Source organism: Kitasatospora sp. SC0581, assembly GCF_048159585.1.
GTDB lineage: Bacteria > Actinomycetota > Actinomycetes > Streptomycetales > Streptomycetaceae > Kitasatospora.
The window spans coordinates 1-56,925 of sequence record NZ_JBLRWA010000037.1 but is presented as its reverse complement, the minus strand read 5'-3'; the positions used below and the strand labels follow the sequence as shown (position 1 = coordinate 56,925).

The following is a 56,925-nucleotide window of genomic DNA, read 5'->3' as shown; positions in this document are numbered from 1 at the left end:
GATCAGTCCCCGCGCGGCGCGTACAGCGCCCGCTTGTCGATGTAGCGGACCACGCCGTCCGGGACGAGGTACCAGACCGGTTCGCCCTTGGCGACCCGGTTGCGGCAGTCCGTGGAGGAGATGGCCAGCGCCGGGACCTCCACCAGGGAGACCCCGCCCACCGGAAGCCCGGCGTCCGACAGAGTGTGCCCCGGGCGGGTGCATCCGATGAAGTGGGCCAGCGAGAAGAGCTCGTCGGAGTCGCGCCAGGACAGGATCTGGGCGAGCGCGTCGGCGCCGGTGATGAAGAAGAGGTCGGCGTCCGGGTGCAGGGCGTGCAGGTCGCGCAGGGTGTCGACGGTGTACGTCGGGCCCTCGCGGTCGATGTCGATCCGGCTGACCGAGAACTGCGGGTTCTCGGCGGTGGCGATGACCGTCATCAGGTAGCGGTCCTCGGCCGGGGTGACGTGCCGGTCGCTCTTCTGCCACGGCTGCCCGGTCGGCACGAAGATCACTTCGTCCAGGTGGAACGCGCTCGCGACCTCACTGGCGGCGACGAGGTGGCCGTGGTGGATCGGGTCGAAGGTGCCGCCCATCACGCCGAGGCGCTTCTTCACCGGTTCCGGTCCGCCGGGATTCCCGGCCTGCTCTCCCATGCCGCCACACCTTACGCGACACGCGTTACGGTGCGGGAACGGCCGGGTGGGGGTTCTCCGCAGACGCGTGAGGGAGCGTCCGGCCGGTGGCCGGACGCTCCCCGAGCGGCCCCAGGCCCCGGCTCAGCGGTCCCGGTTGAAGCGGGTGGTGATGAAGAGCAGGACCAGCAGGATGACCAGTGCGGCGCCACCGGTCAGGGCCGGGTTCAGACTGTCGTGGTTGCCCCCCTCGCCCTCGGCGAGCAGGTTCAGAACGGGGAGTGCGGCAGCAGTGCTCATGGTCGGCGGGACCTTCTCGGCTCGGTGAACGGACCTGGGGGTTGTTCCGGGCCGGGTGAGGGCCCACCCGTCATCGTACGGGGGGTTACACGGCAACCGCTCGGCGGCCCACCGCCGCTGACCGGGCGTGAGCGCGGGCCGAGGGACCGACCGGCGAACGGGCCCGGGCCCCGGCGAACGGACCGGAACGGCCCCGGCGAACGGACCGGGGACGGCCCCCGGGAACGGACCTGGGACGGCCCCGGGGAACGACCGGCCCTAGTTGTTCTTGAAGGCGCGGGCCATGATCCAGATCAGCAGGCCGATGCCCACGAAGGACGCGACCACGATGATCCGCAGGAACAGGCCGGGGCCGGACTCGTCGGAGATGGGCGCGGCCAGGCTGACAAGCGTGTCGGTGGACATCTGCGGGGGCTCCTCGTACTGCTCGGTACCGCGGCCGGGTCCGGTCTCGGTCGTCCAGGCCTCAGGGTAAACCGGCCTCACACCGGCGGAGCCCCCCGGCCCCGCGGACGCGCGCCGCAGACGCGCGCCACCGGCCCCGCGGGCGCGCCCCGGCGGCCCGCCGAGGCGCCCACGGCCCCGGCGCCCACCGCGCGGACCGCGCGTACGCTGACCCCGGGGACGAGTACGCAACCGCGCACGTTGCACAGACAGTCGTTGCAGGCGAAGACCAGCGGGGGGCGGGCCAGCGGGCCGCGGCCGCCGTCGACCAGGAGGTACTCACACCATGACCGACACGACCTCGAAGACGCCGAGCCGCCGCCGCGAGCGCTTCCCCGGAATCTCCACCCGGGCCTGGGAGCACCCGGCGGACCGCTCGGCGCTGGTCGCGCTGCGCAGGCTGACCGGCTTCGACGACATCCTGAAGAAGCTCGCCGGACTGGTCTCCGAGCGGGCGATCCGGCTGATGTTCCTGGCCACCGCGGTGAAGACCTCCGAGCGCCAGTTCCCGGAGCTGCACGACATGGTGCGCGACGCCGCCTACGTGCTCGACCTGGAGCAGGTCCCCGACCTGTACGTTTCCCAGGACCCGACGGTCAACGCGTACTGCATCGGCATCGACACCCCGGTCATCGTGATCACCAGCGGCCTGGTCGAGCTGCTGGACGAGGAGGAGCTGCGCTCCGTCATCGGCCACGAGGTCGGCCACGCGATGTCCGGCCACGCCGTCTACCGGACGATGCTGATGATCCTCACCAACATCGCCACCCGGATCGCCTGGGTGCCGCTCGGCAACCTGGCGATCACCGCGATCATCACCGCGCTCAAGGAGTGGTTCCGCAAGGCGGAGCTGTCCAGCGACCGGGCCGGCCTGCTCGCCGGGCAGGACCTCCAGGCGTCCATGCGGGCCCTGATGAAGCTGGCCGGCGGCCACAACCTGGCCGAGATGAACGTCGACGCCTTCCTGGAGCAGGCCGAGGAGTACGAGAAGGCCGGCGATCTGCGCGACGGCGTGCTCAAGGTGCTCCAGCTGCTGCCGCAGACCCACCCCTTCGCGGTGGTCCGGGTCGCCCAGCTGAAGAAGTGGGCGGAGAGCGACGACTACCGCTCGATCATGGCCGGCGCCTACCCGCGCCGCTCGGACGACCCGGACACCTCGGTCACCGAGCAGTGGAAGGCCGCCGCCGAGCACTACACGACCTCGGTCAAGGAGAGCAAGGACCCGCTGATGGGCCTGCTGCGGGACGTGGCCGGCGGCGCCGCGACGGTCGGCGGCAAGCTCCGCGACACCTTCACCGGAGGCGGCGGCAGCAGCAACGGCAACGGCAGCCGCAACGGCTCCGCGGACCGCGACGGCAGCTGACCCACCGCGACCGACCACGACCGCGAGCCGCGACGGCGGCCGGCGTCCCGCCCGGGGCACCGGCCGCCGTCGCGTTCCACGGCCCGGGCGCCTCAGCCGCCCGCCAGCACCTCGCACACCTGCCAGCCCGGCCGGGCGTGGTTGCCGGGGTCGACCGGCGCCGGCGGCGTGACCGCCGTGCCCTGCGCGGTGGCCAGCACCGGCTGCAGGAAGCCCGCCATCGAGGCGCCGCAGGGCTCCGGCCCGGCCTGCACCACCGAGTCCACCAGCCGCAGCTGCCCCGAGGCCAGGTCCACCCGGTCGAACTCGAAGGTCAGCTGCCGCCGCACGGTCTCCAGGGTGACCGGCGCCCCGGCCGGGGCGCCGGCCGGCTTGAGCGCGTAGACGAAGGTGTGGTCGGTGGTGATCTGCAGCGTCCCGCTGTCCGCCTCGTCGATCCGCATCGCGCCGACCACCTTCACGGTGTTCGAGGCCAGCGCGACCTGTGCCGGGTCGAAGCGGACCATCCAGCCGGTCACCGCGTGGTGGCGGTCGTCCACCGGCTGCGCCACGCTCGCGTCGAACTCCGCCTGCTCACCGGGCGTGACGAAGACCCGTACGTCGGCGGTGGCGCCCTGGACCAGCGTCGCCGGGGAGAGCGAGGAGGCGACCAGGTAGCGCTGGACGGTGTCGAGCGCCTTGGCCACCTCGACCCGGCCGAAGTTCCCGGTGGCGGCGCCGGTCGGGGTGTTCAGCCCGATCGTGCCGTCCCCGTACCCGAGCGGCAGCGCGGCGAACGGGTCCGCCGGGTCGGCGACCGGGTGGACGGCCGACGCCGGGCTCAACGCGACCAGGCTGACGGTCAGTTGGCTGCCCTCGGGCCGCACCGCGGTGCCCTTCGGCGAGCTCACCCCGAAGTACACCGCGGCCCCGAAGGCGAGCAGGATGAGCAGCAGCAGGATGAGCGCCTGGCGCGGGACGGTGCCCAGCGGGCCGAACCGCACCCGCGACCGGGTGGCCTTGCCGAAGGAGCCCGCCAGCCGCTCCCGGGCGGAGAGTTCCTGGATGCGGGCAGCCCGCACGAACGATTCGTCGAACACGACGGACCGGAATTCGTCCTCGTTGCCGGAACCGCCCTCGGGCGTCCCCTCAGGAGGCTCTCGCGGGTCACCCACACCACCAGGGTAGGCGGACACCAGCGCCGCCACGAGGGTCCGGGCGCACATTCCCGGGAACGCTCCGTGACCACCGCCCCGGGGCGTGCGCCCCCGGGCGCTCGGACTAGCCGGCGGGCGCCGTGACCACCAGCGGGGGCTCCGCCGGGGCCTGCCCGGGGGCCACCCCGGTGCTGCTGCTGCCGGACTGGGGGCGCCGGGGCGTACCCGAGGGGCCGCCCACCCCCTGGTAGATCGCCGCGACGGCGACCGCCACCAGGCTCACCCCCATGATCACGGCGAGCACCCAGGCCACCGGCCGGTGCCACCGCTGCTGGGCCACGTACCGCCCGGGGACGCGCACCGGGTCGTCACCGCGCCGCCACCGCCGGACCCGGCGGTCGGCCGCCCGGCCCGGCCCCGACCAGGGGTCGGGGTAGAGGTGGTCCGCGTCGAGTCCGCTCGGGTACGGGCGCAGCTCCAGCGGCAGCCCGTCCCCGGCCGGAACGTCACGGCCCCAGCCCGGCCCCGCGGCGTCCGGCTCGAACCGGGCCTCGGCGGCGGCGAGTTGCCGCTCCTTGGCGGTCGGCTCGTGCACGGCGGCGGACCGGACGAAGGCCTCGTCGAAGACCACGGTGGCGAACTCGTCGTCCGCACCACCGTGGTCGGAGCCGTCGGGGTACGGGAAGCCCCCCACATCCTCAGCCACGGATTCAGCGTATTACCGGCCGGACGATTTGTCTGTGGCTCCCGGCAGTTGGTCCGTCGCACGTGTGACGGACGCCCCGCACGCGCCGCCCGGCGGCCGCCCGCGCCCCCGCCCGCGGCCTGCGCGCCTACTCGGCCCCGCCGCCCACGGTCTGCGCGGCCTCGCCCCGCACGTGCCCGTCACCAGTGACGATGTACTTGGTGCTGGTCAGCTCCGGCAGGCCCATCGGGCCGCGGGCGTGCAGCTTCTGGGTGGAGATGCCGATCTCCGCGCCGAAGCCGAACTCGCCGCCGTCGGTGAAGCGGGTGGAGGCGTTGACGGCCACCGTGGTGGAGTCCACCAACCGGGTGAAGCGGCGGGCGGCGGCCTGCGAGGTGGTGACGATCGCCTCGGTGTGGCCGGAGGACCAGCGGCGGATGTGCTCGACGGCGGCGTCCAGCGAGGGCACCACGGCGGCGGCCAGGTCCAGCGAGAGGTACTCGGTGCCCCAGTCCTCGTCGGTGGCCGGCACCACGGTGGCCGGTCCGCCCTCGGCGGCCTTCAGCACCGCCTCGTCGCCGTGCACGGTGACCCCGGCCTCGGCGAGCGCCGCCAGCGCGAGCGGCAGGAAGGCGTCCGCGACGTCCTGGTGGACCAGCAGCGTCTCGGCGGAGTTGCAGACGCTGACCCGCTGCGCCTTGGAGTTCAGCAGGATGCCGACGGCCATCGCCAGGTCGGTCTCGGCGTCCACGTAGACGTGGCAGTTGCCGGTGCCGGTCTCGATCACCGGGACGGTGGAGCCCTCGACCACGGTGCGGATCAGCGAGGCGCCGCCGCGCGGGATCAGCACGTCCACGTAGCCGCGGGCGCGCATCAGCTCCCGGACCGACTCCCGGCTCTCCCCCGGCACCAGCTGGACCGCGTCGGCGGGCAGCCCGGCCGCGGCGACGGCGTCGCGCACCACGGCGACCAGCGCGCTGTTGGAGCGGTAGGCCGAGGCGGAGCCGCGCAGCAGCACCGCGTTGCCGGACTTGAGGCAGAGCGCGGCGGCGTCCGCGGTGACGTTCGGGCGGGCCTCGTAGATGATGCCGACCACGCCGAGCGGCACCCGGACCTGCCGCACGTCCAGGCCGTTGGGCAGGGTGTAGCCGCGCACCACCTCGCCGACCGGGTCGGGCAGGCCGGCCACGTCGCGCACGTCGGAGGCGATCGCGGCGATCCGCTCGTCGGTCAGGGTCAGCCGGTCGATCACCGACTCGGCCGTGCCGGCCGCCCGGGCCCGCTCCACGTCCTCGGCGTTGGCCGCGACGATCTCCGCACTGCGGGCCACCAGCGCGTCCGCGACCGCCAGCAGCGCGGCGTCCTTCGCGCCGCGCGGCAGCGGGGCGAGCGCGGCGGCGGCCTCCCGGGCTCGGCGCGCTACGGCGAGGACGGGGCTGTCGGCGGTGGCGAGATCGCTGGTCATGCCGCCAAGGGTAGCGACTGCGCCCGCCCCGCCCGGGCGGCATTTCGCCCGGTGAGACAGCTCGGTACGGCGTTCGGTCCGGCGTTCGGTCCGGCGTTCGGTCCGGGCGCTCAGTACGGGTGCACGCCGCCCAGGTGCGGCGGCGGCTCGCCGAAGCCCTCCGCCACCCGCTTGTGGTACGTCGCCCGGTCGACCACCTCCAGCCCGACGATCTCCCAGGGCGGCAGGTTCGAGGTGACCTTGTGCTCGCCCCACAGCCGCAGCGCGATGGCCGCCGCGTCGTGCAGGTCCCGGGCCTGCTCCCAGTAGCGGATCTCGGCGTGGTCGGCCGCGTAGCGGGCGGTCAGGAAGAACGAGTGGTCGTGCGCCAGCTGCTCCAGCGAGGCGCGCAGCGCGGACAGCGGGGTGACCTGCCCGGCCACGCTCAGCACCACGTGCCACAGCCGCGCCTGCTCGGGCACGGTGGGCGGCTGGGCCGCCCGGTCGAGTTCGGGCCGCATCCCGCGCATCCCGCCGGGCCGCTGCGTCGGCGGACCGGCCGGCTCGGCGGGGCCGTCCCCGCGTCCGCCGTCGATGCTGGTCAGCCGCCGGCCCGCGGTCCCTGCGGTCAGCGCTGCCTCGCGCCTGCGTTCCACCGGCGGCCTCCTGTTCGGCGATGTCGTGTCGTCCCCACCGGCCCCGTCGGCCCTCGGCCGACCGGTACGGCTGCGCCCCTCCTCGCCCGCGGCCGGGCCGCTCCCGGTACGGAGCGGCCCGCCGTCCGCGCGGCGCCGATCGGCCGGGCGGCCGGTGCCGGGGCAGGCCCCGGCACGGTCGACCGGGCCGGTCAGCCGCGCAGAACGACCAGGTCGTCGCGGTGGACGACCTCGCGCTCGTACGCGGCGCCGAACTCCTGGGCCAGGTCGCGGGTGGACCGGCCGAGCAGGCGGGGCAACTCCCTCGCATCAAAGTTGACCAGTCCGCGAGCCACGATGTGGCCGTTTTCGGCAAGAAGGTCCACCGGATCACCCGCGGCGAACTCCCCGTCGACCTTGGTGACCCCGGCGGGCAGCAGCGAGGCGCCGCCGGAGACGACCGCCCGGACGGCGCCCTCGTCCAGGTGCAGCGCCCCGCGCGGGCTGCTCGCGTGGGCCAGCCAGAGCATCCGGTCGGAGGTGCGGCTGCCGGTGCGCAGGAAGAGCGTGCCGGTGGGCCGGCCGGCCAGCGCGTCGGCGGCCTGGCTGGCGGCGGTGAGCACCACCGGGATGCCGGCGCCGGTGGCGATCCGGGCCGCCTCGACCTTGGTGACCATGCCGCCGGTGCCGACGCCGGCCTTGCCGGCGCTGCCGATCTCGATGCCGTCGAGGTCCTGCGGGCCGCGCACCTCGGCGATCCGGCTGGTGCCGGGGCGGGACGGGTCGCCGTCGTACAGGCCGTCCACGTCGGAGAGCAGTACGAGCAGGTCGGCCCGGACCAGGTGGGCGACCAGGGCGGCCAGCCGGTCGTTGTCGCCGAACTTGATTTCGGCGGTGGCGACGGTGTCGTTCTCGTTGACGATCGGCATCGCGCCCATCGCCAGCAGCTGGTCCAGGGTGCGGTACGCGTTGCGGTAGTGGGCGCGCCGGCTGGCGTCCTCGGCGGTGAGCAGCACCTGGCCGACCCGGATGCCGTACCGGGCGAAGGAGGCGGTGTAGCGGGCGACCAGCAGGCCCTGGCCGACGCTGGCGGCGGCCTGCTGGCGGGCCAGGTCCTTGGGCCGGCGGTCCAGGCCGAGCGGGGCGAGCCCGGCGGCGATCGCGCCGGAGGAGACCAGCACCACCTCCGGGGCCTCGGGGCGGCCGCGCAGCTTGGCGAGCGCGTCCACCAGGGCGTCGACGCGGTCGGCGTCCAGGCCGCCGGTCGCCGTGGTCAGGGACGAGGAGCCGACCTTGACGACGATCCGTCGCGCGGTCAGCACCTCCTCCCGCAGAGGGTCCTCGCTCATCTCGCTGTACGCCCTTCCGGTGTGGTGCGGGTACGGCGGGGCCCGGGCCCGGCCGTCACCCCCGAAATCTACGCGATCCCCGCAGGTCACCGGCGGGGTGTTTCACCGGATGGACCGGATCCGGTACGGGCCGCCACGGGCCGCCCGCCAAGCCGGATGGCTGGTATGGTCCCTGACCGCAAGCCAGATCGGGGGACGGCTTCTTGCCCGCTGTACCCATGTCGTCATCGACCCTTCCTGTCACGACGGGCGGCGCCGCACTGGGCAAAGGCCGGCAACGGTCGCGGCCGTGCGCCCAGGAGAAATGCGCACCATGCGTTCGTACACCACCAAGCTGACCGTCGCCGCGCTCGCGGCGGCCACCGCCCTCTCGCTCGCGGCCTGCGGGCCGGACAACCCGGACACCCCGGCCGGTACCGGCGGCGCCACCGGCGCGGCCCCGGCCCAGACCGGCGCGCCCCAGACCGGCGCGACCCCGGGTGCCACCGCCGGGGGCGCGGCCGGCGGTTCGGCCGCGGCCCCCTCGGGCGCGGCCCCCTCCGGTGCGGCGGGCGGGGCCGGCACGGCCGGTGCGGCGGGCGGCGGGGCCGGTGCCGGAACCGTCCCGGCGGCCGCCACCAGCGTGAAGGTCGGCCAGAGCGCCACCGTGGACTTCGCCGACAAGACCTCCAAGGTCGCCACCAAGCTGGAGGTCACCGTCACCGGCGTCGAGGCCGGTTCGGCGCAGGACTTCACCGCCGCCAAGATCAGCATCGTCGGCCTGGAAGGCCGCACCCCGATGTACGTCAGCTACACCATCAAGAACCTCGGGGACGCCAGCCTCTCCTTCACCGCCCCGGACTCGAAGCTCGTGCTCTTCGACACCACGGGCAAGAAGGGCGTCAACGTCCTGACCGCCGCGACCCCGCTGCCCAAGTGCACCGGCGCGAAGTTCCAGGGCGTGGCCAAGGGCGCCGAGGTCAAGGGCTGCACCATCATCTCCACCCCCGGCAACACCCCGGCCGCCGTCGGCTACACCGACCTGGCCGACCCGCTGAAGCTCCAGGCCTCCTGGACCAAGTGACGCCCAGTCACCGCCGGACACGCGGACGGCCCCCGCCACCTCGACAGGTGGCGGGGGCCGTCCGGACCGGACCGGTCAGCGGTCCTCAGTCCTCAGTCCTCGTCGTCGTCGCCCTCGATGGCGGCCTGGCGGCCGCTGGAGAGCGCCTCGAAGGCGAGGAACTCGGACTCGGCCGCGTCCCGGCCCTTCTGCTTCTCGCGACGGCGGTCGACCGCCGGGCGCGGGGTCTCGAAGCGGTGGTCCTCACCACGGCGGCCGAGCATCTCGGCACCGGCGGCCATGGTCGGCTCCCAGTCGAAGACGACGGCGTTCTCCTCGGGGCCGATGATGACGGTGTCACCCTCGTGCGCCCCGATCTTCCACAGCTCCTGCTCGATCCCGAGGCGGGCCAGCCGGTCGGCGAGGTAGCCGACGGCCTCGTCGTTGCTGAAGTCGGTCTGGCGGACCCAGCGCTCCGGCTTGATGCCGCGGATGCGGTACGCGCCGTCCTCCTCGGTGATGGTGAAGCCGGCGTCGTCGACGGCCTTGGGCCGCAGCACGATCCGGGTCGATTCCTCGGCCGGCTTGGCGGCGCGCGCCTCGGCGACGATCCCGGCCACGGCGAAGCTCAGCTCGCGCAGGCCCTTGCGGGAGGCGGCGGAGACCTCGAACACCCGGTAGCCGCGCTCCTCCAGGGAGGCGCGGGTCAGGTCGGCGATGTCCTGGCCGTCCGGGACGTCCACCTTGTTGAGCGCGACCAGGCGCGGACGGTCTTCCAGACCGCCGTACTCGGCGAGCTCGGCCTCGATGGTCTCCAGGTCGGTCAGCGGGTCGCGGCCGGGCTCCAGGGTGGCGCAGTCCAGCACGTGCACCAGCACCGAACAGCGCTCGACGTGGCGCAGGAACTCCAGGCCCAGGCCGCGGCCCTGGCTGGCGCCCGGGATCAGGCCGGGCACGTCGGCGATGGTGTAGACGGTGTCGCCCGCGGTGACCACGCCCAGGTTGGGGATCAGGGTGGTGAACGGGTAGTCCGCGATCTTCGGCTTGGCGGCCGAGAGCACCGAGATCAGCGAGGACTTGCCGGCGCTCGGGTAGCCGACCAGGGCCACGTCGGCGACGGACTTGAGCTCCATGACGATGTCACGGGCCTCGCCGGGCTCGCCGAGCAGCGCGAAGCCGGGCGCCTTGCGGCGGGCCGAGGCCAGCGCGGCGTTGCCGAGGCCGCCGCGGCCGCCCTGGGCCGCGACGAAGCTGGTGCCGTGGCCGACCAGGTCGGCCAGCACGTTGCCCTTGCGGTCCAGCACCACGGTGCCGTCCGGCACCAGCAGGACGAGGTCCTCGCCGTCCGCGCCGGTGCGGTGGCCGCCCGCGCCGGGCTTGCCGTTGGTGGCCTTGCGCTTGGGCGAGTGGTGGTACTCCAGCAGGGTGGTGACCTGCGAGTCCACGGTGAGGATGACGCTGCCGCCCTCCCCGCCGTTGCCGCCGTCCGGGCCGCCGAGCGGCTTGAACTTCTCGCGGTGCACGGAGGCGCAGCCGTGGCCCCCGTTACCCGCGGCGACGTGAAGTTCGACGCGGTCCACGAAGGTGGTCATGGGTGTGCCTCCAGTGCGCGAGAGTCTGCTTGCTACCTGCGTAAAGCGTGAAGGGTGGACCGGAGAATTCCGGCCCACCCTTCACTGTGAGTCTTGTCCCGACCCGGTGGGTCTTCTCAGACTCGGGAGTCCGCGGGGACTCAGGCCTCGACGGCCACGATGTTGACGACCTTGCGGCCACGACGGGTGCCGAACTGCACCGCACCGGCGGTCAGCGCGAACAGGGTGTCGTCGCCACCGCGGCCGACACCGGCACCCGGGTGGAAGTGGGTGCCGCGCTGGCGGACGAGGATCTCGCCGGCGGAGACGACCTGGCCACCGAAGCGCTTCACGCCGAGGCGCTGGGCGTTCGAGTCACGGCCGTTACGAGTAGAGCTTGCGCCCTTCTTGTGTGCCATTTTTCGCTATCCCCTTACTTGCTGACCGAGTCGATGCTGGTGATGCGCACCGCGGTGTGCTGCTGACGGTGACCCTGACGGCGGCGGTAGCCGGTCTTGTTCTTGTAACGCAGGATGACGATCTTGTCACCCTTGGTCTGGTCGACCACCTCGGCGTGAGCCTTCACGCCGGCCAGGACCCACGGGTCGGAGGTGACAGCGTCACCGTCGACGACGAGGATGGTCGAGAGCTCGACCGAGTCACCCGGCTTGGCCTCGATACGGTCGATCTCCAGCACGTCGCCGACGGCGACCTTGTGCTGGCGGCCGCCTGCGCGAACGATCGCGTACATGCGGTACCTGCTTTCCTTGCTCGGTCGGAACCCCCGACGCCAGCCACCTGGGTACGGACACAGGAGCCTCTCCCCGGCCCTCCGCGCGAACGCGGTGACCTCGGGAAGGTGATGTGCTCGGGAGCAATGGCGTAGACACGCCGATGGTCAAGAATACGGACCGGCCGCCCGGGGGGCAAACCGGCCCGTACGGCCCGGGGCGGGATCACTCCCGCCCCGGGGCGTGGGCACTACTCGGACGCCGTATCACCCTCGGCGGCCGCGGCCTTCTTGGCCGCCGCGCTCGTCCGCTTGGTGGCGGTCTTGCGGGCGGTGGTCTTCTTGGCCGCCGTGGTGGTCTTCTTGGCGGCGGTCTTCTTCGCGGCGGTCTTGCGGGCGGCCCGCTTCTTCGGCGCCGGCGCCTCCTCGGCCGCAGCCTCGGCGGCGGCCTCGACGGCCTCGGCGGTCTCCGGTGCCTCGACGGCCTCCGGAGCCTCGGCGACGACCGCGGCCTCCGCGGCCACGACCGGCTCACCCGGCGCCTCGGTGACGGCCTCGGCCGCGGCTTCCGCGACCGCCGGGGCGGCGGCCTCCAGGGCCGCCTCCAGCGCCGCCTCGGCCTTGGCCTGGAGCACCACGATCTCGGCGGTGCCCGGGGAGCCCGCCGGAGCGGTCGCCTTGCGCACCGCGCGGCGGCGCGGACGGCCCGCCGGAGCGGCGGCCGGGGCCTCCGCCACGGGAGCCTCGACGACCGGGGCCGGGACGGCGGGAGCCGCCTCGGCCGGGGCCTCGACGCCCGGGACCTCCAGGGCCAGCTGGCCCTCGATCTCCTCGCGCACCGGCTCGGCCGGCTCGGCGAAGGCCTCCACCGCGACCGGCTCGGCCGCCACGGCCACCGCGGCCTCGACGGCCTGCGGCTCCTCGTGGCCCGCGCCGCCCTTGCCCCGGCGACGGCGCTTGCCGCTGCCCGCACCGGCCTCGCCCGCCACCACGGGGGCGTGGACGTGGGCGCTCGGCTGCTCCATGTGGACGATCACGCCGCGGCCGTTGCAGTGCACGCACGGCTCGGAGAAGGACTCCAGCAGGCCCTGGCCGACCCGCTTGCGGGTCATCTGGACCAGGCCCAGCGAGGTGACCTCGGCCACCTGGTGCTTGGTCCGGTCCCGGCCCAGGCACTCCAGCAGGCGGCGCAGCACCAGGTCGCGGTTGGACTCCAGCACCATGTCGATGAAGTCGATCACGATGATGCCGCCGAGGTCGCGCAGCCGCAGCTGGCGCACGATCTCCTCGGCCGCCTCGATGTTGTTCCGGGTGACCGTCTCCTCCAGGTTGCCGCCCTGGCCGACGAACTTCCCGGTGTTGACGTCGATGACGACCATCGCCTCGGTGCGGTCGATCACCAGCGAACCGCCGCTGGGCAGCCAGACCTTGCGGTCCAGCGCCTTCATCAGCTGCTCGTCGATCCGGTAGGTGGCGAACACGTCCACCTCGGAGGTCCACCGCTGGAGCCGCTCGGCGAGGTCCGGGGCCACGTTGGAGACGTACTCGTGGATGGTCTTCCACGCCTCGTCGCCGGAGACGATGACCTTGGTGAAGTCCTCGTTGAAGATGTCGCGGACGACCCGGACGGTCATGTCCGGCTCGCCGTACAGCAGCGCCGGGGCGTTGCCGGTCGCGGCCTTCTTCTGGATGTCCTCCCACTGCTGCTGGAGGCGCTGGACGTCGCGGGTCAGCTCCTCCTCGGAGGCGCCCTCGGCGGCGGTGCGCACGATGACGCCCGCGTCGTCCGGGACGATCTTCTTGAGGATCTGCTTCAGCCGGGCGCGCTCGTTCTCCGGGAGCTTGCGCGAGATGCCGGTCATCGAGCCCTCGGGCACGTACACCAGGTAGCGGCCGGGCAGCGAGATCTGGCTGGTCAGGCGGGCGCCCTTGTGGCCGATCGGGTCCTTGGAGACCTGCACCAGCACGGACTGGCCGGACTTCAGCACCGACTCGATCCGGCGCGGGCCGCCGTGGCCCAGCGCGCCGAAGTTGACCTCGCCGGCGTACAGCACCGCGTTGCGGCCCTTGCCGATGTCGACGAAGGCGGCCTCCATCGACGGCAGCACGTTCTGGACCTTGCCCAGGTAGACGTTGCCGACGTACGAGGTGGCCTGCTCCTTGTTGACGTAGTGCTCGACCAGCACGCCGTCCTCGAGGACGCCGATCTGGGTCCGCTGGCCGCTCTGGCGCACCACCATGACGCGCTCGACCGACTCGCGGCGGGCCAGGAACTCGGCCTCGGTGATGATCGGCACCCGGCGGCGGCCCAGCTCGCGGCCCTCGCGGCGGCGCTGCTTCTTGGCCTCCAGACGGGTCGAGCCCTTGATGGACTGCACCTCGTCCGGGTCGAACGACGGCTCGGTGGAACGGCGGCGCGGCTCGCGCACCTTCACCACCGTACGGACGCCGTCCTCGGTGGTCTCGGCGGTCTCGACGGCGCCGGCCTCACCGCTGCGGCGGCGACGGCGACGGCGACGGCGCGACGAGGACAGGCCGGCGGCCAGGTCGTCGTCCTCCTCGCCCTCCTCCTCGGCGACGGCCTCGGCCGACTCCTCGACGGACTGCTCGGTCTCGACGGCCTCGGCGGCCTCGAACTCCTCGGCCTCACCGCGGCGACGGCGGCGACCGCCCCGGCGGCGACGGCGCGACGGACGGCCGTCCTCCCACTCGTCCTCGGTCTCCGGACCGGCGGCGGGGGCCTCGACGGCGGGCGCCTCGACGACCGGGACCTCGACGACGGGTGCCGCGACCGGCGCCTTCGCCGCGGCCTTGGCGGCCTTCGCGGCGGCCTTCACCGGAGCCTGGGCGCCCGACTTGCGACGGGTCGGCTCGACCCGGGTGCGGACCCGGCGGCGACGGCCGACACCGCTGTACTCGAACTCGTCGTCCTCCTCCTCGCGCCCGGCCTGCACCGGGGCCGCGGCCGGAGCCTCGGCCTTCGCCGGGGCGGCGGCGGGCTGCTGCGGAGCGGCCTGCGCCGCCGGAGCGGACGGCGCGGCCGGTGCCGCCTGAGCGGACGGCGCGGCCGGTGCCGCCTGAGCGGACGGCGCGACGAAGGAGGCGGGCTCCTGGAACACCGGCGCCTGGAAGACGGCGGTGGCCGGGCGGACCGCACGGCGGCGCACCCGGTGGGGCGGCTCGGCCTCGGCGGCCGGGGCAGCAGCGGCGGGCCGGGCGGCCGGCGCGGCGGCGGGGGCCTCGGCGGCCTCCTCCTCGGGCTCGTCCACGACGGCGGGCTCCTCGGCCTGCGGCTCCTCGGCGGCGGGCTCCGCCACCGGGGCCTCGACGACCGGCGCGGCCTCGACCACGCGACGGCGGCGGGGGCGGCGGGCCGGAGCGGCCGGGGCCTCCTCGGCCACCGGCTCGGCGGCGGGGGCCTCCACGGCGGGGGTCTCGACGGCCGGCGCCTCGACGACGGGGGCCGCGGCCTCGGCCACGGGGGCACCGGCGGGCGCCTCGGCGCGCTTGCGGGTACGGCGGGCCCGGACGGGCTTCTCGGCGGCCGGCTCGGCCGTCGGCTCGGCGGTCTCCGCCTTCGCGGCCTTGGCGGCCCTGGTGGTCTTCGAGGCCTTCGCGGCCTTCACGGGGACCTCGGCCACCGGGGCCTCGACGGCCTCCGGCGCGGTCACCACGATCGGGGTGGCCTCCGGCGCCCCGGCCGGGGCCTCGGCGCGCTTGCGGGTACGGCGGGCCCGGACGGGCTTCTCGGCGGCCGGCTCGGCCGTCGGCTCCACGGCCGGAGCCGGGGCGGCCGCGGGGGCCTCGGCTGGCACGACCGTCTCGGCCGCGTCGGCGGCCGCACCCTGCGGGGTACCCGCCGGGCGGGACACCGCGCGGCGGCGACGGCGCGGCGGCGCGGCGGACGCGCCCTCACCATCGGTCGCGGCGGTTTCGTTCTGTTCCGTGGCCGCAGTCTGCTGCGGATCGGTGTTATCGAGCATGCGGGTGGATCTCCCGTCAGGCCCCCGGGCTCCGCATCCGGGCACGGCACGGCACCGCTGGGCGGTCGGCATCACGACGATGCCTGGACCGGACCCTTGGAACGGTGCCGCCGCGCGGACGCGAGGCCGCACAGGGGCTCGTAGTCTCGCTCGGCGCCCCGCACACGGCGGGGTGTCGAAAGTCTTCTGGTCTGACCAGTCTTCTGAGGTTTTCCCAAGCTGCGCCGTCCCCCAACCCCGGGTGGCTCCCGGACGGGGTCCCGGACCGGCCGACCTTCCTGGTCGGCAGGCCCCGGTTGGCAGGCCTGCGCTGCGACGACGCTCGCTCCCCTGGGGAGCCGCGGGAACCCTGGAGGACCGTCGGGCCCAGTGAGGCACTGGGCCCGGCCTCCCCCCGCTAGGCGGACGCGGTAGCGTGCGGCCCTGCTGCCGGCTCCGAGCCGACCGGGGCCGCTGCGCGGTCGAGCGCCAGCGGGTCGGTCACCGTGCCGGACTCCTCGTCGAGCGGCCCCTGCGCCAGCCTGGTCACCTCTGCGGGGACCGGCGGCGCCAGGTCGGCCGTCACACGGAGACCGGACAATACGTCGTCGGGTCGTACGGCTGGTGTGGCGTGTCGTACTACCAGGCGCAGTATCGCACAGGGACGGCCGGTCCGAACATCGCGGTCGGTTCCGGCCCCGGCGTCCGCACCGGCCTCGACCTGGGCCGGGACGGCTTCCAGCGCCGCCACCGCGCCCCGCGCGTCGAAGACCCGCAGGCCGTTCTTGGTGCGGCGCTCGACCTCGACCCGCTCGGCGGCGAGGAAGCGCGCGACCGCGTCGGCGGCCGCGTCGGGCTCGACACCGTCCAGCCGGAGCAGCCACTCGGAGGCCTCCAGGCGCTCCACGAAGTTCGGCGTCCGCACCTCGACCGCGTCGATCACGTCCAGGCCGGTCGGCAGCGACTCGTCCAGCTGCGCCCGCAGCTGCTCGGGGTCGCGGACAGCGGCCAGGCCGATCTCCAGGTACTCCGCCTCGCTCGCCACCCCGGTCGGGGCCGCGTTCGCGTAGGAGACCTTCGGGTGCGGGGTGAAGCCGGCCGAATAGGCCATCGGAACGGCGGACCGGCGCAGGGCGCGCTCGAAGGCGCGCTGGAAGTCGCGGTGGCTGGTGAAGCGGAGCCGGCCGCGCTTGGTGTAGCGGAGACGAATCCGCTGCACCGTCGGCGCGGGCGGCGGACCGTCGGGCGTACGGCGTGCCAGGGTCGCTCAGTCCTTAGTCAGTTGTCCCCGTCCGGCGTGGCGTCTTCCCGCCACTGTCCGGACTCTGTCACCTCAAAGGGTACGCGCCCCGCCACCCCCCTCGCTCCGCCCCTGGTCAGAGCCGCTCCTCAGTCCAGCGATCCGGGCTCGGCCAGCCACCTGGCCTTGAGGTCGGCGTGCTTGGCGATGGTCTCGAAGTCCCGGTCGTAGTGCAGCACGGTCAGTCCGTGGTGCATCGCCGTGACGGCGACCACAAGGTCGACCACACCCGCGGACCGATGGCTGCCCGATTCGGCGAGCCGAAGCTGGAGCGCCGGAATCCGCTGCCAGACGTCATCAGGCACGACCCACCAGGTGTACAACCGCTCGAACTGCGCCCGCATGGCCCGCATTTCGGCGGCCGACCGAGCCGAGTACAGCAGCTCGCCCTCAGTCGGAGCGCACATGCCGATCTTCCCGGAGGCCAGGGCCTCGCCCCAGAGTGACAGCGTCGCCGGTTTCGCGATCAGCCGCGCCGCTGCCGAGGTGTCGATCAGGAAGCCTTCCCGAGCTCCCATTCAGCCCCACCCTGCTTTCCGCGCCGGACCTCGTCCTTGAACCCGGGCTCCAGCACCTTGTCGAACGCACCGTCCTCAGCGAGCCGCGCGAGTTCCTGCAGCGCGAGCTCCCTGCGGCGCCGCGCCCCTATCTCCGCCAGCGCAGCGTTGACGGTGTCCTTCTTCGTCGTGGTTCCGAGCACCTCGGCAGCCAGGGCCAGCGCTTCTTCATCGATGTCGATCATCGTCTTGGCCATACTCTACACCTCCCCTTATCTACACTGGACCATGTTTAAATTCTATACTCAATCAGGGTACCCAGATAGACAGTAGCGCCCCGTGCTGGATACATCCAGCACGGGGCGCCGAGGCTGTACGACTACTTGTTGACGACCGTCAGGGGGAGCATCTTCTCGCCGGTGGGGCCGATCTGGATCTGGGTGTCCATCTGGGGCTAGATAGAGGCAGTCCCAAAACCGTCGAGGGGGTCACCGACATGGCGAAGCGCACCCGTACGACACGCGCCGCGCAGCAGAAGGCGTACACGGTAGAGGCCGAGTGGACCGCTGCGGATCTGGCGCTGCTGGCGGACCTGATGAGAGCCGAGGCCGCCCTTCCGGCGGACGCGCCCCGGGCACTCCTCTCGGTCCGGCTGTCCGTGCTGACGGAAGACACCACCTCCCCCGTCCGCCAGGAGCTCGACCTCCGCCGCGAAGCCCTGAACCGGGGGTGCCGGGTGGTCGGCGTCGCCAGCGACCTGAACGTGTCCGCGACCAAGGTGCCCCCGTGGAAGCGGAAGCAGCTGGGCGACTGGCTGAACAACCGGTCGCCCGAGTTCGACGTGCTGCTGTTCTGGAAGCTCGACCGGTTCATCCGCCGGCTCTCCGACCTGAACACGATGATCGACTGGGCGTTGAAGTACGGGAAGAACCTGGTCTCCAAGCACGACTCGATCGACCTGACCACGGTCGTCGGCAAGATCCTGGTGACGCTGATCGGCGGCATCGCGGAGATCGAGGCCACCAACACGAGCACCCGGGTCGCGAGCCTCTGGGACTACGCCAAGACCCAGTCCGCCTGGCTGGTCGGCAAGCCCGCCTTCGGATACACGACCGCCGAGGACGAGAACGGCAACGTCGTCCTCGTCATCGAGGCCGACGCGCACAAGGCCCTGCACTGGTGCCGACGCATGGCCCGTCGAGGCGTCTCCGCTACCCGCATGGTCAAGCTACTCAAGCGCGCGGGTCTCGCCAGCGACGGCCTCACGGCCACGACCCTCCTACGGCAGCTCCGCAACCCCGCCTTGATGGGCTACCGGGTAGAAGAGGAGAAGAAGGGCAGCGCCCGCCGGTCCAAGCTCGTCCTGGACAAGGCCGGGAAGCCCATCCGGGTCGCGGAGGCCGTCTTCGCCGACGATGAGTTCCACGAGCTCCAAGCGGATCTCGACAAGCGCAGCAAGAACCAGCCCCAGCGCCGGCCCGGCGGAGCCACGAAGTTCCTCGGGGTCTTCGTCTGCGTCGACTGCAAGACGAACATGCTGGAACAGCGGAACCGCGTCAAGGACCGGGTGTACGAGTACCTGCGGTGCCAGGGCTGCAAGGGCGGAGGCCTGGGCGCCACCAACCCCGACGCGATCAACGCCAAGCTCGTCCTCGACGTGCTGTCGGTCCTCGGCGATGAGCCCGTGCAGGTGCGCGAGTACGCACGAGGTGCAGAGGCACGCGCCCATGTGGCGCAGCTTGAGGAGTCCATCTCCTACTACATGAAGGAACTGGAGCCCGGCGGCCGGTACGCCAAGACCAGGTTCACGCGCGAGCAGGCGGAGGAGACGCTGGACAAGCTGATCACCGAACTCGGGGAGATCGACCCCGAGACCACCGAGGACCGGTGGGTGAACGTGGCCAACGGGAAGACGTTCCGGCAGCAGTGGGAGGACGGCGGTACCGAGGCCATGGCGGCGGACCTCCTGAGGGTGGGCGTCCGCTGCGAGGTCACCCGGACCAAGGTCCAGGGTCAGCGGGCTCCCGCGATCAAACTGCGGCTGCTGATCCCCAAGGACTACCGCGACCGGCTGATCGTGAAGGAGGACGACTTCGCGAGCAAGCTCTGACGAGCGGCCGACCATGCGGAAGCCCCCGGTCATCAAGGCCGGGGGCTGTCATCACTCAGTGCTTGGCGGGGTCGTACGGCTCTTCGTGGCCCTCGTCGTCCACGATGACGATCTCACTCTCGATGATCGGGGCCAGGAGCACCTTCTGCCGTAACGGGACCGGCCCTGCCGCCCGAGGCTCGGCCGACGGTCGGAGAGCAGCGCGCTGGGTTGTCACGCTCTCCCCCGGTCTCGATCCGCCACCTTCGCCTCTTCACGGGCGATTTCCCTGTTGGTGGCGAGGTCTTCGGCGATGCCGGCCGCGATCAGCACTTCGGCCGGGGAATGCCTGGCCCCGACGAAGCGCCAGGCGCCTTCGGTCACCGTCTCGCTGTCCCAGCCGCTGTACAGGCCCTGGGCGTGTTCCGCACGAGCGGCCCTGAGCTCCCCATATGTAGTGGAGTAGGCCCGCGTCTTGGTGAGGCAGTGCCCCCGGAAGCCGAGCATGTGGGCCCAGGCGCGAAGGCGCAGGTGTTGCAGTTCGGGCATGCCGCCGAGGCGCCAGGCGGTGGCGATGAGCGCGCGGACGTGCGGGCTGACCCACAGTGCCTGTATCTCCGCCAGGGAATCGATGCGGCGGTCGACAGCGCCCGCAGCTTCCACGCTCTTGCTCGTGTACTTGGCTACGTAGGCGGCTACGGCGTCGTCCGTGATGCGTCCACCGTCCCCGTTTGTGAGCCGGTGCGCGTCCAGCTGAGTGCCGAAGCCGAGCCGTCCGCCGCAGTAGGCCGCCGAGTCGGGGCACGGGAGCGCCACGGCGGCAGCCGCCGAGCGGACGGTACCCAGGAGAAGCTCCCCCGTCGCCCAGGCAGGAGGCGGGGCAGTAGGGCCATCGGGACCGTCGAGTCTGACGACGGCGTGGAAGTGGACGGCACCGCGCTTCTGGTACTCGGCGACCTTGGCCGCAGAGACCCGGACCAGGGTGCGTATCTCTGACCGGCCGACGCCCGCCCGGGCGGCGAGGTGGTGGTGGAGGTTGTCGCGGAAGGCCTTCCACAGCACCGGGGCCATGGCGTTCCAGAGGATGTGGCCGGGGTAGTCGTAGCAGTCCGCACAGAGCGGCTGCCCGACGAGCGGGTCAGCGTCCGGGTGGGTTCGGCCGCAGCCGTGCCGGCCGCCGTATTCGCAGCGCCGGCGGCGGGCAGGGTGGCAAGCACCCGCTCGGTGGACCGGGCCGAAGGAGGGGGCGGTCAGGGTGACGAACAACCGCGGGTGCGTCCGCACCGCCTCCGGGACGCCTTTGCCGCCGATGAGGCCGGAGCGGACCAGGTGGAAGGTGTCGCCGCTGTGCTCACGGGAGCAGGGTGCGCAGCGGGAGGCCCGGCGGTTGCGGCAGCGGACAGCGAGCCGGCCGCCGGGTTCGGTGGCGGTCGTGAAGTGCCGGAGCACTTCACCGGTCTCCGCGTCGAGGGTTGTGGTGTGCCCGGAGAGGTACACCGGTTCGGCGCAGCCACCGGTGGCGCGGATCTGCTCCAGCCAACGGTTCAGGTCCGGCAGCTCGCCGATGCGGACGAAGTCACGCTCCACCGGCGGCAGTTGGCGCAGCCGCGCCTCCCGGTCGAGGAAGGCGCGGCGTGCGGCGGGGTCGGTGTACGGGTTGGTGCCGGCGGTCATGGTGGGTGTCTCCAGGGCCAGGGTTCGCCGGGCCCCGGCCGGGCCAGGCAGGCGGTGGCGCGGCCGGGGGTGGCGTTTGGGTGGGCGGGCCGGGTGGTTGGTCGGGTTGGCACGGTGATCACGCCTCTCAGGTGGTGTGGGTGAGCCCTTGCACGATCCAGGTCACGGCGTAGACGACGGGGTCGGCCCATCCGATGCGGTCGAGGTAGACACCGAGGACGCCGGTCAGGACGACGTGCCAGACCTTGAGTTCGCCGGAGCGGACCAGGAGGAAGGTGACGAGGGCCAGGACGGCGGTCAGGATGAGGGCGGCGCCCATCAGAGGTAGACCCCTTCGCTCGACTCGTCCGGCACGTGAAGGCCGGGCCAGGCCGGCGCCAGCCGGGCGTACTTCCTGGCAGCGCGACGCGCCTGTTCAGGGGTGACGTGGACGGACCGGGCCCGAGCCCATCGGCCGTCGGCGTCCGCCGCGATGGCGACGCCCTGCTCGGCAACAGTGATCTGCTGAGCTGCGACCAAGGCGTCCTTGTCGAGGTCGCCGAGCGCCATCTCCGCCGTCCCGGCATCGTTCACCCGGTGGCAGACCCGACCGGCCAACTGCGCTCGCAGGGCGGTCACCCCAGGCCCGAGGTCCGAGCCGACCCGTTGCCCCGCGATCACCAGGTGGACACCCAGGGCCGCGCCGAGCTGGGCAAGCCTGAGCAGGTTGGTGGAGATCTCCCCCACCTCCGCCTTGTCCTCCCTGGTCGCCGCCAGGTACAGCTCCGCGACCTCGTCCACGATGAGCACGACGGGCATCTTGCGGAGCTTCGCCGGGAGGTCCCAGATCGACCGGGCCCCGACCGAGCGGCACAGCTGCATCCGCGCTTCGGCCTCCGCGACCAACTCCGTGAGCAGGTGTGCGGCTTCGGCCCGGGTGGCCGCCAGCGCCGACAGCCGGTCCTCGAACAGGGACAGCTCCATGCCGCCCTTGAGGTCGATGCCGAACAGAGCGACGCGTTGCGGGGCGAGTTCCTTCACCAGCGCGGCGATGAGAGTGGACTTCCCGGAACGGGTCGCACCGACGATCAGCCAGTGCGGCACCCGTCGCAGGTCGATCGTCCAGGCCCGGCCGTCCTCCAGCAGGCCGACCACCGCCCGCAGCAGCCGCTCCTTCAGCCGGTACGGCAGCACCGGCGCACGGAGCGGGTCCCAGGCCAGAGCGGACAGGGTGACGAATCCGCGTTCTTCGGACAGCAACCGAACCGAGTGGACCCGCCACGCGTGCGCGAAGGCTTCCACAGCGACAGTGAAGTGTTCGGGCACCTGCCCGGGATGGAGCCGCACCACCACGTCCAGGCCGCCGTGCCGCAGCTTCGGTACGCCCAGGCGGGGCGGGGCCGGCCGCAGCGGATCACCGCGGACGACCGTGTCCCCGATCAGCGCACGCCCGGGACGTTTCGCCACGGCGAGGCCGAGGTTCGTGGTCAGCCGCCGCCACGTCACCCGCACCCGCACGGCACTCACCGGGTAGCCGAACAGGCACCACCAGAGATAGGGGTAGTTGCGCCGCACCGACGGGGCGATGCTGAGCCCGATGAGCACCGTCGCCAGCATCGCGACCCAGAGCAACTGAAGGACGATCACGGCCGTCCCCCGTTCTCCAGCACCGCGTTCTGCGCCTCGACCTCCAGGTCGCGGGCCTGACCCACGGTCTTGGTGGCGACGGCGGCGATGTGGTCGAAGAGCTGGGCCCCCTCGTCGTCCCGACCGAACGGGTCGACCTCTTCCGCCAGGTCCCCAAGCTCCCTCAGCAGGCCGCGCAGCCTAACCCGCGTCGCGCTGCTCATCAGGCGTCGCCGCCCTTACGCGAGGCCGCCGGAGCAACAGCCGGAACGGGCGAGATGGCTTCGGCCCGGAAGGACAGGCCGTGTCGGTCCCCCATCGCCCACGAGAAGGCGGTCAAGCCGGTGACGTGCACCCGCACGCCCTCGACCACGCCGACCGGCTCACCAGACACGCTGATCTCGATGATCGAGGCCCGCCGGCCGTCCTGCCGAACCGCGACACCGACCGTGTAGACGGTCTGGCCATCCCGGTCCTTCCTCAACTCCCCGGTCTCACGGTTCGCCACCCGCGCCTCGGGGGCAACGATGCAGGTCATCGTGCCGAGCCGGGTTCCATCAACGGGAATGGACTGCATGAGCGCACACTCCTCTGACACCAAGGCCGCATGACGTTAGTCGTCAAACGTACTTACCTTTGGCGCCTCGATGATGCTCCTCCTTGACGCTCCGACGCAAGCAATTCATGCTTACGTTTAACGGCTAGCAACTGACGACAGACATAGAGACGCCGCCCGACCAGGGCAAACGACGACAAACGAACCCTCGAAAACGACACGGCACACGCGAAGCGGGCCCCTCCCCCGGCGCCCGCACCAAGGGGTCAACACCATGGCGATCATTCGGAACGAGGCGCTGCACAAGCAGGTCGCAGCTGCGATGCGACAGTCGATCGCCAACGGCGAGTGGCCCCCCGGGACCCAGCTGCCCACCGAGACCGACCTCGCCAAAACCTACGGCGTCTCCCGACCAACCGTCAGGCTCGCCGTCGCCGCCCTCCGCGGCGAGGGCCAGTTGGACGTGAAGCAAGGCCGCGGCACCTTCGTCCGCGCCGCCGTCCACGGCCCGAGTGCCAGTCTCGATCGGACCATCGCCGCCCAGGGCGACACCTTCTCAACGCCCATCGACGCCTGGTTCGACCGCGCCGAAGAACCCACGGTCTACCGCACCCGCACCGACGCCATCACCGCGCCGCTGCTGGAGATGGAGCAGGACGAGCTGATGCTCGGCTGCGACCGCCTCCTCACCGCCCCCACCGGCGACGGCCGCGCCCTCCACCGCCTCCTGCTCCCCATGGAACGCATCGAGGCCACCCCGCTCGCCCAACACCCCACCGCCACCCCAGCCGAGGCCTACGCGACCCTCGCCACCGCCGGCCACGACCTCACCTGGCGCGAGCGAGTCACCGCCCGAGTCCCCCAGCCCGACGAGCGAGAGGCTCTCCACCTCTCCGAGGCTGCCGTCCTCCTGGTCGCCCACCGCATCACCTGCGACCAGGCCACCGGCCTGCCCCTCATCCTCGAAGAGACCCGCCTCGGCGCCGAAAGCACCGCCCTCACCTACGCCATCGACGCCCACAAGCCGAAGCGCGCCAAGGCCTCCCGCTAACCACCCCGAACAAGCCCCAGCCCCCACGTCCGCACCGGGCGCAGGGGCTGTCGCAACTCTTCTTCACTTACTCAAGGGGCGCGCACAGCGCGCCAGCGCGCGGCCCAGCCGCTCGCCGTCGCTCCTGTCTTGCGCCCCACTCCGGCGGCGGCCGGCCGCGCACGTCGAACGTGCGGCCGGGAGGGTAGCCGAGGTTAGAGCCCGTCGTGGCTGGGGTCGGGCGGCTCCACGGTTTTACCCACCTCCCAGGCTCGGGACCCGAGTCGAGCAAGAACGGGGGGCCACTCGGCCAAATTGCGGTCAGGCCCAAAAGCCCTGACCGAGTCGCAACAGCTTACGGCCCCCCGATCATGCTCGACCCCAAACCAGGCAGGACACCGGCCAAAACCGCTCCGCCGCCCTGCGCTAATCCTGCAACCTCTGGCGGAATTCATCCAAGCGCAAGAGGCAACGGGCCAGGCTTGGCGATTCCTCTGCCGCGATCCGAGGTCGCCACATCGTGCGGCCAAATTCTCGAATATCGGACACGTATGTGGGGCCAATGGAAGTTCCGCTATTGGGGCGCGGAACCAATCCTTCCCGAATGTCCCGCTTTCGAGACTTTCGGGCACGATTGATTATTTCCTGCTTGGGGTCGTTCAAGCTATCCGGATTCCTGGGGATGGTAGATTCTGCAACGCCAAGGAATGACGATATAGCCTGCCTGTCGGCCAGTAGCCAGGCCTCAAGTTCGGTGACCGCCACGCGAAAAATCATAAACTCGGAAGGGTTGGGAAGCCACTGCTTTGTGCTTGCAACGGCGCAGCCATCCGAGTCCAGATCAACAAGGACAAACCAGGGAGAAAGGCGGGCAGCCTGATTGTAGGCGGCGAGCTTTTTCAAAACCTCGGCTCGACCTCGTTTGCCTTGGAACATGGAGGGCGTGAAGCCGCATTCTCGCAGGATGGAGAAAACGGCTCCCTCATCAGACAGGCCTTCAACGACGGCCGTGATTGGGATCACGCTTACCCCACAAAGAAGCTGAGCTGGCCAGCTTCGGCAGGCGCTGTCAAGCCTCGCAGGACGTCGCCCAGCGGGACGCCCGCATCTCTGAGCGCTTGGAGATCTGGGCGCTCGATCAGCGGAACGACTGAGGTTCCTTCTGATTCCGGGAGTAGTGCGAGGACTTCGTCGCTTGCCACTCCCGGGTCATTAAGAATTTCTGGCGAATGTGAGCTAATGAGAATCTGGCGACCGGATTTCCGCTGCACACGCGAGAACATCTGAGGGATATAGCTAACTACCTCGGGATGCAGTGAAAGTTCTGGCTCCTCAAGCAGTAGCGGGCCGCTGGATTCAGAGACGGCCCATAGTAGCCCCAGGAGGCGAAGCGTTCCGTCGGAAAAGTGATCTTCCGTCTGCCAGGCGCCGTTCGGTCGCCAATGCTGATACTTCCCGCGGAGGTGTGGAACTCCGCGAATATCTGCCTGAAGTTCCAATTCCTTCAGTTGTGGAACCGCAACCTTCAGCGCATCAACAATTCTCCGAAGGCGGGCATCACGTGTTTTCTTTGGGGTGCGCGCGATCTGTTCCAGGAAATCCCCACCGTAGGGATCATTTCGCTTTCCGACGGACCTATCTGGCTCTCGCACCAACTGTGGGACGATGTGCATGTATCGCAGGCTTGCAAGAAAGTCGGCTACTGGCCTGAACTCGCGATTGACGTTAACCTGTTCCAGGTGCGTTTGCCGAAGGCGCTCCGAGTCGATCTCATCACCCGAGTCTGGGCGATTCAGGATTTCCTTTCCCCGATACTCAACCCGCTCGGACTCGATCATGGGTCGCCGTTGATTGTCCTGCTTGAATGTCAGCTCATAAAGCCACTCATTTGGAATGTTGTCATTGCCGAGTGTAACTCGAATCGACACCGACGGGTAGCGGCGGGCGGCGAATGATCTAATCATGCTGACACCGCCGCGCTTGGCGATTGCCGCCTCGAATCCGCCGCCAACTGACACGATGTCGTGAAGGAATCGGAAGCAGTCTAGGAAATTGGATTTGCCAGCCGCATTTGGGCCCACGAGAAATACACGCTGCTGGAGCTTCACGGTGAAACGTGTGTAGTTTCTCCAGTTGCCAACCTGTAGGCTCGTGAATCGGAGCGAGCGGCGGTCCAGTGGCTCGACTGGACCTTCCTTGGGTTCATCACTCATCGATTTCTCCGCTGTCCTGGCCGGATCTGCCTGTGGCCTCGGTTGGAATCCTAGTGCAGCTGTCCGGGTGATGTTGGTGATCTTCCCAAACTGTCTTACCTGCCGCTGAGGATGCAACAGGCCTCGCCCGCCGTCGTAGGGTGCTTCGGCAGGCTGGCAGACGGGCGTCTCCGTGCCACCGGTATGCCAGAACGAGCGGTGCGTGGCGGTGAATCGCGGGCGCCGGTGGCGAGGCGCTCGGGGAATCGGCAGGGTAGCGGAGCCGCAGGCGGAGCGGAGTGTCGAACGCCTGTCCTTGCAAAGAGGGAGTAGAACAACCTGCCTTCCGCCCCTCATCGTTGGACCCCGGTCGGGACTGAAAGGCCGGTGCAGGCGGGTCCCCAAATTGGCCCTGTCATGCCAGTTCGCCACGGACGTTGGCCGCCAGGCAAAGGAGTTCCTTGAGGCTCATCCATCCCTCCAGGACGCCCTCAAGGCGGACCAGCGCTCCGCCCTGAGCATCGGTATCGGCGACCGCCCGCAAGTGCGACCGATCCACGCCGCATGCTGCCAGCAGGGTGTTCACCTCGTCCGCCGTCTGCCGCGCGACCCTCCAGCCGGCGGCGTAGTCCACCCCCGGCAGCCACACCCATGAGTCCGGGTCGAGGCTTGCCGCCAACTCCGCACCGAAGTCGTCGTCCCCGTCCAACTGTTCTTCAACTCCCCTGGTCAAGAACCGAACCGGCTATCCATGCGCTGGCATGCCGAGGAGCCCGATACCATCGGCATCGGGTTCCGACCCACCGGACCACCCCTCTCCCGCCAAGGTTCCGGGGTGGTCCGGCACGTCTTCAGTTGTCCCTGATCAGGTCAGGTGCGGTCCCGAGCCGGCTCCTCGCAGCCGAAGATCCGCCGGAACAGTTCCGCCTCGGTCAGGTCGAGCAGCGGGTCGTCAACGCCGGTCTTCTCCCGCCAGATCTGCCGCATGAGCAGCAACCGCTGCTCTTCGGTGAAGTCAGGCTCCGCGTACCACGCCATCGCGTCGCGGTGCGCGGCCCGCCGGCTCGGCGAGACGGCCCGCACCGGCCAGGAGAACTGGCCGTCCAGCAGCCACCAGGTCGAGAGCCGGTCCCACCGGGTCCGCAGGTTCCGGATCACTGGGACACCTCCGGGCCGGCGGAGTACAGGCGGACCACGGTCGGGGTCAGGCCGAGGAAGGCCAGGGCCCGCACCTCTCCGTGCGTCGCGAGCCGACGCCCGATCGACTGAACCTCCGACGGCCCGAACAGCTCGGCGAAGTAGGCCTGCTGGTCCGGGCAAAGCGGAAGCGTGCCGACCGCGGTCAGGAGCGCGGCCATCGCCTCCGGCAGCTTGCCGAACTGCTCGGGCTCCGCAACACCGCGAACTTCCAGGATCACCGGGAAGGGGTACGGGGAGACCGTCCCCGACGCATCGGGGGATCCGGTCGGCATCACTTCCCCGACACCTCCCCCGGCCGACGCGGGTGCCATTGGTGGACGCCGACCGTTTGCCCGTTCACCACGATGCTCCGGGTCAGCGCCTTTTTCAGCCCCGCGCCGCAGTAGAAGCACCGCGACGCCGGCCCGGACGACCGCCTGCTCATTCCCCACCGCCTTCCGGGCCCACCAGGGCCCAAACGATCTTTCCGATGCCTCCTGGCCGGGGTTCGAAGCCCCATTCCAGCGACAAGGTCTCCACCAGGTGCAGCCCGCGTCCCGAGACGTCGTTCAGGTCGGCGACGCACCGGATCGCGGGCTTCTCGCCGCTCGCGTCGTGCACCTCGATCCGCAACCGGTCACCCGCCATCTCGAACCGGACGGCGATCTCGCGCCCCGGCGAAACCCGCGCGTGCACCACCGCGTTGGCCACCAGTTCGCCGAGCACCAGTTGGCCGTCGCCCATGAGGGCCGTGCCGCCCGGGATCTTCCGGAGGAAGTCACGCAGGTGGCTCCTGGCCACCGTCGCGGACCGCCTGTGCCGCGCGAGTCGCGCCTCGAACGCGGGTATCCCGTCAGCCGGCTTGTAGGGTTCGGAGTCGTCTCGGGGTTCTCCCGTGCTGGTCACGTGCACCGCCTCCCGATGCCCAAATGGCGGCCCGAACCCGGATGTTCCGGCCTTGGCACCAGGTTGCCGAGAAGGAGTGCGGACTTCGTACCCAAGCTGGTTATCCAATGTGGGTAAACTCACAGACAATCAACTTGCTTGCAGCGGCTGCTGATCGACAGCGGGGGCAGTGGTGACGGAGGCTCGCGTACCGGACCGGCTCCCAGCGGGCCTGCTGTCCAACCCGGAGATGATCGCTGCGTGTCGAGCGCGAGACTTCGCCGCCGTGTTCCGGCTGCTCAAGACGACGGGGATCTACCCGTCACTCATCGCCCGCGCCTGTGACATGACACCGAGCCGGGTCGGTGAGGTCATGTCCGGGAAGCGCAGGATCGAGAAGATCGATCTCATCGAGCGAATCGCCGACGGCCTTCACATCCCGGGCCGAATGCTCGGCCTGGCTTCTCGTTCATGGGAGCTGGAGACGCCGGTCCGGCAGCCCCACCGCCGCCAGCCGGAGCCGTCCGCCGACGGCCGGGGCCCCAACGCACCGATCGACCCCGAGCTCTTCGTCAGCCATCTGCGCGGTGCGCTGCCCGGCCACTACAAAGCCGCGAACCTGCTCGGTTCCCGCCACGCGCTCGACCCGGTGACGAGGCACGTCCGGCTACTCGACCGCCTCCAGCAGATCGCCGGGGGCCGCGCCCGCGACGAACTGCTCACGATCGGCGCGCGCACCGCGGAGTTCCTGGGCTGGCTGAACCAGGATCTCGGGGACTTCGACCGGGCCCTGTTCTGGTCGGACCGCGCCATGGAGTGGGCGCAGGAGGCCGGCGACGACGTGATGGCCGCCTACGTGCTCTTCCGAAAGAGCAATCAGGCCACGGCCCAGCGGAACGCACCGAAAGCCGTCAGCCTTGCCCGCGCGGCCCAACGGTCGGTCGGGGCCACTCACCGGATCCGGGCGCTGGCGGCGCAGCAGGAGGCGCAGGGCCACGCGATGATGGGCAACCCGCGCTTCGCGCAGGCGAAGTTCGACGAGGCTCACGAGATCGCCGCCGCGCCGGACGACTCGCACGCCGACGACGCCCTTGATCTCGCGTACTGCACCCCGACGTACATCGAGATACAGCGTGCGAACTTCCTGATCGAACTCGGCGATCCGCGCACGGCTGTGGGCATGTTGGAGGCGGAGCTCCGGGTTCTGCCGCCGGTCTACCGCAACGACCAGGGTGTCTACCTCTCCCGGCTGGCGCGGGCCTACGCGGTGTCCGGTGAGCCGGAGCAAGCGGCCGCCGCGGCCGACCGCGCGCTGTCCATCGCCGTCGACACCGAATCGGCGCGCGCAATGTCCGAACTATCCGGCGCCGGAAAGGCCCTCCAGCGGTGGAGCGCCGTACCCCAAGTAGCCACGCTCACCCACCGCTTGGCACTGATGAGCAGCGGAAGCCCTCTCGACCGCTGAGGACCCGATGGGAGAGGCTGGGCCCATGGACGCACTGATCACGGCCGCCACCTCCGCAGACGAACGCCGGCGCGGCGCCAAGATCGCCGTGTTGCCGGTCGGCAGCTTCGAGCAACACGGCGGTCACCTGCCCCTGACCACCGACACCGTCGTCGCCAGCCTGATCGCCCAGCGGATCGCCACCGACTACGACCTGTTCCTCCTGCCACCCATCACGCTGTCCTGCTCGCACGAGCACGCCCACATGCCGGGCACCGTCAGCATCAGCGCCGCCACGCTCTACGCCGTGATCAACGACATCTGGAAGTCCCTCCAGGCGTCCGGCGTCCCCGGCCTGCTGATCGTGAACGGGCACGGCGGGAACTACGTCCTCTCCAACGTGGTCCAGGAGGCCAACACCGAAGGCCCGCGCGTCGCCCTCTTCCCGGTCCGCGAGGACTGGCACCAGGCCCGCGAAGCCGCCGCCCTGGAGAGCAGCGGCGGCGAGGACATGCACGGCGGCGAGCTGGAGGTGTCGCTCCTCCTCTACGGCGCTCCCCACCTCATCCGCGAAGGCATCGAGCAGGACGACCACGACGCCCCGGAGCGCCCCCACCTCCTCACCCTGGGCATGGCCGGCTACACCGAGAACGGCATCATCGGCCGCCCGTCGCTCGGAACAGCTGAGAAGGGCAGGGCCGTCCTGGAGAGCCTGTCCAAGTCGGCCGCTGAGCACCTGTCACTCATCGGGGGCAACTGACAGCCACGGTAATCACCCAAAAGCGTGCCGCGCACACGAGTCCTCCCCGACAGGATCGGGGAGGACTGATCCAGGGCCCAGCCAGCATGACCATGGCGGTCTTCTCGCAGTTGGTGGCGAGGGGCCGTCTAACGCAGGTCGCCATCCGACGGCAGCCCGTGCCGCACCCTGTGCTCCGCAAGGCGCCTCCGGTCAACTTCATGCCCCGCTGCCTCTCGAAGCCGGCCGACCACGGAACTGTCAAGTCGATTCACCACTGTCAGGTCATCGTTGACGATCAGCATGCCGAAGTCGAAGAGCACGTGATCATTAGCGCAGAGACACAGAATGTTGGCAGAGTCGTCCGGACCGTTATGAGGCTGTCCCAGGGGCGTGATGTGGGCTGCCTCCGCATATGCGCCAGTCGGCAGATTCAGCCGGGCACCGCACACCTGGCATGTGTAGTCGTGGATCTGTTTCACGTAGTTCGCAACTGCGCTGCTCCGAACGACGCGCTGGACCATCGCAGATGACCGAACGTCTGCTGTCTCCCCATGTTGGGCAGCGCCTTCTGTCGCAGAAACCGACACTGGCACGGCCACCGCAGCTTGTTCAGCCGGAGGAAGCGCAACCAGCCGGAACCGCCAGACCCCGAAACCTGCCCGAGATCGTTCCGTCCAGTAGTCCTCAACCCGGAATAGTCCGTCGTACCGGTACCCGAGGTTGGCCTGACGAGCCATCTGAACCATCCGAACCACCCGAACCGGCGTACCGCTGGCCGCACTCGTCGCCAGCGCCGCGTTGCCACGAGTCAGCTCCTGGTCCCGAACCTGTCGCCCAGTCTCCGGGTCCCGCCCGCCCTGTCCGGTGTAGATGATGACATCGCCGAAATCCTGGTCGCCCTCGTATCCTCCACTGACCACGATCGATTCGGCGCCGAATCTCGCCGTACCGCAGATCCCAGCCTGTAGAGGACGGTGCACATGCGATTGGGAGAGCGTCCTACGATTGTTGAACTTTTGCCCTAGACGAACACCAGGCACCACACCGAAGCCATCGAAGCCCCGGGCGTAGTCCAAAGCCGGCTGCCCTGATGGCAGGACTGACGCCAGCTCCCGAACTCTCTCCTTCTCCTCTTTGCGCGCCGTTCGCGCCCGGAACAGCACCTCCCCGAGGAAGGCTTCCCTGGCGGCGGGCAACCACGTGGCTTCGTCTCCGCACACCACAGACAACCCGTCGAAGAGCTCTCCGAGACGCTCCTCCGTCGGGATAGTCCGCCCGTCCAAATAGGAGTCAAGCGTCCGCGCGCTAAGAGCACAGTGGCGGGCCACTCCCTCTGTCGACGGGCCACCAGCCCTGGCCCACAGTTCACGCAGCCTCCGCGTGAAATCCTCCTCTTCGGGCGTACGACCCGCCGTCGCCGAGCCTCGACGCCTGGCCTCCGCCGCTAGCTCCTCCTCAGCGGCGCGTCGCCGCTGGCGCCACAACTGACGCTCTGATGGGCCGCCATCGCCCCAAGCCTCGACCATGAGGTCAAGGTTCTTGACACTCGGTAGGCGAGAACCCCGTAGCGCCTCATAGACAGCCGTCCGGGACGCGCCTAGCGCCACTACCGAGTCAACGGCCCCTTGAGAACGTTCCTGGAGTTCGCGGAGCTGGCGCGCGAAGGACACCAAGGCGCCACTCCCACTCAGCGGGAGCCGGCGAGGCATGCCATCACTGTGAAATTCGCCACAACCCTCTCCTGATTCTTGTGCCGTACGTCACAACAAATTGGCCCCGCAGGCGACTGGCCTGGGACTATTCAAACTTACCGGAGTACCGCGATGTTTTCTGCGGAACTTCAGGTTGAGAGAGGTCTGGCATCGTTGCCACTGTCGGCCGAGCCGCGCACTCCTGATGGAGCGACGGCTCCCTGCGCCAACAGGAAGCCGTCATCACTCGTAGCCCCATCTAGAACATCCGGAGAACTACATGCACGAGGGTACGGGGAGTCCCGTGTCCACCGGAAGCGTCCAGGTCGCGGGCCCGTCGCCGCACCGGTCAGCCTCCCGCTGGCTGGCTCCGGCCAGCGCCGCCGCTACCGGCATAGGCCCAATCGCCGCCGGCGTCCAAGGCAACACCACGATCGCCATCATCTCGGCAGCGCCGGGTCTGATCTTGGTGACGTTGCTGTTCTTCGGCGTTGTCTGCCCCGCTGTGTGGTCGAAGAAGACCCAGCGCCAGAAGGCAGCTCTTAACGTGCTCAACGCACTCATCGAACGGGGCGGCATCACCGCGCCCAGCCGCCGGTAGAAGCCCCGATGGCCGTGGGGCGGTGATCTCCGATCCGGGTCAAACACAGCCATCAGGCGGCCTGCCAAGAACCCCGCCACAGCAGCACGGGTTCCAGGAGCAGCATGGAGCCCTCCCCGAGAGATTCGGGGAGGGCTCTACGCGTGGCCTCAAGGTCTCAGACCCACTCGATCGAGGACTCGATGCCCGGGGCACTCCGGGCGGCGGGCAGAGGGGTCCTCCGGCCGCCTTGCCGGGCCTCTCGGACGGCAGCGCCAGGCCCGCCCGGGGCGCGCGTCATGCCGAGCGCGCCCAGGACGAGCTCCCGCTCATCCTCCGAGAGGCTGTGAAGTAAGTCACACAGCTTGCTCGCCGTGTCACCCACGCCGCCGCCTACTTCTGCTGGCCAGTGGCGTTGACGACCGTCAGCGGCAGCATCTTCTTGCCCGTCGGGCCGATTTGTATGGCCGTGTCCATCTGCGGGCACACGCCGCAGTCGAAGCACGGGGTCCAGCGGCAGTCGTCGACCTCGACCTCCTCCAGGGCGTCCTGCCAGTCCTCCCAGAGCCAGTCCTTGTCGAGGCCGCTGTCCAGGTGGTCCCAGGGCAGCACCTCCTCGTAGGTGCGCTCGCGGGTGGTGTACCAGTCGACGTCGACGCCGGTGCCGGCCAGGCCCTTCTCGGCGCAGGCCATCCAGCGGTCGTAGGAGAAGTACTCGCGCCAGCCGTCGAAGCGGCCGCCGTCCTCGTAGACCTCGCGGATGATCGCGCCGACCCGGCGGTCGCCGCGGGAGAGCAGGCCCTCGACGATGCCCGGCTTGCCGTCGTGGTAGCGGTAGCCGATGTTCTTGCCGTACTTGCGGTCGCCGCGGATGGAGTCGCGCAGCTTGGCCAGACGGGCGTCGGTGGCCTCGGCGGACAGCTGCGGGGCCCACTGGAACGGGGTGTGCGGCTTGGGCACGAACCCGCCGATGGAGACGGTGCAGCGGATGTCGTTCTGGCCGGTGACCTCGCGGCCCTTCTGGATGACGTTCTTCGCCATCTCGCCGATCTGGAGCACGTCCTCGTCGGTCTCGGTGGGCAGGCCGCACATGAAGTACAGCTTCACCTGGCGCCAGCCGTTGCCGTACGCGGTGGCGACGGTGCGGATCAGGTCCTCCTCCGACACCATCTTGTTGATGACCTTGCGCATGCGCTCGCTGCCGCCCTCGGGGGCGAAGGTGAGGCCCGAGCGGCGCCCGTTGCGGGACAGCTCGTTGGCGAGGTCGATGTTGAAGGCGTCGACGCGGGTGGACGGCAGCGACAGGCCGATCTTGTCCTCGGTGTAGCGGTCCGCCAGGCCCTTGGCGATGTCGCCGATCTCGGTGTGGTCGGCGCTGGACAGCGACAGCAGGCCGACCTCCTCGAAGCCGGTCGCCTTCAGCCCGCGCTCCACCATCTCGCCGATGCCGGTGATGCTTCGCTCCCGCACGGGGCGCGTGATCATGCCGGCCTGGCAGAAGCGGCAGCCGCGGGTGCAGCCGCGGAAGATCTCCACGGACATCCGCTCGTGCACCGTCTCGGCGAGCGGGACCAGCGGCTGCTTCGGGTACGGCCACTCGTCGAGGTCCATCACGGTGTGCTTGGACACCCGCCACGGCACGCCGGGGGCGTTCGGCACGACGCGGCCGATCCGGCCGTCGGCCAGGTACTCCACGTCGTAGAACTTGGGGACGTAGACCCCGCCGGTGCGGGCCAGGCGCAGCAGCAGCTCGTCCCGGCCGCCCGGGCGGCCCTCGGCCTTCCAGGCGCGGATGATCTCCGTGATGTCGAGGACGGCCTGCTCGCCGTCGCCGACCACGGCGCAGTCGATGAAGTCCGCGATCGGCTCCGGGTTGAAGGCCGCGTGGCCGCCGGCCAGGACGATCGGGTCGTCGATGGTGCGGTCCTTGGCCTCCAGCGGGATGCCGGCCAGGTCGAGCGCGGTCAGCATGTTCGTGTAGCCGAGCTCGGTGGAGAACGACAGGCCGAACACGTCGAAGGCCTTCACCGGGCGGTGGGCGTCCACGGTGAACTGCGGGACATCGTGCTCGCGCATCAGCGCCTCGAGGTCCGGCCAGACGCTGTAGGTGCGCTCGGCGAGCACACCCTCACGCTCGTTCAGCACCTCGTAGAGGATCATGACGCCCTGGTTGGGCAGCCCGACCTCGTAGGCGTCGGGGTACATCAGCGCCCAGCGGACGTCGCAGGCGTCCCAGTCCTTGACGGTCGAGTTCAGCTCGCCGCCGACGTACTGGATCGGCTTCTGGACGTGCGGGAGGAGGGCCTCCAGGCGTGGGAAGACCGATTCGACAGTCATGTACTAGGAACCCTTACGACGTGATTCGGTGCCGCGAGTCGGCACGGGAGGGGTGACCCTCAAGGGTAGCCCAATCCGGGGAACGGGCCGTCTGCCCCGGTTCACGGGCCCTCCGCGCTCCGGCGCGACCCCGGACGGCCGGTCTCCGCCCGCACCCGCCGGTGTCCACCGGTGCCCACCGGTGGCCTCCCGTGCCCGCTGGTGCCCGCCCCGGCACGCGCGGTGGGCGCCCGCCGGCCGGTGCCGTCCGCCGTTGACACGCCCGGACGGCCCGTGCGGTACTGACAGGGCTCCGCCAAAGACATCTGCACCCCTTCCGGACAAGGAAGTTGAGTCGTACGCTCGGCCCTCGTCGGTTTTCCGGCCGGCACGCCTCTCCCTCCCCACGGGCCGCCCCCGGACGGCCCCGTGCGTCCCCGCACGGCCGCCGTTCCCGGCCCGCGGTGCCACGCCCAGCCCCGTCCCCCTCCCCCGTCCCCCCCGCCCGCACGCCGTGCCCGGCGGCGCACCCGCACGCCCGCGCCCCGGCGGCCGTACGACCGGCGCAAGGAGAACCATGACCGACACCGGTCGGCGGATCCGCCCGCTCCGGACCCTCGACACCCGGCCGGCCCGCTACCCGACGCCGGCCCAGGCCGAGTCCGCCGCACGGCGGCTCGCCCTGCGGCACCCGGACCGCTGCCGGCTGCGCGAGGTGGGCCGCTCCCGGGCCGGCCGCCCGCTGCTGCTGCTCTCCGTGGACCGCGGCCCGCGGGCCGTCCTGGTGGTCGGCGGCCCGCACCCCAACGAGCCGATCGGCACCGCCGGGACCGTCCGGCTCGCCGAGGTGCTGCTCGACCGCCCCGCCCGCCCCGGACTCTCCTGGCACCTGCTGCTCTGCCTCGACCCCGACGGCGCCGCGCTCAACGCCGGCTGGCTGGACGGCCCGCTCACCATGCGGCGCCACTACGAGCACTTCTTCCGCCCCTCCTTCGAGGAGCAGCCCGAGCTGCTGCCCGCCCCCGGCTCCGGCCGCCCGCCGATGCCGGAGAGCCTGGCGCTGACCGGACTGATCGACGAACTGCGCCCGTTCCTCCAGTGCTCGCTGCACGGGGTGGACTTCGGCGGCGCGTTCGCCCAGCTCACCCGCCCCGTCCCGGGCCTGGCCGGGCGCTTCGCCCGCTCCGCGCAGCGGGCCGGCGTGCCGCTCGACGTGGACTCCTACGACGCGATCGGCTGGGCCAGCCCGGACCCGGGCACCTACCTGATGCCGTCTCCGGGCGCCGGCGGCTCCCGGGCCCTGCCGGACGAGCCCGAGCTGTCCACCTGGTCGTACGCGGCCCGGTACGGCGCGGTCTCCGCGGTGCTGGAGGTCCCGATGTGGGCCGTCGACGCGGTCGGCGACGCCCACCGCCACCCGGCCGGCCCGCAGGCCCTCGCGGCCGCCGCCCGCGACCTCACCGCACGCGCCGCGGACCTCACCGCCCTGCTCCCGACCGTCCGCGCGCACCGGCCCGGGGCGCCCGGCCACGAGGCGTACGGCCCGCTGCTGCGCACCGCCGAGTCCAGCCTGGCGGTCGCCCCGCGGGTGGCCGAGGAGTGGCTTGAGCGCTGGGGCGCCGAACCGCTCACCGCCTCCCGGGTGACCACCGCCGGACTGGTCGCCGCCCGCGTACCGCTGCGGGTCGCGTCGATCCTGCTGCGGCTGCTCGCCGACACCCGCGGCCCCGGCGTCGAGGCCGCCCGCGACCGCGCCCGCACCGTCGTCGCCGACAGCCTCGACCGGCTGCGCCACCGCTTCGGCACCCGCTGGGTGCCCGTCCAGGAGCAACTCGCCCACCAGACCCGCGCCGTCCTCACCACCGCCGACTGCCTCCTCTGAACCCGCCCCGACCCCGGACACGACAGCGCCCCCGGACACGACAGCGGGGCCGGCCCGGGAAGTCCCGGACCGGCCCCGCCGCCGCACGGCGCGGCGTGCTCAGGCCGCTATCGGCCGCTGGCTCCGCACCGCCTGGAGCAGCCCGATGGCGATCCAGTTGGCGAACATCGACGAGCCGCCGTACGAGACGAACGGCAGCGGGATGCCCGCGACCGGCATGATGCCCAGGCACATCCCTATGTTCTCGAAGGCCTGGAAGGCCATCCAGGCGATGACCCCGGCCGCCACGATCGTCCCGTACAGGTCGGTCGCCTGCCGGGCGATCCGGCAGGCCCGCCAGAGGATCACGCCGACCAGCGCGATGATCGCCAGCGCCCCGACGAAGCCAAGCTCCTCGCCGGCCACGGTGAACACGAAGTCGGTCTGCTGCTCCGGCACGAACTGCCCGACGGTCTGGGTGCCGTGGAACAGCCCCTTGCCGGTCAGTCCGCCCGAGCCGATCGCGATCCGGGCCTGCGCGGTGTTGTAGCCGACGCCGTTCGGGTCCAGCTGCGGGTTGGCGAAGGCGGCGAAGCGGTCGATCTGGTACTGGCTCAGCAGCCCGAACTTCCAGATCGCCACGCATCCGGCGGTGCCCGCCACCAGCAGGCCGAGCACCCAGCGGTTCGCCGCGCCGGAGCCGAGCAGGATGCCCAGCACGATGGCGGCCATCACCATCACCGAGCCGGCGTCCGGCATCAACAGCACTATGCACATCGGCACCCCGGCCCAGAGCAGGCCCCGGAACACCGCCCGGTGCGAGGGGAACTCCCGCTCCCCCGCGTCCACCTGGTCCGACAGCACGACGGCCATCGCCAGCACGATCGCGAGCTTCGCGAACTCGGCCGGCTGGATCGAGAAGCCGCCGCCGAGCTGGATCCACGAGTGCGCGCCGTTGATGGTCGAGCCGAGCGGGCTGAGCGTCGCCAGCAGCAGGACGAGCACGCCGACGTACAGGAACGGCACGATCGTGCGGAAGCGCCGGCTCCCTATCGCTATCACCACGGAGCACAGCACCAGCCCGACCACGAAGTTGGTCAGGTGCCGGTACAGGAAGTACTGCGGGTCCCCGTGGGTCAGCGAGTCGCGCCCGCGGGTGGCCGACCAGACCAGCAGCGAGCTGCCGGCCGAGAGGGCGAGGGCGGCCACCAGCAGTATCCAGTCGAGCCGCCAGAGCGGGGAGTCCTTGGACAGCGCCTTGGAGACCCCGCGGCGCTGCGGGGCCAGCCGCAGCTGCCGGTACGAGCCGTAGGAGGTCATGCCCGTCCCCTTCCCGGTCCGCGCGTGGGTTCGAGCGCGGCGTCGGCCGCGGTGTACGACGCCGGACGGTCGGCCGGCGGCGTCTGGTCGAGGAAGGCCGTCGCCGGGGCCGGCTGCGCCGTGGCCGTGTCGAGCAGCGCCGGAGCGGCGGCGACGGCCTGGGCCTGGAGGCCCGGGGCCTGGGCGCCCTGCGCCGCGTCGGCGCCGTACGAGACCGGCTTGATGATCGCGGTGCCGTCCGGGTTGAACTTCGGCAGCTCGGCCTGCGGCGCGGGCAGCAGCGCCTTGCCGCTGTCGATGCCGCCCTTGTCGTCCACGCCGTACAGCGCCTGGTAGATCCGGCGGATGGCGTCGCCGGAGCCGCCGGAGCCGGTGCCGCCCTGGCTTATCGTCATGACGACCGCGTAGTCCTTGCTGTACGTGGTCAGCCAGGAGGTGGTCTGCTTGCCCTCGACCTCGGCGGTGCCGGTCTTGGCGTGCAGCGTGATCTTGTCCTGCGGCCAGCCGTTGAACTTCCAGGCGGCGGTACCGCTCTTGATGACGCTCTCGGTGGCCTGGTTGATGTAGCTGAGCAGCTTCTCGTCGCCGGGGAACTTGGCGTCCTCGTGCGGGGCGATCTCGCGGACGAGGTCCCCGCCCGGGCTTATCACGGCCTTGGCGATGGTCGGCCGGTAGAAGGTGCCGCCGTTGGCGAGCGCCGAGTAGATCCGGGCCATCTGGACCGGGGTGACGAGGGTGTCGCCCTGGCCGATCGCGAAGTTGACGGCGTCACCGGCGCGCATCTGGTAGCCGTCGACGCAGTTCTCCCGGGCGATCTGGTCGGAGTAGCTGTTGCCGCCCTTCTGCCCCTGGGCGCACCAGGCGTCCTTGTTGTTGTCGTAGAAGGACTGCTTCCACTGCCGGTCCGGCACCCGGCCGGTGACCTCGGACGGCAGGTCGATGCCGGTCTTGGCGCCGAGGCCGAACTCGTGGGCGGTCTTGAAGAACCAGTCGCCCGGGTCCTTCTTGGGCTTGATGCCGCCGTCCTTCATCCACTGGTCGTACGCCAGACCGTAGAAGACGGTGTCGCAGGAGACCTCCAGCGCCTTCTCCAGGGAGATCTGGCCGAAGTTCTCGCTCTCGAAGTTCTTGAACTCGCGGCCGCCGATGGTCATGCTCTTCGGGCAGTCGTAGCGGCCGTCCAGCGAGTAGCCGGCCTGCACGGCGGCGGTGGTGGAGATGACCTTGAAGGTCGAGCCGGGGGCGGACTGGCCCTGTATGGCCCGGTTCAGCAGCGGGAAGTTGGAGTCCTTGCTGGTCAGCGACTGGTAGTCCTTGCCGCTGATGCCGCCCACCCAGAGGTTCGGGTCGTAGGTCGGGGCGCTCGCCATCGCGACGATCCGCCCGGTGTGCACGTCCATCACCACGGCGGCGCCGGAGTCGGCCTCGTAGTTGCGGTTGGTGATCTTGTCGAAGGTGTTCCGGGCGTCGTTCATGGCCTGCGCCAGGTTGTCCTCGACCACCTTCTGCACCCGGGCGTCGATGCTGGTGACCAGGTTGTCGCCGGTCTGCGGGGCGACGGTGCCGGCGTTGCCGATCACCCGGCCGAGGTTGTCGACCTCCAGCTTGGTGATGCCCGCGGTGCCGCGCAGGTCGCGGTCGTACACCGACTCCAGGCCGGCCCGCCCGATCTGGTCGGCCGGCAGGTAGCGGTCCAGGCCGCTCTTGCCGGCGGTCTTGCTGACCTCCTCGTCGGTGACCGGCGAGAGGTAGCCGAGCACCTGGGCCATGTTGGCGCCCTCGGCGCCGGTGTAGCGGCGTACGGCGGTGGGCTGCGCGGTGATCCCGGGGAAGTCCTCGCGGCGCTCCATTATCTGCATCGCCTGCTGGGTGGTCGCCTCCTTGGTGACCGGGATCGGCTGGTACGGCGAACCGTTCCAGCAGGGCTGCGGGGTCTTGGCGTCGCAGAGCCGGACCTTCTCCTGCACGTCCTTGGCCGGCATCCCCAGCACCTCGGCCAGCCGGGACAGCACCGCCTTGCCGCCGTCCTTCTGCTGGAGCAGCGAGGTGCGGCTGACCGAGACCACCAGCCGGGTCTCGTTGCCGGCCAGCACCCGCCCGGAGGCGTCCAGGATCTCGCCGCGGACGGCCGGCTCGACCACCTCGCGGATGTGGTTGCCGGTCGCCTTGGCGGTGTACTCCTTGGCGTTGCGGATCTGCAGGTACCACAGCCGTCCGCCGAGGGTGGCGAGCAGCGACAGCACCAGGATCTGCAGCACCACCAGACGGATCGTCACCCGTCGGGTGCGGCCGGTCTCGGGGATGTTGCTCACGTCTCGTGCGCTCCAGGATGCGGGGAGGTCGGGTGGTCGGGGCCGGAGGGCCGGGCGGCCGGTCCGGTTACGGACGGCGGGCGAAGCCCGGCACGCGCCGCTTCTTGTACGACGGGCCCGTCGAGGTGTCGCGGGTGGTGCGGTAGCGGGCCAGCGTGCCCAGGCCGGAGCCGCCCTCGTCGTCGTCCGCGGCGGCCACCGGGTCGCGGCCGAAGCGGCGGCCCAGGTACATCACCAGCGGCACCACGAAGGGGGCCAGCAGCAGGTCGTAGAGCAGGGCGCTGATGACCAGTCCGCCGAGGCCGACGTGCCGGGCCGCGGTGTCGCCGACCAGGGCGCCGACCATCGCGTAGAGCAGGGTGGAGGCGACCGCCGCGGCGCCGACCACGACCAGCGAGCCGGCCACGGACCGCTGGCGGCCGTGGTCCGGGCGCAGCAGCCCGGCGGCGTAGCCCATCAGGCAGAGCACCAGCGCGTAGCGGCCGATGGCGTGGTCGGAGGGCGGCGCGAGGTCGGCCAGCAAGCCCCCCGCGAAGCCGACCAGGCAGCCGCCGGTGGGCCCGTAGACCATGGCCAGGCCGACCACGACGAGCAGCAGTATGTCCGGGGTGGCTCCCGGGAGCTGGAGCCGGCCGAACACGCTGACCTGGAGGATCAGGCCGAACAGGACGAGGCCGGCGGAGACGGGGATGCGGGCGAGGCGCATGGCTCAGTTCCCCCCAGTGGGCTTGGCGGGCGGGGCGGCGGGCGCGGAGGCCGGGACCTGGCCGGGCACGGAGGCCGGGACCTGGCCCGGCGCGGCGGCCGGCTGGCCCGCGGCGGGCGCCGGCGGCAGGACGGCGTCGCGCGGGTCGGCGCGCGGCGGCACGACCACCACGCCGACCAGGTCCAGCCGGGTGAACTGGACGAAGGGCTCGACCAGGACGGTCTTGGTCAGCTGGCCGGCGTTGGCCTGGACCTCGACGACCTTGCCGACCGGGACGCCGGGGACGAACGGGCGGCCGCTCTGCGAGCCGAAGGTGACCAGCCGGTCGCCGGCCTTGACCTGGGCCTTGCCGTTGAGCAGGGAGACCTTCATCGGGCTGTCGCCGCCGCCGGAGGCGAAGCCGATCTCGCCGGTGCCCTCCAGCCGGGTGCCGGCCGAGAAGCCGGGGTCGGAGGCGAGCAGCACGGTGGCGGTGGTGGGCGCGACGGTGGTGATCCGGCCGACCAGGCCCTGACCGTTGATCACCGTCATGTCGCGGGTGAGGCCGTCGTCGCTGCCGGCGTCGATGGTGATGGTCCAGGAGAAGCCCTGGGCCGGGCCGATCGCGATGACCTGGGCGGCCTTGACGGTGTAGCCGCCGGCGCCGGCGGTGCGCAGCAGGTCGTCCAGCTGCTTGGTGCGCCCGGTGGCCATGTCGGAGGAGGCGAGCTTCTGCCGGAGTTCGGTGTTCTCGCGGGCGAGCTGGTCGGTGCGGCCGCTGTCGGTGGCCGCGTCGCGGAAGGCGCGGACGGTGTCGGCGACCGGGTCGACGACGGTGGCGGCTCCGCGCTCGACCGGTCCGAGGACGCTGGCGGCGGCGTGCCGGGCGGGCCCGAGCGGGGAGTCCTCACCGCCCTTGATGTCCACGGTGATCAGCGCGAAGGCGACGGCCACCAGCAGGATCAGCAGCAGCCGGCTCTCTCGTGTGTCCCTCACGGTGCTGGTACTGCCCCTTCGTACCTGGCCGCCGCCCGGGGCTGTGGGGCCCGGGCGGCGGCCCGTTCAGTCGAGTGTCTGATGTGACGTGTGGTGCCGGTGGTGCGGCGACCTGTCAACGACGCGGCGAAGCGTCGAGTACCTGCTGGAGCGCCTCGAACTCCTCGACGCACTTGCCGGAGCCGAGCGCGACGGAGTCGAGCGGGTTCTCCGCGATGTGGATCGGCATGCCGGTCTCGCGGCGCAGCCGCTCGTCCAGGCCGCGCAGCAGGGCGCCGCCGCCGGTGAGCACGATGCCCCGGTCCATGACGTCGCCGGCCAGCTCGGGCGGGCACTGGTCGAGGGTGGTCTTGACCGCGTCGATGATCGCGTTGACGGGCTCGTCGATGGCCTCGCGGACCTCGGCGGCGGAGATGACCACGGTCTTGGGCAGACCGCTGACCAGGTCGCGGCCGCGGATCTCGGCGTGCTCGTCCTTCTCGCCCTCCAGGCCGAAGGCGCTGCCGATGCTCATCTTGATCTGCTCGGCACTGCGCTCGCCGAGGAGCAGCGAGTACTCCTTCTTGATGTGCTGGACGATCGCGTTGTCCAGCTCGTCGCCGGCGACCCGGATGGACTGGGCGGTGACGATGCCGCCGAGGGAGATCACGGCGACCTCGGTGGTGCCGCCGCCGATGTCGACGACCATGTTGCCGGTGGCCTCGTGGACGGGCAGGCCGGCGCCGATCGCGGCGGCCATCGGCTCCTCGATGATGTGCACCTGGCGGGCGCCGGCCTGCGAGGAGGCCTCGATGACGGCGCGGCGCTCGACGCCGGTGATGCCGGAGGGCACGCAGACCACGACGCGGGGGCGGGCGAGGTAGCGGCGGCGGTGGATCTTGAGGATGAAGTACCGCAGCATCCGCTCGGTGATCTCGAAGTCGGCGATCACGCCGTCCTTGAGCGGGCGGATGGCGACGATGTTGCCCGGGGTGCGGCCGATCATCTTCTTGGCCTCGGCGCCGACGGCGAGGATGCCGCCGGTGTTGGTGTTCACCGCGACGACGGACGGCTCGTTCAGAACGATGCCCTTGCCCCTGACGTACACCAGCGTATTGGCTGTTCCGAGGTCGATCGCCAAGTCGCGGCCGATGAACGACAGGTTGCTCGCCATGGGGTGTGGGTGCCTTCCCGGGCTCGGAGTTCATGGGGGGGTGGACGAATGCGCGCGTCCACGCGTGGGCGGAGAACAGCTGAGCTGTCTTACCGGGCCCTTGAGTCGCGTCCATCGTAGCCACGCCACTCGGTACGGACGTCGGCGTGGGGCATACCGTCCATTGTCCGGGGCGTGATCGCATCTCCGAGGATTGGGACGCCGTGTCGGCGCCGCCAGTTCCCTATTTCACGATAAGAATGCCCCGGCCGGGCCAATGGTCCCGACCGGGGCGGTACGAACGTCCCCCCGGGCGTGTCGCCCGGGTCCCGCTCGCCGGATCAGGCGTGCGCGGGGAAGAAGATCTTGATCTCGCGCTCGGCGGACTCCGGGGAGTCGGAGGCGTGGATCAGGTTCTCGCGGGTGATCGTCGCGTAGTCGCCGCGGATGGTGCCGGCCCCGGCCTCCAGCGGGTTGGTGGCGCCGGCCAGCATGCGGATGCCCTTGACGACCTCCTCGCCCTCGACGATCAGCGCGATCGACGGGCCGGTGGTCATGAACTCCAGCAGCGGCTCGTAGAACGGGCGGCCCACGTGCTCCGCGTAGTGCTGCTCCAGCGTCGCCCGGTCGAAGGTGCGCAGCTCGATGGCGGCGAACCGCCAGCCGGCCTTGCGCTCGATGCGGCTGATGATCTCGCCGGCCAGGCCGCGGCGGACGGCGTCGGGCTTGAGCAGGACGAGAGTGCGCTGGGACACGGTGCGTCTCCTGGGGATTCGGTTCGGCAGACAGTCGGGTCGACAGGCGGCGCCGACAGGGCAGAGATTACCTTGCGTACACGGCGTGTCGGTCCGCTGGTCCGGGCCTCAGGCCTGTACGGCGGCGGCCTCCGCGGCGGCCCTGGCGGCCTTGAACGCGTCCACCTTGCGGCCGTAGTGCACCGAGCACCACCACAGGCCGGCGAAGACCACGCCGAGCCCGAACATGGTCGGCAGCACGAAGCCGCTGGCGATCAGCCCGATCTGCAGCGCCCAGCCGATCTGCACCGCGCCGGGGCGGTCGATCATGCCGCAGAGCAGGACGCACAGTGCCATCGCGATGCCGCTGACCGTCCAGATCTCCGCGTTGGAGACGTCGGTGAGCCGCATCGCGACCAGCGCCGCGAACAGGACCAGCAGCACTTCGCCGATCAGAGTCGAGGAGCAGAGCGTCCTCATGTCACTTCCTCCCGAGCAGCAGGCGGGCCTCGCCCACCGTGATGACCGAACCGGTGACCAGCACCCCGGCGCCGCCGAGGTCGCCCTCCTCCTCGGCGAGGCTGACGGCGGCGGCGATGGCGTCGTCGAGCCGGGGCTCGACCTGCACGCGGTCCTCGCCGAAGATCTCGACGGCGAGGGCGGCGAGCGCGTCGACGTCCATCGCGCGGTGGGTGGAGTTCTGGGTGATGACGACCTCGGCCAGGATCGGCTCGAAGGCCTCCAGCACGCCGGCCACGTCCTTGTCCCCGGAGGTGCCGATCACGCCGACGAGCCGGGTGAAGCCGAAGGACTCGGTGAGCGCGGCCACGGTGGCGCGGGCGCCGTGCGGGTTGTGCGCGGCGTCCAGGACGATCGTGGGGCTGCGGCGGACGACCTCCAGGCGGCCCGGCGAGGAGACGCCGGAGAAGCCCTGGCGGATCTTGTCCACGTCCAGCTGCCCGCCGCGCGCGCCGCCGACGCCGAAGAAGGCCTCGACCGCGGCCAGGGCGAGGGCCGCGTTGTGCGCCTGGTACTCGCCGTGCAGCGGGATGAAGACGTCCTCGTACTCCTCGCCGCCGAGTCCGCGCAGCGTCACCAGCTGGCCGCCGACGGCGAGTTCGCGGCGGATCACGCCGAACTCCATGCCCTCGCGGGCGACCGTGGCGTCCACCTCGACGGCGCGGCGCAGGATGTTCTGGGCGGCGTCCAGCTGCTGCTGGGCGACGACGGCGACGGCGCCGGACTTGATGATCCCGGACTTCTCGACCGCGATCTCGCCGGTGGTCTCACCGAGCTTGTCGGTGTGGTCCAGCCCGATCGGGGTGATCACGGCGACGGCGGAGTCGATGACGTTGGTGGCGTCCCAGGAGCCGCCCATGCCGACCTCGACCACGCCGACGTCCACCGGGGCGTCGGCGAAGGCCGCGTAGGCCATGCCGGTCAGCACCTCGAAGAAGGACATCGGCACCGGCTGCGCCGCGTCGACCATCTGCACGTAGGGCTCGATGTCGCGGTAGACCTCGACGAAGCGCTCGGGGGTGATCGGGGCGCCGTCCAGGGTGATCCGCTCGGTGACGGACTCCACGTGCGGGCTGGTGTAGCGGCCGGTGCGCAGCTCGAAGGTGTTGAGCAGCTGCTCGATCATCCGGGCGGTGGAGGTCTTGCCGTTGGTGCCGGTGATGTGGATGGAGGGGAAGGACCGCTGGGGCTGGCCCAGGATGTCCATCAGCGCCTCGATCCGGTCGAGCGAGGGCTCCAGTTTGTTCTCCGGCCAGCGCTTGGAGAGCTCCACCTCGACGTCGCGCAGGGCGTCGCCGGTGCCGCCGTCGGCGGGGCGGATGGTGTACGGGTTCGGGTCGGCCTTGTCGCTCACGTCCACAGTCTACGGAGCGCTGGCGGGTCCTCCTCACGGGGTGAGAACGACCACTTTGCCCGTTCTTTCCCATGATCAGCTAGTTTCCTCCCTTTACTATTGATTTAGCGATTTGAACCGCAATGAAGCATCGATTCGCAACCGATAGGAGCCTTTAGCCTTTGATCACTGGGAGCGCTGCGCCATGCCCGACGCCCTGCACGAATGGATCGTGCTTCGCCAGGACGCCGTCGTCTGGGTCGCCGGACTGATCTCCCTGGCGCTCGTCGGCTACATGGCCCTCGTCTTCGGACGCTTCCTCGTGTACTGGGCGGGCTCCCGCCACGCCTTCCGGCACGGCCGCCCCGCCGAGCCCGGCGACCCCGCCGCCTTCCGGTGGCACCTGGTGATCCCCTGCCGCGACGAGGAGGCCGTGGTCACCCAGACCCTGGACGGCCTGCGGAGCAGCGCGCCCGAGGCCCACCTGTGGGTGATCGACGACGACAGCGAGGACGCCACCCGCGAGCTGGTCCTCGCCGCCGCGGCCCGCGACCCGCGGATCCACCTGGTCCAGCGCCGCCGCCCGCACGCCCGGATCGGCAAGGGCGCCGCCCTCAACGCCGCCTACCGGGAGATCTCCGCCCGGCTGCCCGAGGGCACCGACCGCTCCCGGGTGGTGATCGGCGTGGTCGACGCCGACGGGCAGCTCGACCCCGGCACCCTCGCCCGGGTCTGCAACCCCAAGGCCCTCGGCCGGCCCGACACCGGCGCCGTCCAGATCGGCGTCCGGATGCGCAACGCCGACGACGAGCTCCCGCTGCCCGGCCGCGGCCGGATCGCCAACGCCCTGGCCCGCGCGCTGGTGCGGATGCAGGACGTCGAGTTCCAGGCCACCAACACCGGCATGCAGCTGCTGCGCCGCCGCACCGGCAGCGTCGGCCTCGGCGGCAACGGCCAGTTCGTCCGGCTCACCGCCCTCGACTCGCTCACCGCCGAGGAGGGCCGGGCCGGCCGCCCCTGGCCGGAGCGCGCCCTGCTGGAGGACTACGAGTCCGGCCTCGACCTGCGCCTGGCCGGCTGGCGGCTCACCCACGTCACCGAGGCCCAGGTCTCCCAGGAGGGCCTGATCTCGCCGCGCCGCTTCCTCACCCAGCGCACCCGCTGGGCCCAGGGCAACATGCAGTGCCTGCGCTACACCGGCCGGGTGCTGCGCTCGCCGCACTACACCGCGACCGGCAAGGCCGAGGTGCTGTACACCTTCCTCCAGCCGGTGGTCTGCGTGCTGCTGGTGCTGCTCTTCCCCGTCTCGCTCGGGATCACCGGCGCCGGGCTGGTGCTCTTCCCGGAGGAGACCGCCGAGTTCCAGCTCCGGTTCGGCCCGTGGATGCTGCTCGCCTTCGTGCTCGCCACGCTGCCGATGGTGTTCTGGGGCTTCGCCTACCGCCGGGCCGTCCACCCCGACCGCGGCCGGCTCACCGGGCTGCTCTGGGGCGTCCTGGTCTGGCTCTACGCCTACCACCTGTTCGTGGTCGCCACCCGGGCCGCGGTCCGGATGCTGCTCGGCCGCAACGGCTGGGCCAAGACCCGCCGCAACGCCGAGAAGACCGCCCTCGGCGCCCCCACCGCGCTCGAGTCCTGAGCCCGCCCCTCCCCCTTCGCGCCGCCCCTCCCCCACGCCACCGGAGCCCCGCATGAGCATGTGCCTGCCCCCGTCCAGCGTCGCCGTCGTCCTCGGCACCCGCCCCGAGCTGGTCAAGCTCGCCCCGCTGATCCACGAACTCGGCGACGCCACCCGGCTGGTGCACACCGGCCAGCACTGGGACGAGGCGATGTCCGGCCGCTTCCTGCGCGACCTGGACCTGCCCCGGCCGGAGCTGCTCACCGGGGTCGGCGGCCGCCCCCGGGCCGGTCAGATCGCCCAGTCCCTCGGCCAGTTGGACGCCGCCTTCGCCGAGGACCGCCCCGCCGCCGTGGTCGTCCAGGGCGACACCAACGCCACCCTGGCCGGGGCGCTGGCCGCCAACGCCCGGGAGATCCCGCTGGTCCACGTCGAGGCCGGGCTGCGCAGCTTCGACCGGGCGATGCCCGAGGAGCACAACCGGGTGATGGTCGACCACGTCTCCGACCTGCTCTGCGCCGCCACCGGGGAGAACGTCGCCAACCTGCGCGCCGAGTCGCTGGCCGAGGACCGGATCGAGCTCACCGGCAACACCGTCGTCGAGGTGGTCCGCCGTCAGCTGCCGGACGGGGCCGCCCGCGCCGCGCTGCTCGCCGCGCACGGCCTGCGCCCGGACGCGTACGTGCTGGCCACCGTGCACCGCCCGGAGAACACCGACACCGCCGAGGCGCTCGGCGCGGTGCTCGCCGAGCTGGACCGGATCGCCCGGGCCGGCACCCCCGTGCTGTTCCCGATGCACCCGCGCACCCGGGCCGCCGTCGAACGCTTCGGCCTGGACGGCCTGCTGGAGCGCCTCGCCGTCACCGGCCCGGTCGGCTACGGCGACTTCCTGGGCCTGGCGTGCCACGCGGCGCTGCTGGTCTCCGACTCCGGCGGCGTGCAGGAGGAGTGCACCGTGCTCGGCCGCCCGCTGCTGGTGGTGCGCCGCTCCACCGAGCGTCCGGAGGCGGTGGCGGCCGGCTTCGCCGCGCTGGTGCGGCCCGGCGAGGAGCTGGGCACCCTGGCCCGCGCCTGGCTCTCCGACACCCCCGAGCGGCTCGCCCGGCTGGCGGCCACCCCGAGCCCGTACGGCGACGGCCTGGCCTCGGCCCGGATCGCGGCGCTGACCGCGACACTCGCCGACCCGGCCGGCCGGCAGGCGTTGCCGTCGGCGGCCTAGGTCCTCTTGACAGCAGAATTGGTCTACTCCACCTTGTGAGGCAAGTCTCCGTTCCCGACCGGGACTTGAGTTGTCGGTAGCTCCCGCACGCGCACCATCGACACCCCGGACGGCGCTCCTCCCCCACGAGGCGCCCGCCGGGCCTCCCCCACTGGAGACGGAGTCATGCCACCTGCCCGACACCGGCGCCCGCGCGCCGTCCACTCCCTGCTCGCCGGAGCGAGCGCCCTGGTCATCGGCCTGGGCGGACTCGTCCTGGCCGGCGGCACCGGCGCCCACGCCGCCGACACCGACCTGATCGTCAACGGCGGCTTCGAGACCGGGAACCTGTCCGGCTGGACCTGTTCGAGCGGTACGGTCCAGCGCACCACCGTCCACTCCGGCACGTACGCCCTGCAGTCCACCCCGGCCGGGAGCGACACCGGCGAGTGCACCCAGACCGTCCAGGTGAAGCCCTCCTCCGCGTACACCCTGAGCTCCTGGGTGCAGGGCTCGTACGTCTACCTGGGCGCCCGCGGCACCGGCGGCACCGACCCGAGCACCTGGACCCCCGGCGCCGGCGGCTGGACCCAGCTGACCACGAGCTTCACCACCGGCCCGAACACCACCAGCGTCACCGTCTACCTGCACGGCTGGTACGGGCAGCCGGCCTTCGCCGCCGACGACGTCTCGCTGCTCGGCCCCGGCGGGCCGCAGCCGTCACCGAGCCCGACGGCCACCGCCACCTCCACCGCCTCGCCGAGTCCGACGGCCACCCCCACGGACAGCGGCACGCCCACCCCCACCTCCACCGGCAAGCCGCCGGACCTGCCCAAGCACATCCTCACCGGCTACTGGCAGAACTTCGACAACGGCGCCACCGTCCAGCGGATCAGCGACGTCCCGGCCGCCTACGACATCATCGCGGTCTCCTTCGCGGACGCCACCGCCACCCGCGGCGGCCTGAGCTTCACCCTCGACCCGGCGCTCTCCTCCCGCCTCGGCGGCTACACCGACGCCCAGTTCAAGGCCGACATCGCGGCCAAGCGGGCGGCCGGGAAGCGGGTGGTGCTCTCCATCGGCGGCCAGAACGGCACGGTCTGGGTGGGCGATTCCGCCTCCGCCGCGACCTTCACCAGCACCGCCTGGGCGCTGATGCAGAGCTACGGCTTCGACGGGATCGACATCGACCTGGAGAACGGCATCAGTTCCACCTACATGGGCCAGGCGCTGCACGCCCTGGCGGCGAAGGCGGGGAGCGGATTCATCCTCACCATGGCGCCGCAGACGATCGACATGCAGTCGACCGGCATGGAGTACTTCAAGCTGGCGCTGAACGTGAAGGACATCCTCACCATCGTCAACATGCAGTACTACAACTCCGGCGCGATGAACGGCTGCGACGGGAACGTCTACTCCCAGGGCACCGAGAACTTCCTCACCGCACTGGCCTGCATCCAGCTCAAGGGCGGGCTGCGGCCCGACCAGGTGGGCCTCGGGGTGCCGGCCTCCACCAGCGCCGCGGGCGGCGGGTACCTCGCCGCCGGCACCGTCAACAACGCGCTGGACTGCCTGGCCTCCGGCACCAACTGCGGCAGCTACAAGCCGGACACCGCCTGGCCGGGCATCGGCGGCGCGATGACCTGGTCGACCAACTGGGACGCCAAGGCGGGCAACCCCGTGGCCGGCACCATCGGCTCGCACCTGCACGCCATGCCGTAACCGGCGCGGCCGGTCTGCCGGAGGCCCGGGTTCAGACCCCGGCCCGGGCCTCCGGGACGTGCGCGGCGCCGCCGTGCCGACGGCGCAACTCGGCCGTGATCTCGGCCAGTTCACCGTCGGGCAGCAGCGGCAGCATCATCGCGACGCCCTGCAGCAGACCGCCGAGCAGGAAGGTGGTGTCGGGCGTCGCGGCCACCAGGCCGCGGACCTCGGCCACCTCGCCGGCCGCCACCGCCTCGATCAGCTGGGCCGCGTTCGCGGTCTCCTCGTCCACCGCGACCCCGCCGGTGTCCTCCGGGGCCCGCCGGGCCATCGCCCGCAGCACCCGGTCGCCGACCTCGGGGGCGTACGCCTTGCGGACGGCCTCGGCGGCGATCCAGGCGAGCAGGGTGGTCACCTCGCGCTCGGCGTGCTCGGCGAACAGCAGGTCCAGCTCGTGGTCGAACGCGATCTGGTTGCCGTGCCGGAACGCGAGCAGCAGGGTCGCCGCCCTGGCCTTGGCCTCCTCGACCGCCTCCAGAGGCAGTTCGTCGGCCAACTCCTCGGTCACCACCACGCCATGCCCTCCCGTCCGTCGCTCAGCAGGAACGCTCAGCGGAAACGCCCATTCGGAAACTCCGTGCACACGGTACACAGCGGACCTGCAAACTTCCGCGAACCCGCGCGGGCAAGACCGGAATCAATTCGCTCGGAATAGGACCTCACCCGGTCGCAGGATGATAATTCGCCGGAAGGGAGCAATGTTCCTGGGCTATTTGGTGTAAGGAAAGCGGCCGGGGAAGCCGAACCGGAACCGGAACCCGGAAAACGCCGAGGGGCCGCACCCCGCGCGTCGCGGAGTACGGCCCCTTCGGCGGGGACGGGCGGTCAGCCCTGCGGCAGCGCCGCGAGCTGGGTGGTGATCCGGGCGATGTCGGCCTCGGCGGCCTCCTGGCGGCCCCGGATCTTGGCGACCACCTCGTCCGGCGCCTTGGCGAGGAACGCCTCGTTGCCGAGCTTGGCGGTGGTCTGGGCCTTCTCCTTCTCGGCGGCCGCGAGGTCCTTGGCCAGGCGCTTGCGCTCGGCCGCGACGTCGATGGTGCCGGAGAGGTCCAGCGACACGGTGGCACCGGCCACCGGGAGCGAGGCGGTGGCCGCGAAGCCCTCCTCGGGCGCGGTCAGCCGCAGCAGCGAGCGGATCGCGTCCTCGTGGACGGCCAGCACGGTGCCGGCCAGCTCCAGCCGGGCCGGGACGCGCTGCGCGGGCTGCAGGCCCTGGTCCGAACGGAACCGGCGGACCTCGGTGACCACCTGCTGCAGCGTGGCGATCTCCGACTCGGCGGCCGCGTCACGGTAGCCGCTGTCCTTCGGCCACTCGGTCACGACCAGCGACTCGGCGCCGGTGAGCGCCGTCCACAGCGCCTCGGTGACGAACGGGACGACCGGGTGCAGCAGCCGCAGGGTGACGTCCAGGACCTCGCCCAGCACCCGGCGCGAGGCGTCCGCCTGCGGACCGCCCTTGGCCAGGGTGGTCTTGGAGAGTTCGACGTACCAGTCGAAGACCTCGTCCCAGGCGAAGTGGTACAGCGCGTCCGTGGCCTTGGCGAACTGGTAGTCCTCGTACAGCCCGTCCACCTCGGCGACGGTGGCGTTCAGCCGCGACAGGATCCAGCGGTCGACCGCGGTCAGCTCCTCCGGCGCGGGCAGCGGGCCCTCGACGGTGGCGCCGTTCATCAGCGCGAAGCGGGTCGCGTTCCAGATCTTGTTGCAGAAGTTGCGCGAGCCCTTGACCCAGTCCTCGCCGATCGGCACGTCGGCGCCCGGGTTGGCACCGCGGGCCAGGGTGAAGCGGACGGCGTCGGCGCCGTAGGCGTCCATCCAGTCCAGCGGGTCGACCGCGGTGCCGGAGGACTTCGACATCTTCTTGCCGAACTCGTCGCGCACCAGACCGGTCAGGGCGACGGTCTTGAACGGCGCCTCGCCGTCCATCGCGTACAGGCCGAACATCATCATCCGGGCGACCCAGAAGAAGATGATGTCGTGGCCCGTCACCAGGACGTCGGTCGGGTAGAACTTCTCCAGGTCGGCGGTCTTCTCCGGCCAGCCGAGCGTGGAGAACGGCCACAGGCCGGAGGAGAACCAGGTGTCCAGGACGTCCGGGTCCTGGTGCCAGCCCTCGCCGGTCGGCGGCTGCTCGTCGGGGCCGACGCAGACGACCTCGCCGTCCGGGCCGTACCAGACCGGGATCCGGTGGCCCCACCACAGCTGGCGCGAGATGCACCAGTCGTACATGTTGTCGACCCAGTCGAAGTAGCGGCGCTCCAGCTCCTTCGGGTGGATCTCCACCTTGCCGTCGCGGACGGCGTCGCCGGCGGCCTTGGCCAGCGGCTCGACCTTGACCCACCACTGCAGCGACAGCCGCGGCTCGACCACGGTGTGGCAGCGCGAGCAGTGGCCGACCGCGTGCATGTACGGACGCTTCTCGGCGACGATCCGGCCCTGCTCGCGCAGCGCGCCGACGACGGCCGAGCGGGCCTCCAGCCGGTCCATGCCGAGGAAGGGGCCGTGCACGGTGATCGCACCGCACTCGTCCATGACGGACAGGTTGGGCAGGTCGTGGCGCTGGCCGATGGCGAAGTCGTTCGGGTCGTGCGCGGGCGTCACCTTGACGGCGCCGGTGCCGAACTCCGGGTCGACGTGCTCGTCGGCGACGACCGGGATCTCACGGTCGGTCAGCGGCAGCTTGATGGTCCGGCCGACGAGGTGCTTGTAGCGCTCGTCCTCCGGGTGGACGGCCACCGCGGTGTCGCCCAGCATCGTCTCGGCCCGGGTGGTGGCGACGACGATCGAGTCGTCGCCCTCGCCGTAGCGGATCGAGACCAGCTCGCCCGGGGTGTCCTCGTGCTCCACCTCGATGTCGGACAGCGCGGTGAGGCAGCGCGGGCACCAGTTGATGATGCGCTCGGCGCGGTAGATCAGGCCGTCGTCGAAGAGCCGCTTGAAGATGGTCTGGACGGCCTGGGACAGGCCCTCGTCCATGGTGAAGCGCTCGCGCGACCAGTCCACGCCGTCGCCGAGCCGACGCATCTGGCCGAGGATGCGGCCGCCGTAGCTCTTCTTCCACTCCCAGACCTTCTCGACGAAGGCCTCGCGGCCCAGGTCGTGCCGGGACAGGCCCTCCTCGGCGAGCTGCTGCTCGACCTTGTTCTGGGTGGCGATGCCGGCGTGGTCCATGCCGGGCAGCCAGAGCGTCTCGAAGCCCTGCATGCGCTTGCGGCGGGTCAGCGCGTCCATCAGCGTGTGCTGGAAGGCGTGGCCCAGGTGCAGGACGCCGGTGACGTTCGGCGGGGGGATGACGATGGTGTACGCGGGCTTGTCGCTCTTCGCGTCCGCGGTGAAGTAGCCACGGTCTACCCAGCGCTCGTACAGCTCGCCCTCTACGTCCGCGGGGGTGTAGGTCGTCGGGAGGGTCGCTGCTTCGTCCCCGGCAAAGGTGCTCACGGGGCGCTGGTTCGTCGTGTCGGTCACGACGCACAGTTTACGTAACCGGGGGGTGGGTCACGAACCGCTTTCCGGTCCGCGGCCCGGGCGCGGACCGGACGGGTCCCGGTCCGGCGCCGTGCGGTAGCGTGCCCGGGCACTCGTCCGGTGGACCGGACGGGCGCGGACGACCGGACAGACGACAGGCCGCGGGTGCGGCGGGGGAGCACGGACGCAGATGTACGGCCAGGGACAGCAGTACCCGCAGGGACAGCCGCAGCCGTACGGGGGTCAGCCGCCGTACGGCCCGCCGCCGCAGCAGCCGTACGGCGCACCCCCGCCCCCGCCCCCGCCCCCGCCCGCGTACGGCCGGCCGCAGTACGGCCAGCCCCAGCCGCAGCCCCCGTACGGCCAACCGCAGTACGGCCAGCCCCAGCCGCAGCCGTACGGCGCGCCTCCGCAGGCCCCGTACGGCCAGCCGGGCTACCCGCAGCCGCAGCCGCCCGAGCGCAAGGGCAGGGGCGGCCTGGTGATCGGGCTGGTGGTCGGCGCCCTGCTGCTGGGCGGCGGCGGCTTCGCCGCCTGGAAGTTCCTCGGCGGGAGCGACCAGGGCGGCCGGTACCGGATGTCCGCCCCGGACACCATCCCGGACGGCTACTCCCAGAAGTCGGCCGAGGACAAGGCCGTCGACCCGAACAAGCCGGAGGCGGCGGACTTCGGCAAGGACCTCCACGTGATCGCGGCCAGCTACAGCCGGGGCACCGACCTCGACACCTTCTCGGTGCTCGGCGTCTACGGGAAGCTCAACGACCCCGGGAAGATCATCGCGGACGCCAAGAAGAGCACCGGCGACGACGACGTCACCTGGACCACCCCGCTGACCGACTTCCCGGCCCGCGACTCCAGGAACTCCTCCGCGAAGCTCTCCTGCGGCGTGGCCGGGATCGCGGGCAAGCCCGGTCCGACGGTCTGCGTGTGGGCGGACAGGTCCACCACCGGCCGGGTCACCTTCAGCAGGATGAACGTGAACAGCCACGGCCAGCTCACCGGCGGCCAGGAGACCACCCTGACCCAGGCGGCCGACCAGACCAGGGCGATCCGCGACGCCATGGTCGTCGCCAAGTAGCGCGCACGCCACGAGGAGGGGCCCCGCCCCCGGTCCCGGGGGGGGGCCCCCCACGTGGCGGGGGCCGCCGGGGCGGCGCGCTTATACCGGCGCGCGCGCGTGATGAAGGAGCGCCGCACCCCGGGGGCTCCCCGCCCCGCCCGGTTGGGCCCAAAGGCGCGCCCCCCCCTCGGGGGGGGCCCCCCCCCCGGACCGGGGGCGGGGCCCCTCCTCGTGGCGTCGGCCTCGGGTCAGGCGCTCTTCTCCCGGCGCTCGCGCTTGATCATGTCGCGCGGCACCAGGGTGGGGATGGCGTGCTTGGAGACGACGTCCCCGGTGACCACCACGCGGGCGACGTCCTGGCGCGAGGGGACCTCGTACATCACGGACATCAGCACCTCCTCCATGATGGCCCGCAGCCCGCGCGCGCCGGTGCCGCGCAGGATCGCCTGGTCGGCGATCGCCTCCAGCGCGTCCCGGGAGAACTCCAGCTCCACGCCGTCCAGTTCGAACAGCTTGCGGTACTGCTTGACCAGCGCGTTGCGCGGCTCGGTGAGGATCTGGAGCAGCGCCTCGCGGTCCAGGTTGTGCACGCTGGTGATCACCGGCAGACGGCCGATGAACTCGGGGATCATGCCGAACTTCACCAGGTCCTCGGGCATCACCTGGCGGAAGTGGTCGCTGGCGTCCGACTCCCGCTTGGAGCGGATGTTGGCGCCGAAGCCGATGCCCTTGGCACCCGCGCGGCCCTCGATGATCCGCTCCAGGCCGGCGAACGCGCCGCCGACGATGAACAGCACGTTCGTGGTGTCGATCTGGATGAACTCCTGGTGGGGGTGCTTGCGGCCCCCCTGCGGCGGCACCGACGCGGTGGTGCCCTCCAGGATCTTCAGCAGGGCCTGCTGCACGCCCTCGCCGGAGACGTCCCGGGTGATCGACGGGTTCTCGCTCTTGCGCGCGACCTTGTCGATCTCGTCGATGTAGATGATCCCGGTCTCGGCCTTCTTGACGTCGTAGTCGGCCGCCTGGATCAGCTTGAGCAGGATGTTCTCGACGTCCTCGCCGACGTAGCCGGCCTCGGTCAGCGCGGTGGCGTCCGCGATCGCGAACGGCACGTTCAGCATCCGGGCCAGGGTCTGCGCCAGCAGCGTCTTGCCGGAGCCGGTGGGGCCCAGCAGCAGGATGTTGGACTTGGCCAGCTCGATGGCGTCCTCGCGGCCGTTGCCCCCGCTGCGGCCCGCCTCACCCGCCTGGACCCGCTTGTAGTGGTTGTAGACGGCGACCGACAGCGCCTTCTTGGCGAGGTCCTGGCCGACCACGTACTGGTCCAGGAACTCGTAGATCTCGCGCGGCTTCGGGAGCTCCTCGAAGCGCACCTCGGAGGTCTCGGCGAGTTCCTCCTCGATGATCTCGTTGCACAGGTCGATGCACTCGTCGCAGATGTACACGCCTGGGCCGGCGATCAGCTTCTTCACCTGCTTCTGCGACTTGCCGCAGAACGAGCACTTGAGCAGGTCGCCACCGTCTCCGATGCGTGCCACGAGGTGCTTCCCCTTCGCCAGGGGCCCCGCAGGGGTTCCGGGGCCTGGTGCTGTGGACCGTCAACGCCGACGGCGCTCGGTCTCGCTATCCGACGGTACTCTGCCGGGCCCGTGATTCCGTCCTCTTCGCCAGGTCTGCCCTACGCCCTGGGCGAATTGATACCGAACAGATGCCGTCGCACGGGCCCGCCGATGGGCCGGGGGGGGGGGGGGGGGGGCGGGGGGGCCCCCCCCCCCCCCCCCCCCCCCCCCCCCCCCCCGGGCCGGGTGCGGGGGCGGCCGACGGGCCCACGGACGCGGACCTTCTCCAGCACGGGGACGAACTGCGGGCTGTC

Annotated in this window: 52 protein-coding genes; 12 read left to right on the top strand and 40 right to left on the bottom strand. The window is 71.4% G+C overall.

Annotated features, from left to right (window positions below; genetic code table 11):
- Window positions 1–2: 2 nt before the first annotated feature.
- The 3 genes from nadD to ACLWS4_RS33735 form a co-directional block, all read right to left on the bottom strand.
- A complete protein-coding gene (gene nadD / locus ACLWS4_RS33745) occupies window positions 3–635 on the bottom strand; it encodes a nicotinate-nucleotide adenylyltransferase (RefSeq protein ID WP_049658574.1) in 633 nt (210 codons plus the stop codon).
- Between the two features lie 123 nt (window positions 636–758).
- On the bottom strand, window positions 759–914 hold the full coding sequence (locus tag ACLWS4_RS33740) for a hypothetical protein (protein ID WP_181970583.1): 156 nt from the start codon (window positions 912–914) through the stop codon (window positions 759–761).
- Window positions 915–1,172: 258 nt separating this feature from the next.
- Window positions 1,173–1,319, bottom strand: a complete 147-nt coding sequence (locus ACLWS4_RS33735) for a hypothetical protein (RefSeq protein ID WP_158077652.1) — start codon at window positions 1,317–1,319, stop codon at window positions 1,173–1,175.
- A 325-nt stretch (window positions 1,320–1,644) separates the two neighbouring features.
- Between ACLWS4_RS33735 and ACLWS4_RS33730 the strand changes: the two genes are divergently transcribed.
- Window positions 1,645–2,721 (top strand): M48 family metallopeptidase, encoded by a 1,077-nt coding sequence (locus ACLWS4_RS33730; RefSeq protein WP_416876113.1) that lies wholly within the window; start codon window positions 1,645–1,647, stop codon window positions 2,719–2,721.
- Window positions 2,722–2,813: 92 nt separating this feature from the next.
- Here ACLWS4_RS33730 and ACLWS4_RS33725 read toward each other — a convergent pair whose 3' ends face one another.
- From ACLWS4_RS33725 to proB, 5 genes are all read right to left on the bottom strand, one after another.
- Window positions 2,814–3,875, bottom strand: coding sequence for a hypothetical protein (locus ACLWS4_RS33725; RefSeq protein WP_380782544.1), 1,062 nt, complete (start codon window positions 3,873–3,875; stop codon window positions 2,814–2,816).
- 106 nt (window positions 3,876–3,981) lie between these two features.
- Window positions 3,982–4,563: a hypothetical protein gene (locus ACLWS4_RS33720; protein WP_074000709.1), complete on the bottom strand. Its 582-nt coding sequence runs from the start codon at window positions 4,561–4,563 to the stop codon at window positions 3,982–3,984.
- A 127-nt stretch (window positions 4,564–4,690) separates the two neighbouring features.
- Window positions 4,691–6,007 carry a glutamate-5-semialdehyde dehydrogenase gene (locus tag ACLWS4_RS33715; RefSeq protein ID WP_049659684.1) on the bottom strand — a complete coding sequence of 439 codons (1,317 nt, stop codon included), beginning with the start codon at window positions 6,005–6,007 and terminating at the stop codon, window positions 4,691–4,693.
- 110 nt (window positions 6,008–6,117) lie between these two features.
- Window positions 6,118–6,642, bottom strand: coding sequence for a hypothetical protein (locus ACLWS4_RS33710; protein WP_074000707.1), 525 nt, complete (start codon window positions 6,640–6,642; stop codon window positions 6,118–6,120).
- A 191-nt stretch (window positions 6,643–6,833) separates the two neighbouring features.
- Entirely contained in the window at window positions 6,834–7,970 is a 1,137-nt protein-coding gene (gene proB / locus ACLWS4_RS33705; RefSeq protein WP_049660991.1) for a glutamate 5-kinase, read from the bottom strand.
- A 304-nt stretch (window positions 7,971–8,274) separates the two neighbouring features.
- Here proB and ACLWS4_RS33700 point away from each other — a divergent pair, with 304 nt between their 5' ends.
- Window positions 8,275–9,033: a hypothetical protein gene (locus ACLWS4_RS33700; RefSeq protein ID WP_416876112.1), complete on the top strand. Its 759-nt coding sequence runs from the start codon at window positions 8,275–8,277 to the stop codon at window positions 9,031–9,033.
- Window positions 9,034–9,125: 92 nt separating this feature from the next.
- On the opposite strand, the gene obgE is transcribed toward ACLWS4_RS33700, so the two are convergent.
- The 7 genes from obgE to ACLWS4_RS33665 form a co-directional block, all read right to left on the bottom strand.
- A complete protein-coding gene (obgE, locus tag ACLWS4_RS33695; protein WP_388044074.1) occupies window positions 9,126–10,604 on the bottom strand; it encodes a GTPase ObgE in 1,479 nt (492 codons plus the stop codon).
- A gap of 140 nt (window positions 10,605–10,744) precedes the next feature.
- Window positions 10,745–11,002, bottom strand: coding sequence for a 50S ribosomal protein L27 (rpmA, locus tag ACLWS4_RS33690; protein ID WP_030309712.1), 258 nt, complete (start codon window positions 11,000–11,002; stop codon window positions 10,745–10,747).
- Between the two features lie 14 nt (window positions 11,003–11,016).
- Window positions 11,017–11,334 carry a 50S ribosomal protein L21 gene (rplU, locus tag ACLWS4_RS33685; protein ID WP_045696828.1) on the bottom strand — a complete coding sequence of 106 codons (318 nt, stop codon included), beginning with the start codon at window positions 11,332–11,334 and terminating at the stop codon, window positions 11,017–11,019.
- A gap of 230 nt (window positions 11,335–11,564) precedes the next feature.
- The gene (locus tag ACLWS4_RS33680; protein ID WP_416876111.1) at window positions 11,565–15,296 is read right to left on the bottom strand and encodes an Rne/Rng family ribonuclease; all 3,732 of its coding nucleotides are present in this window, start codon (window positions 15,294–15,296) and stop codon (window positions 11,565–11,567) included.
- A gap of 397 nt (window positions 15,297–15,693) precedes the next feature.
- Window positions 15,694–16,494: a TIGR03936 family radical SAM-associated protein gene (locus tag ACLWS4_RS33675; protein WP_049659422.1), complete on the bottom strand. Its 801-nt coding sequence runs from the start codon at window positions 16,492–16,494 to the stop codon at window positions 15,694–15,696.
- Between the two features lie 170 nt (window positions 16,495–16,664).
- Entirely contained in the window at window positions 16,665–17,093 is a 429-nt protein-coding gene (locus ACLWS4_RS33670; protein ID WP_117487745.1) for a PIN domain nuclease, read from the bottom strand.
- Window positions 17,069–17,329 carry a type II toxin-antitoxin system VapB family antitoxin gene (locus ACLWS4_RS33665; RefSeq protein WP_117487746.1) on the bottom strand — a complete coding sequence of 87 codons (261 nt, stop codon included), beginning with the start codon at window positions 17,327–17,329 and terminating at the stop codon, window positions 17,069–17,071. Before ACLWS4_RS33665 ends, ACLWS4_RS33670 begins: the two co-directional genes overlap by 25 nt.
- A gap of 239 nt (window positions 17,330–17,568) precedes the next feature.
- Between ACLWS4_RS33665 and ACLWS4_RS33660 the strand changes: the two genes are divergently transcribed.
- A complete protein-coding gene (locus ACLWS4_RS33660; protein ID WP_416876110.1) occupies window positions 17,569–19,182 on the top strand; it encodes a recombinase family protein in 1,614 nt (537 codons plus the stop codon).
- A 55-nt stretch (window positions 19,183–19,237) separates the two neighbouring features.
- On the opposite strand, the gene ACLWS4_RS33655 is transcribed toward ACLWS4_RS33660, so the two are convergent.
- From ACLWS4_RS33655 to ACLWS4_RS33630, 6 genes are all read right to left on the bottom strand, one after another.
- Window positions 19,238–19,399: a hypothetical protein gene (locus ACLWS4_RS33655; protein ID WP_416876109.1), complete on the bottom strand. Its 162-nt coding sequence runs from the start codon at window positions 19,397–19,399 to the stop codon at window positions 19,238–19,240.
- Window positions 19,396–20,835, bottom strand: a complete 1,440-nt coding sequence (locus tag ACLWS4_RS33650; RefSeq protein WP_416876108.1) for a replication initiator — start codon at window positions 20,833–20,835, stop codon at window positions 19,396–19,398. The genes ACLWS4_RS33655 and ACLWS4_RS33650 overlap by 4 nt, the downstream gene beginning before the upstream one ends.
- A gap of 127 nt (window positions 20,836–20,962) precedes the next feature.
- On the bottom strand, window positions 20,963–21,154 hold the full coding sequence (locus tag ACLWS4_RS33645) for a hypothetical protein (RefSeq protein WP_392869933.1): 192 nt from the start codon (window positions 21,152–21,154) through the stop codon (window positions 20,963–20,965).
- Window positions 21,154–22,461 (bottom strand): FtsK/SpoIIIE domain-containing protein, encoded by a 1,308-nt coding sequence (locus ACLWS4_RS33640; RefSeq protein WP_416876107.1) that lies wholly within the window; start codon window positions 22,459–22,461, stop codon window positions 21,154–21,156. The genes ACLWS4_RS33645 and ACLWS4_RS33640 overlap by 1 nt, the downstream gene beginning before the upstream one ends.
- Window positions 22,458–22,664, bottom strand: a complete 207-nt coding sequence (locus ACLWS4_RS33635) for a hypothetical protein (RefSeq protein ID WP_416876106.1) — start codon at window positions 22,662–22,664, stop codon at window positions 22,458–22,460. The genes ACLWS4_RS33640 and ACLWS4_RS33635 overlap by 4 nt, the downstream gene beginning before the upstream one ends.
- A complete protein-coding gene (locus ACLWS4_RS33630; RefSeq protein WP_416876105.1) occupies window positions 22,664–23,017 on the bottom strand; it encodes a hypothetical protein in 354 nt (117 codons plus the stop codon). The genes ACLWS4_RS33635 and ACLWS4_RS33630 overlap by 1 nt, the downstream gene beginning before the upstream one ends.
- 253 nt (window positions 23,018–23,270) lie before the next feature.
- Here ACLWS4_RS33630 and ACLWS4_RS33625 point away from each other — a divergent pair, with 253 nt between their 5' ends.
- Window positions 23,271–24,047, top strand: a complete 777-nt coding sequence (locus ACLWS4_RS33625; protein ID WP_416876104.1) for a GntR family transcriptional regulator — start codon at window positions 23,271–23,273, stop codon at window positions 24,045–24,047.
- 405 nt (window positions 24,048–24,452) lie between these two features.
- On the opposite strand, the gene ACLWS4_RS33620 is transcribed toward ACLWS4_RS33625, so the two are convergent.
- From ACLWS4_RS33620 to ACLWS4_RS33595, 6 genes are all read right to left on the bottom strand, one after another.
- Window positions 24,453–25,049: a hypothetical protein gene (locus tag ACLWS4_RS33620; RefSeq protein ID WP_416876103.1), complete on the bottom strand. Its 597-nt coding sequence runs from the start codon at window positions 25,047–25,049 to the stop codon at window positions 24,453–24,455.
- A gap of 2 nt (window positions 25,050–25,051) precedes the next feature.
- Complete coding sequence (locus tag ACLWS4_RS33615; protein WP_416876102.1) at window positions 25,052–26,239, bottom strand: AAA family ATPase; 1,188 nt, start codon at window positions 26,237–26,239, stop codon at window positions 25,052–25,054.
- A gap of 394 nt (window positions 26,240–26,633) precedes the next feature.
- The gene (locus ACLWS4_RS33610; RefSeq protein ID WP_416876101.1) at window positions 26,634–26,927 is read right to left on the bottom strand and encodes a hypothetical protein; all 294 of its coding nucleotides are present in this window, start codon (window positions 26,925–26,927) and stop codon (window positions 26,634–26,636) included.
- A 161-nt stretch (window positions 26,928–27,088) separates the two neighbouring features.
- The gene (locus ACLWS4_RS33605; protein ID WP_416876100.1) at window positions 27,089–27,376 is read right to left on the bottom strand and encodes a hypothetical protein; all 288 of its coding nucleotides are present in this window, start codon (window positions 27,374–27,376) and stop codon (window positions 27,089–27,091) included.
- Entirely contained in the window at window positions 27,373–27,636 is a 264-nt protein-coding gene (locus ACLWS4_RS33600; RefSeq protein WP_416876099.1) for a hypothetical protein, read from the bottom strand. The genes ACLWS4_RS33605 and ACLWS4_RS33600 overlap by 4 nt, the downstream gene beginning before the upstream one ends.
- A 202-nt stretch (window positions 27,637–27,838) precedes the next feature.
- A complete protein-coding gene (locus ACLWS4_RS33595) occupies window positions 27,839–28,303 on the bottom strand; it encodes an ATP-binding protein (protein ID WP_416876098.1) in 465 nt (154 codons plus the stop codon).
- A 265-nt stretch (window positions 28,304–28,568) separates the two neighbouring features.
- Here ACLWS4_RS33595 and ACLWS4_RS33590 point away from each other — a divergent pair, with 265 nt between their 5' ends.
- Both ACLWS4_RS33590 and ACLWS4_RS33585 read left to right on the top strand, forming a co-directional pair.
- Window positions 28,569–29,747, top strand: a complete 1,179-nt coding sequence (locus tag ACLWS4_RS33590; RefSeq protein ID WP_416876097.1) for a tetratricopeptide repeat protein — start codon at window positions 28,569–28,571, stop codon at window positions 29,745–29,747.
- A gap of 25 nt (window positions 29,748–29,772) precedes the next feature.
- The gene (locus ACLWS4_RS33585) at window positions 29,773–30,486 is read left to right on the top strand and encodes a creatininase family protein (protein WP_416876096.1); all 714 of its coding nucleotides are present in this window, start codon (window positions 29,773–29,775) and stop codon (window positions 30,484–30,486) included.
- Window positions 30,487–30,614: 128 nt separating this feature from the next.
- Here ACLWS4_RS33585 and ACLWS4_RS33580 read toward each other — a convergent pair whose 3' ends face one another.
- On the bottom strand, window positions 30,615–31,994 hold the full coding sequence (locus ACLWS4_RS33580; RefSeq protein WP_416876095.1) for a YDG/SRA domain-containing protein: 1,380 nt from the start codon (window positions 31,992–31,994) through the stop codon (window positions 30,615–30,617).
- Window positions 31,995–32,463: 469 nt separating this feature from the next.
- Here ACLWS4_RS33580 and ACLWS4_RS33575 point away from each other — a divergent pair, with 469 nt between their 5' ends.
- On the top strand, window positions 32,464–32,760 hold the full coding sequence (locus ACLWS4_RS33575; protein WP_416876094.1) for a hypothetical protein: 297 nt from the start codon (window positions 32,464–32,466) through the stop codon (window positions 32,758–32,760).
- A 372-nt stretch (window positions 32,761–33,132) separates the two neighbouring features.
- Here ACLWS4_RS33575 and ACLWS4_RS33570 read toward each other — a convergent pair whose 3' ends face one another.
- Window positions 33,133–35,076 carry a TIGR03960 family B12-binding radical SAM protein gene (locus ACLWS4_RS33570; protein ID WP_416876093.1) on the bottom strand — a complete coding sequence of 648 codons (1,944 nt, stop codon included), beginning with the start codon at window positions 35,074–35,076 and terminating at the stop codon, window positions 33,133–33,135.
- A 556-nt stretch (window positions 35,077–35,632) separates the two neighbouring features.
- Here ACLWS4_RS33570 and ACLWS4_RS33565 point away from each other — a divergent pair.
- Window positions 35,633–36,937, top strand: coding sequence for a M14 family zinc carboxypeptidase (locus ACLWS4_RS33565; RefSeq protein WP_416876092.1), 1,305 nt, complete (start codon window positions 35,633–35,635; stop codon window positions 36,935–36,937).
- Window positions 36,938–37,036: 99 nt separating this feature from the next.
- Here ACLWS4_RS33565 and rodA read toward each other — a convergent pair whose 3' ends face one another.
- From rodA to folC, 8 genes are all read right to left on the bottom strand, one after another.
- Complete coding sequence (gene rodA / locus ACLWS4_RS33560) at window positions 37,037–38,236, bottom strand: rod shape-determining protein RodA (RefSeq protein ID WP_049658703.1); 1,200 nt, start codon at window positions 38,234–38,236, stop codon at window positions 37,037–37,039.
- The gene (gene mrdA / locus ACLWS4_RS33555; RefSeq protein WP_416876091.1) at window positions 38,233–40,548 is read right to left on the bottom strand and encodes a penicillin-binding protein 2; all 2,316 of its coding nucleotides are present in this window, start codon (window positions 40,546–40,548) and stop codon (window positions 38,233–38,235) included. The genes rodA and mrdA overlap by 4 nt, the downstream gene beginning before the upstream one ends.
- Before the next feature lie 67 nt (window positions 40,549–40,615).
- Window positions 40,616–41,254, bottom strand: coding sequence for a rod shape-determining protein MreD (gene mreD / locus ACLWS4_RS33550; protein ID WP_049658707.1), 639 nt, complete (start codon window positions 41,252–41,254; stop codon window positions 40,616–40,618).
- A 3-nt stretch (window positions 41,255–41,257) separates the two neighbouring features.
- Window positions 41,258–42,229: a rod shape-determining protein MreC gene (gene mreC, locus ACLWS4_RS33545; RefSeq protein ID WP_074000688.1), complete on the bottom strand. Its 972-nt coding sequence runs from the start codon at window positions 42,227–42,229 to the stop codon at window positions 41,258–41,260.
- A gap of 115 nt (window positions 42,230–42,344) precedes the next feature.
- The gene (locus ACLWS4_RS33540; protein WP_049648984.1) at window positions 42,345–43,370 is read right to left on the bottom strand and encodes a rod shape-determining protein; all 1,026 of its coding nucleotides are present in this window, start codon (window positions 43,368–43,370) and stop codon (window positions 42,345–42,347) included.
- Between the two features lie 332 nt (window positions 43,371–43,702).
- Window positions 43,703–44,116: a nucleoside-diphosphate kinase gene (gene ndk, locus ACLWS4_RS33535; RefSeq protein ID WP_049648947.1), complete on the bottom strand. Its 414-nt coding sequence runs from the start codon at window positions 44,114–44,116 to the stop codon at window positions 43,703–43,705.
- 108 nt (window positions 44,117–44,224) lie between these two features.
- Entirely contained in the window at window positions 44,225–44,575 is a 351-nt protein-coding gene (locus ACLWS4_RS33530) for a DUF4233 domain-containing protein (RefSeq protein ID WP_049648948.1), read from the bottom strand.
- Window position 44,576: 1 nt separating this feature from the next.
- Window positions 44,577–45,968: a bifunctional tetrahydrofolate synthase/dihydrofolate synthase gene (folC, locus tag ACLWS4_RS33525; protein WP_416876090.1), complete on the bottom strand. Its 1,392-nt coding sequence runs from the start codon at window positions 45,966–45,968 to the stop codon at window positions 44,577–44,579.
- A gap of 184 nt (window positions 45,969–46,152) precedes the next feature.
- Between folC and ACLWS4_RS33520 the strand changes: the two genes are divergently transcribed.
- From ACLWS4_RS33520 to ACLWS4_RS33510, 3 genes are all read left to right on the top strand, one after another.
- A complete protein-coding gene (locus ACLWS4_RS33520) occupies window positions 46,153–47,586 on the top strand; it encodes a glycosyltransferase family 2 protein (protein WP_416876089.1) in 1,434 nt (477 codons plus the stop codon).
- 52 nt (window positions 47,587–47,638) lie between these two features.
- Complete coding sequence (wecB, locus tag ACLWS4_RS33515; protein ID WP_416876088.1) at window positions 47,639–48,784, top strand: non-hydrolyzing UDP-N-acetylglucosamine 2-epimerase; 1,146 nt, start codon at window positions 47,639–47,641, stop codon at window positions 48,782–48,784.
- 165 nt (window positions 48,785–48,949) lie between these two features.
- A complete protein-coding gene (locus ACLWS4_RS33510) occupies window positions 48,950–50,485 on the top strand; it encodes a chitinase (RefSeq protein WP_375877187.1) in 1,536 nt (511 codons plus the stop codon).
- A gap of 31 nt (window positions 50,486–50,516) precedes the next feature.
- Here the strand turns inward: ACLWS4_RS33510 and ACLWS4_RS33505 are convergent, their stop codons facing one another.
- Together ACLWS4_RS33505 and ACLWS4_RS33500 are read right to left on the bottom strand one after the other, a co-directional pair.
- Window positions 50,517–51,041 (bottom strand): hypothetical protein, encoded by a 525-nt coding sequence (locus ACLWS4_RS33505; RefSeq protein ID WP_049648950.1) that lies wholly within the window; start codon window positions 51,039–51,041, stop codon window positions 50,517–50,519.
- Between the two features lie 311 nt (window positions 51,042–51,352).
- Window positions 51,353–53,992 carry a valine--tRNA ligase gene (locus ACLWS4_RS33500; RefSeq protein ID WP_416876087.1) on the bottom strand — a complete coding sequence of 880 codons (2,640 nt, stop codon included), beginning with the start codon at window positions 53,990–53,992 and terminating at the stop codon, window positions 51,353–51,355.
- A 190-nt stretch (window positions 53,993–54,182) separates the two neighbouring features.
- Here ACLWS4_RS33500 and ACLWS4_RS33495 point away from each other — a divergent pair, with 190 nt between their 5' ends.
- Complete coding sequence (locus ACLWS4_RS33495; RefSeq protein ID WP_416876086.1) at window positions 54,183–55,070, top strand: hypothetical protein; 888 nt, start codon at window positions 54,183–54,185, stop codon at window positions 55,068–55,070.
- A 230-nt stretch (window positions 55,071–55,300) separates the two neighbouring features.
- Here ACLWS4_RS33495 and clpX read toward each other — a convergent pair whose 3' ends face one another.
- Window positions 55,301–56,590: an ATP-dependent Clp protease ATP-binding subunit ClpX gene (gene clpX / locus ACLWS4_RS33490; protein ID WP_045696864.1), complete on the bottom strand. Its 1,290-nt coding sequence runs from the start codon at window positions 56,588–56,590 to the stop codon at window positions 55,301–55,303.
- Window positions 56,591–56,925: the final 335 nt, after the last annotated feature.

Coding starts and splice junctions, on each gene's coding strand:
- ACLWS4_RS33565 (WP_416876092.1), top strand. CDS start 35,633: ATGACCGACACCGGTCGGCGGATCCGCCCGCTCCGGACCCTCGACACC.
- proB (WP_049660991.1), bottom strand. CDS start 7,970: ATGAGCGAGGACCCTCTGCGGGAGGAGGTGCTGACCGCGCGACGGATC.
- ACLWS4_RS33495 (WP_416876086.1), top strand. CDS start 54,183: ATGTACGGCCAGGGACAGCAGTACCCGCAGGGACAGCCGCAGCCGTAC.
- ACLWS4_RS33530 (WP_049648948.1), bottom strand. CDS start 44,575: ATGAGGACGCTCTGCTCCTCGACTCTGATCGGCGAAGTGCTGCTGGTC.
- ACLWS4_RS33580 (WP_416876095.1), bottom strand. CDS start 31,994: ATGGTCGAGGCTTGGGGCGATGGCGGCCCATCAGAGCGTCAGTTGTGG.
- ACLWS4_RS33615 (WP_416876102.1), bottom strand. CDS start 26,239: ATGAGTGATGAACCCAAGGAAGGTCCAGTCGAGCCACTGGACCGCCGC.
- ACLWS4_RS33650 (WP_416876108.1), bottom strand. CDS start 20,835: ATGACCGCCGGCACCAACCCGTACACCGACCCCGCCGCACGCCGCGCC.
- ACLWS4_RS33665 (WP_117487746.1), bottom strand. CDS start 17,329: ATGGCCAAGACGATGATCGACATCGATGAAGAAGCGCTGGCCCTGGCT.
- ACLWS4_RS33625 (WP_416876104.1), top strand. CDS start 23,271: ATGGCGATCATTCGGAACGAGGCGCTGCACAAGCAGGTCGCAGCTGCG.
- ACLWS4_RS33570 (WP_416876093.1), bottom strand. CDS start 35,076: ATGACTGTCGAATCGGTCTTCCCACGCCTGGAGGCCCTCCTCCCGCAC.
- ACLWS4_RS33510 (WP_375877187.1), top strand. CDS start 48,950: ATGCCACCTGCCCGACACCGGCGCCCGCGCGCCGTCCACTCCCTGCTC.
- ACLWS4_RS33660 (WP_416876110.1), top strand. CDS start 17,569: ATGGCGAAGCGCACCCGTACGACACGCGCCGCGCAGCAGAAGGCGTAC.
- ACLWS4_RS33700 (WP_416876112.1), top strand. CDS start 8,275: ATGCGCACCATGCGTTCGTACACCACCAAGCTGACCGTCGCCGCGCTC.
- ACLWS4_RS33715 (WP_049659684.1), bottom strand. CDS start 6,007: ATGACCAGCGATCTCGCCACCGCCGACAGCCCCGTCCTCGCCGTAGCG.
- obgE (WP_388044074.1), bottom strand. CDS start 10,604: ATGACCACCTTCGTGGACCGCGTCGAACTTCACGTCGCCGCGGGTAAC.
- ACLWS4_RS33740 (WP_181970583.1), bottom strand. CDS start 914: ATGAGCACTGCTGCCGCACTCCCCGTTCTGAACCTGCTCGCCGAGGGC.
- ACLWS4_RS33730 (WP_416876113.1), top strand. CDS start 1,645: ATGACCGACACGACCTCGAAGACGCCGAGCCGCCGCCGCGAGCGCTTC.
- ACLWS4_RS33645 (WP_392869933.1), bottom strand. CDS start 21,154: ATGGGCGCCGCCCTCATCCTGACCGCCGTCCTGGCCCTCGTCACCTTC.
- rodA (WP_049658703.1), bottom strand. CDS start 38,236: ATGACCTCCTACGGCTCGTACCGGCAGCTGCGGCTGGCCCCGCAGCGC.
- rplU (WP_045696828.1), bottom strand. CDS start 11,334: ATGTACGCGATCGTTCGCGCAGGCGGCCGCCAGCACAAGGTCGCCGTC.
- ACLWS4_RS33585 (WP_416876096.1), top strand. CDS start 29,773: ATGGACGCACTGATCACGGCCGCCACCTCCGCAGACGAACGCCGGCGC.
- ACLWS4_RS33735 (WP_158077652.1), bottom strand. CDS start 1,319: ATGTCCACCGACACGCTTGTCAGCCTGGCCGCGCCCATCTCCGACGAG.
- rpmA (WP_030309712.1), bottom strand. CDS start 11,002: ATGGCACACAAGAAGGGCGCAAGCTCTACTCGTAACGGCCGTGACTCG.
- nadD (WP_049658574.1), bottom strand. CDS start 635: ATGGGAGAGCAGGCCGGGAATCCCGGCGGACCGGAACCGGTGAAGAAG.
- ACLWS4_RS33670 (WP_117487745.1), bottom strand. CDS start 17,093: ATGGGAGCTCGGGAAGGCTTCCTGATCGACACCTCGGCAGCGGCGCGG.
- mreD (WP_049658707.1), bottom strand. CDS start 41,254: ATGCGCCTCGCCCGCATCCCCGTCTCCGCCGGCCTCGTCCTGTTCGGC.
- wecB (WP_416876088.1), top strand. CDS start 47,639: ATGAGCATGTGCCTGCCCCCGTCCAGCGTCGCCGTCGTCCTCGGCACC.
- ACLWS4_RS33630 (WP_416876105.1), bottom strand. CDS start 23,017: ATGCAGTCCATTCCCGTTGATGGAACCCGGCTCGGCACGATGACCTGC.
- ACLWS4_RS33520 (WP_416876089.1), top strand. CDS start 46,153: ATGCCCGACGCCCTGCACGAATGGATCGTGCTTCGCCAGGACGCCGTC.
- ACLWS4_RS33635 (WP_416876106.1), bottom strand. CDS start 22,664: ATGAGCAGCGCGACGCGGGTTAGGCTGCGCGGCCTGCTGAGGGAGCTT.
- ACLWS4_RS33680 (WP_416876111.1), bottom strand. CDS start 15,296: ATGCTCGATAACACCGATCCGCAGCAGACTGCGGCCACGGAACAGAAC.